This window comes from Shigella dysenteriae (assembly GCF_022354085.1).
In the GTDB taxonomy this organism is placed as follows: Bacteria; Pseudomonadota; Gammaproteobacteria; order Enterobacterales; family Enterobacteriaceae; genus Escherichia; species Escherichia coli.
This window is the reverse complement of the sequence record NZ_CP055056.1, coordinates 57,672-109,640: the sequence shown is the minus strand read 5'-3', so window position 1 is coordinate 109,640 and position 51,969 is coordinate 57,672. Positions and strand designations below refer to the sequence as shown.

At 51.4% G+C, this 51,969-nt stretch carries 73 protein-coding genes and 9 pseudogenes (2 of these 82 running past the window's edge); 64 read left to right on the top strand and 18 right to left on the bottom strand.

Features of this window, described 5'->3' with window-relative positions:
• The 3 genes from HUZ68_RS24860 to vapB all read right to left on the bottom strand — a co-directional run.
• Positions 1-630, bottom strand: partial view of an ATP-dependent nuclease gene (locus HUZ68_RS24860; RefSeq protein ID WP_063073409.1) — the 5' portion only. It extends 933 nt beyond the left edge of the window; only the first 630 of its 1,563 coding nucleotides appear in the window; the start codon lies at positions 628-630; its stop codon lies off the left edge, out of view.
• Positions 631-703: 73 nt separating this feature from the next.
• Positions 704-1,120, bottom strand: a complete 417-nt coding sequence (locus HUZ68_RS24855) for a type II toxin-antitoxin system VapC family toxin (RefSeq protein WP_063073410.1) — start codon at positions 1,118-1,120, stop codon at positions 704-706.
• Positions 1,117-1,347 (bottom strand): type II toxin-antitoxin system VapB family antitoxin, encoded by a 231-nt coding sequence (gene vapB, locus HUZ68_RS24850; RefSeq protein WP_063073411.1) that lies wholly within the window; start codon positions 1,345-1,347, stop codon positions 1,117-1,119. Before vapB ends, HUZ68_RS24855 begins: the two co-directional genes overlap by 4 nt.
• On the opposite strand from vapB, the pseudogene HUZ68_RS24845 reads away from it, so the two are divergent.
• A pseudogene (locus HUZ68_RS24845) lies at positions 1,304-1,459 on the top strand (hypothetical protein); the annotation flags it as partial. The gene vapB and the pseudogene HUZ68_RS24845 overlap by 44 nt on opposite strands.
• A gap of 167 nt (positions 1,460-1,626) precedes the next feature.
• On the opposite strand, the gene HUZ68_RS24840 reads toward HUZ68_RS24845, so the two are convergent.
• Positions 1,627-2,331: an IS6-like element IS26 family transposase gene (locus HUZ68_RS24840; protein ID WP_001067848.1), complete on the bottom strand. Its 705-nt coding sequence runs from the start codon at positions 2,329-2,331 to the stop codon at positions 1,627-1,629.
• A gap of 64 nt (positions 2,332-2,395) precedes the next feature.
• Between HUZ68_RS24840 and HUZ68_RS24835 the strand changes: the two are divergent.
• A pseudogene (locus HUZ68_RS24835) lies at positions 2,396-2,785 on the top strand (ISNCY family transposase); the annotation flags it as partial.
• Between the two features lie 242 nt (positions 2,786-3,027).
• Here the strand turns inward: HUZ68_RS24835 and HUZ68_RS24830 are convergent.
• The 4 genes from HUZ68_RS24830 to HUZ68_RS24820 all read right to left on the bottom strand — a co-directional run bounded on the left by HUZ68_RS24830 (position 3,028) and on the right by HUZ68_RS24820 (position 5,426).
• Positions 3,028-3,891: a TIR domain-containing protein gene (locus HUZ68_RS24830; RefSeq protein WP_050858821.1), complete on the bottom strand. Its 864-nt coding sequence runs from the start codon at positions 3,889-3,891 to the stop codon at positions 3,028-3,030.
• A gap of 16 nt (positions 3,892-3,907) precedes the next feature.
• Positions 3,908-4,333 (bottom strand): hypothetical protein, encoded by a 426-nt coding sequence (locus tag HUZ68_RS24825; protein ID WP_024198578.1) that lies wholly within the window; start codon positions 4,331-4,333, stop codon positions 3,908-3,910.
• A 93-nt stretch (positions 4,334-4,426) separates the two neighbouring features.
• The gene (locus HUZ68_RS25065) at positions 4,427-4,654 is read right to left on the bottom strand and encodes a hypothetical protein (protein WP_306461684.1); all 228 of its coding nucleotides are present in this window, start codon (positions 4,652-4,654) and stop codon (positions 4,427-4,429) included.
• Between the two features lie 67 nt (positions 4,655-4,721).
• Positions 4,722-5,426 (bottom strand): IS6-like element IS26 family transposase, encoded by a 705-nt coding sequence (locus HUZ68_RS24820; RefSeq protein WP_239594266.1) that lies wholly within the window; start codon positions 5,424-5,426, stop codon positions 4,722-4,724.
• Between HUZ68_RS24820 and HUZ68_RS24815 the strand changes: the two genes are divergently transcribed.
• Together HUZ68_RS24815 and HUZ68_RS24810 are read left to right on the top strand one after the other, a co-directional pair.
• The gene (locus HUZ68_RS24815; RefSeq protein WP_001505085.1) at positions 5,417-5,923 is read left to right on the top strand and encodes a hypothetical protein; all 507 of its coding nucleotides are present in this window, start codon (positions 5,417-5,419) and stop codon (positions 5,921-5,923) included. The two genes, HUZ68_RS24820 and HUZ68_RS24815, sit on opposite strands and share 10 nt — an antisense overlap.
• Entirely contained in the window at positions 5,920-6,711 is a 792-nt protein-coding gene (locus HUZ68_RS24810; protein ID WP_000016494.1) for a site-specific integrase, read from the top strand. The genes HUZ68_RS24815 and HUZ68_RS24810 overlap by 4 nt, the downstream gene beginning before the upstream one ends.
• 151 nt (positions 6,712-6,862) lie before the next feature.
• Here HUZ68_RS24810 and HUZ68_RS24805 read toward each other — a convergent pair whose 3' ends face one another.
• Together HUZ68_RS24805 and HUZ68_RS24800 are read right to left on the bottom strand one after the other, a co-directional pair.
• A complete protein-coding gene (locus HUZ68_RS24805; RefSeq protein WP_050858693.1) occupies positions 6,863-7,138 on the bottom strand; it encodes a hypothetical protein in 276 nt (91 codons plus the stop codon).
• A complete protein-coding gene (locus tag HUZ68_RS24800; RefSeq protein WP_000633913.1) occupies positions 7,132-7,776 on the bottom strand; it encodes a division plane positioning ATPase MipZ in 645 nt (214 codons plus the stop codon). The genes HUZ68_RS24805 and HUZ68_RS24800 overlap by 7 nt, the downstream gene beginning before the upstream one ends.
• A gap of 228 nt (positions 7,777-8,004) precedes the next feature.
• Here HUZ68_RS24800 and parM point away from each other — a divergent pair, with 228 nt between their 5' ends.
• The gene (parM, locus tag HUZ68_RS24795; protein WP_001103690.1) at positions 8,005-8,976 is read left to right on the top strand and encodes a plasmid segregation protein ParM domain-containing protein; all 972 of its coding nucleotides are present in this window, start codon (positions 8,005-8,007) and stop codon (positions 8,974-8,976) included.
• Positions 8,977-8,980: 4 nt separating this feature from the next.
• The gene (locus HUZ68_RS24790) at positions 8,981-9,373 is read left to right on the top strand and encodes a plasmid partitioning/stability family protein (protein ID WP_063073471.1); all 393 of its coding nucleotides are present in this window, start codon (positions 8,981-8,983) and stop codon (positions 9,371-9,373) included.
• A 4-nt stretch (positions 9,374-9,377) separates the two neighbouring features.
• Here HUZ68_RS24790 and HUZ68_RS24785 read toward each other — a convergent pair.
• The 3 genes and pseudogenes from HUZ68_RS24785 to HUZ68_RS24775 all read right to left on the bottom strand — a co-directional run bounded on the left by HUZ68_RS24785 (position 9,378) and on the right by HUZ68_RS24775 (position 11,330).
• Positions 9,378-10,648, bottom strand: a pseudogene (locus HUZ68_RS24785) (Y-family DNA polymerase).
• Entirely contained in the window at positions 10,648-11,085 is a 438-nt protein-coding gene (gene umuD, locus HUZ68_RS24780) for a translesion error-prone DNA polymerase V autoproteolytic subunit (RefSeq protein ID WP_000109071.1), read from the bottom strand. Before umuD ends, HUZ68_RS24785 begins: the two are co-directional and overlap by 1 nt.
• Complete coding sequence (locus tag HUZ68_RS24775) at positions 11,082-11,330, bottom strand: DinI-like family protein (protein ID WP_001775014.1); 249 nt, start codon at positions 11,328-11,330, stop codon at positions 11,082-11,084. Before HUZ68_RS24775 ends, umuD begins: the two co-directional genes overlap by 4 nt.
• A 393-nt stretch (positions 11,331-11,723) precedes the next feature.
• On the opposite strand from HUZ68_RS24775, the gene HUZ68_RS24770 reads away from it, so the two are divergent.
• From HUZ68_RS24770 to HUZ68_RS24730, 9 genes are all read left to right on the top strand, one after another.
• On the top strand, positions 11,724-12,650 hold the full coding sequence (locus HUZ68_RS24770) for a DUF1281 domain-containing protein (RefSeq protein ID WP_033812889.1): 927 nt from the start codon (positions 11,724-11,726) through the stop codon (positions 12,648-12,650).
• Between the two features lie 3 nt (positions 12,651-12,653).
• On the top strand, positions 12,654-12,959 hold the full coding sequence (locus tag HUZ68_RS24765) for a hypothetical protein (protein ID WP_063073472.1): 306 nt from the start codon (positions 12,654-12,656) through the stop codon (positions 12,957-12,959).
• A gap of 76 nt (positions 12,960-13,035) precedes the next feature.
• A complete protein-coding gene (locus HUZ68_RS24760; RefSeq protein WP_001775017.1) occupies positions 13,036-13,719 on the top strand; it encodes a DNA methylase in 684 nt (227 codons plus the stop codon).
• The gene (locus HUZ68_RS24755; RefSeq protein ID WP_001104873.1) at positions 13,720-13,941 is read left to right on the top strand and encodes a hypothetical protein; all 222 of its coding nucleotides are present in this window, start codon (positions 13,720-13,722) and stop codon (positions 13,939-13,941) included.
• Positions 13,871-14,389 (top strand): DUF1380 family protein, encoded by a 519-nt coding sequence (locus tag HUZ68_RS24750; protein ID WP_123325260.1) that lies wholly within the window; start codon positions 13,871-13,873, stop codon positions 14,387-14,389. Before HUZ68_RS24755 ends, HUZ68_RS24750 begins: the two co-directional genes overlap by 71 nt.
• A 50-nt stretch (positions 14,390-14,439) precedes the next feature.
• A complete protein-coding gene (locus HUZ68_RS24745) occupies positions 14,440-15,216 on the top strand; it encodes a hypothetical protein (RefSeq protein ID WP_063073488.1) in 777 nt (258 codons plus the stop codon).
• Between the two features lie 416 nt (positions 15,217-15,632).
• Positions 15,633-16,058, top strand: a complete 426-nt coding sequence (locus HUZ68_RS24740; protein WP_001198928.1) for an antirestriction protein — start codon at positions 15,633-15,635, stop codon at positions 16,056-16,058.
• Between the two features lie 46 nt (positions 16,059-16,104).
• Entirely contained in the window at positions 16,105-16,539 is a 435-nt protein-coding gene (locus HUZ68_RS24735; protein ID WP_014106967.1) for a DUF1380 family protein, read from the top strand.
• A complete protein-coding gene (locus HUZ68_RS24730; protein ID WP_001027516.1) occupies positions 16,536-16,727 on the top strand; it encodes a hypothetical protein in 192 nt (63 codons plus the stop codon). Before HUZ68_RS24735 ends, HUZ68_RS24730 begins: the two co-directional genes overlap by 4 nt.
• 366 nt (positions 16,728-17,093) lie before the next feature.
• Here the strand turns inward: HUZ68_RS24730 and HUZ68_RS25175 are convergent.
• Positions 17,094-17,248 (bottom strand): annotated as a pseudogene (locus tag HUZ68_RS25175) (hypothetical protein); the annotation flags it as partial.
• Positions 17,249-17,761: 513 nt separating this feature from the next.
• Here HUZ68_RS25175 and HUZ68_RS24725 point away from each other — a divergent pair.
• Genes HUZ68_RS24725 through HUZ68_RS24705 form a run of 5 tightly spaced genes read left to right on the top strand, consistent with a single transcriptional unit; the run spans position 17,762 to position 20,436 of the window.
• Positions 17,762-17,992, top strand: coding sequence for a hypothetical protein (locus HUZ68_RS24725; RefSeq protein WP_000218642.1), 231 nt, complete (start codon positions 17,762-17,764; stop codon positions 17,990-17,992).
• Between the two features lie 51 nt (positions 17,993-18,043).
• Positions 18,044-19,405, top strand: coding sequence for a DUF3560 domain-containing protein (locus HUZ68_RS24720; RefSeq protein ID WP_000170714.1), 1,362 nt, complete (start codon positions 18,044-18,046; stop codon positions 19,403-19,405).
• Positions 19,406-19,452: 47 nt separating this feature from the next.
• Complete coding sequence (locus HUZ68_RS24715) at positions 19,453-20,016, top strand: methyltransferase (RefSeq protein ID WP_001315564.1); 564 nt, start codon at positions 19,453-19,455, stop codon at positions 20,014-20,016.
• Between the two features lie 25 nt (positions 20,017-20,041).
• Positions 20,042-20,266 (top strand): hypothetical protein, encoded by a 225-nt coding sequence (locus HUZ68_RS24710; RefSeq protein WP_016238251.1) that lies wholly within the window; start codon positions 20,042-20,044, stop codon positions 20,264-20,266.
• On the top strand, positions 20,167-20,436 hold the full coding sequence (locus tag HUZ68_RS24705; protein ID WP_071977877.1) for a hypothetical protein: 270 nt from the start codon (positions 20,167-20,169) through the stop codon (positions 20,434-20,436). The genes HUZ68_RS24710 and HUZ68_RS24705 overlap by 100 nt, the downstream gene beginning before the upstream one ends.
• Here the strand turns inward: HUZ68_RS24705 and HUZ68_RS25170 are convergent.
• Positions 20,436-20,607, bottom strand: a pseudogene (locus tag HUZ68_RS25170) (hypothetical protein); the annotation flags it as partial. The gene HUZ68_RS24705 and the pseudogene HUZ68_RS25170 overlap by 1 nt on opposite strands.
• Before the next feature lie 69 nt (positions 20,608-20,676).
• Between HUZ68_RS25170 and HUZ68_RS24700 the strand changes: the two are divergent.
• The 6 genes from HUZ68_RS24700 (at position 20,677) to HUZ68_RS24675 (ending at position 24,973) form a co-directional block, all read left to right on the top strand.
• Entirely contained in the window at positions 20,677-20,883 is a 207-nt protein-coding gene (locus HUZ68_RS24700; protein ID WP_000275853.1) for a hypothetical protein, read from the top strand.
• A gap of 25 nt (positions 20,884-20,908) precedes the next feature.
• Positions 20,909-21,448, top strand: coding sequence for a single-stranded DNA-binding protein (locus tag HUZ68_RS24695; protein ID WP_000290841.1), 540 nt, complete (start codon positions 20,909-20,911; stop codon positions 21,446-21,448).
• 62 nt (positions 21,449-21,510) lie between these two features.
• Complete coding sequence (locus HUZ68_RS24690; RefSeq protein ID WP_089533205.1) at positions 21,511-21,744, top strand: DUF905 family protein; 234 nt, start codon at positions 21,511-21,513, stop codon at positions 21,742-21,744.
• 65 nt (positions 21,745-21,809) lie between these two features.
• Complete coding sequence (locus HUZ68_RS24685; protein ID WP_001775124.1) at positions 21,810-23,768, top strand: ParB/RepB/Spo0J family partition protein; 1,959 nt, start codon at positions 21,810-21,812, stop codon at positions 23,766-23,768.
• 54 nt (positions 23,769-23,822) lie between these two features.
• Complete coding sequence (gene psiB, locus HUZ68_RS24680; RefSeq protein WP_000845953.1) at positions 23,823-24,257, top strand: conjugation system SOS inhibitor PsiB; 435 nt, start codon at positions 23,823-23,825, stop codon at positions 24,255-24,257.
• Complete coding sequence (locus HUZ68_RS24675) at positions 24,254-24,973, top strand: plasmid SOS inhibition protein A (RefSeq protein ID WP_239594264.1); 720 nt, start codon at positions 24,254-24,256, stop codon at positions 24,971-24,973. Before psiB ends, HUZ68_RS24675 begins: the two co-directional genes overlap by 4 nt.
• Positions 24,974-24,984: 11 nt before the next feature.
• On the opposite strand, the gene HUZ68_RS24670 is transcribed toward HUZ68_RS24675, so the two are convergent.
• The gene (locus HUZ68_RS24670) at positions 24,985-25,173 is read right to left on the bottom strand and encodes a hypothetical protein (protein ID WP_001299721.1); all 189 of its coding nucleotides are present in this window, start codon (positions 25,171-25,173) and stop codon (positions 24,985-24,987) included.
• A 21-nt stretch (positions 25,174-25,194) separates the two neighbouring features.
• On the opposite strand from HUZ68_RS24670, the pseudogene mok reads away from it, so the two are divergent.
• The 3 genes and pseudogenes from mok to HUZ68_RS24655 all read left to right on the top strand — a co-directional run.
• A pseudogene (mok, locus tag HUZ68_RS24665) lies at positions 25,195-25,344 on the top strand (plasmid maintenance protein Mok); the annotation flags it as partial.
• Positions 25,286-25,411 (top strand): type I toxin-antitoxin system Hok/Gef family toxin, encoded by a 126-nt coding sequence (locus HUZ68_RS24660; RefSeq protein ID WP_001372321.1) that lies wholly within the window; start codon positions 25,286-25,288, stop codon positions 25,409-25,411. The pseudogene mok and the gene HUZ68_RS24660, both read left to right, overlap by 59 nt.
• A gap of 219 nt (positions 25,412-25,630) precedes the next feature.
• A complete protein-coding gene (locus tag HUZ68_RS24655) occupies positions 25,631-25,861 on the top strand; it encodes a hypothetical protein (protein WP_001426396.1) in 231 nt (76 codons plus the stop codon).
• Here HUZ68_RS24655 and HUZ68_RS24650 read toward each other — a convergent pair.
• Positions 25,859-26,032 (bottom strand): annotated as a pseudogene (locus HUZ68_RS24650) (hypothetical protein); the annotation flags it as partial. The gene HUZ68_RS24655 and the pseudogene HUZ68_RS24650 overlap by 3 nt on opposite strands.
• A 69-nt stretch (positions 26,033-26,101) precedes the next feature.
• Between HUZ68_RS24650 and HUZ68_RS24645 the strand changes: the two are divergent.
• The 3 genes and pseudogenes from HUZ68_RS24645 to HUZ68_RS24635 all read left to right on the top strand — a co-directional run bounded on the left by HUZ68_RS24645 (position 26,102) and on the right by HUZ68_RS24635 (position 27,559).
• Positions 26,102-26,308, top strand: a complete 207-nt coding sequence (locus HUZ68_RS24645) for a hypothetical protein (protein WP_000547968.1) — start codon at positions 26,102-26,104, stop codon at positions 26,306-26,308.
• A 24-nt stretch (positions 26,309-26,332) separates the two neighbouring features.
• A complete protein-coding gene (locus tag HUZ68_RS24640) occupies positions 26,333-26,620 on the top strand; it encodes a hypothetical protein (protein WP_000107535.1) in 288 nt (95 codons plus the stop codon).
• Positions 26,621-26,738: 118 nt separating this feature from the next.
• Positions 26,739-27,559, top strand: a pseudogene (locus HUZ68_RS24635) (DUF932 domain-containing protein).
• A 296-nt stretch (positions 27,560-27,855) separates the two neighbouring features.
• Here HUZ68_RS24635 and HUZ68_RS24630 read toward each other — a convergent pair.
• Positions 27,856-28,365, bottom strand: a complete 510-nt coding sequence (locus tag HUZ68_RS24630) for a transglycosylase SLT domain-containing protein (protein WP_024193814.1) — start codon at positions 28,363-28,365, stop codon at positions 27,856-27,858.
• A 413-nt stretch (positions 28,366-28,778) separates the two neighbouring features.
• On the opposite strand from HUZ68_RS24630, the gene traM reads away from it, so the two are divergent.
• The 32 genes and pseudogenes from traM to traT form a co-directional block, all read left to right on the top strand.
• The gene (gene traM / locus HUZ68_RS24625; RefSeq protein ID WP_001151522.1) at positions 28,779-29,162 is read left to right on the top strand and encodes a conjugal transfer relaxosome DNA-binding protein TraM; all 384 of its coding nucleotides are present in this window, start codon (positions 28,779-28,781) and stop codon (positions 29,160-29,162) included.
• Positions 29,163-29,354: 192 nt separating this feature from the next.
• Positions 29,355-30,044 (top strand): conjugal transfer transcriptional regulator TraJ, encoded by a 690-nt coding sequence (traJ, locus tag HUZ68_RS24620; protein WP_000283383.1) that lies wholly within the window; start codon positions 29,355-29,357, stop codon positions 30,042-30,044.
• Positions 30,045-30,142: 98 nt separating this feature from the next.
• Positions 30,143-30,538: a conjugal transfer relaxosome DNA-bindin protein TraY gene (gene traY, locus HUZ68_RS24615; protein WP_001309237.1), complete on the top strand. Its 396-nt coding sequence runs from the start codon at positions 30,143-30,145 to the stop codon at positions 30,536-30,538.
• A gap of 32 nt (positions 30,539-30,570) precedes the next feature.
• Positions 30,571-30,930, top strand: a complete 360-nt coding sequence (traA, locus tag HUZ68_RS24610; protein WP_000994781.1) for a type IV conjugative transfer system pilin TraA — start codon at positions 30,571-30,573, stop codon at positions 30,928-30,930.
• Between the two features lie 14 nt (positions 30,931-30,944).
• Positions 30,945-31,256, top strand: a complete 312-nt coding sequence (gene traL, locus HUZ68_RS24605) for a type IV conjugative transfer system protein TraL (RefSeq protein WP_000012106.1) — start codon at positions 30,945-30,947, stop codon at positions 31,254-31,256.
• Between the two features lie 21 nt (positions 31,257-31,277).
• Positions 31,278-31,844, top strand: coding sequence for a type IV conjugative transfer system protein TraE (gene traE, locus HUZ68_RS24600; protein ID WP_000399792.1), 567 nt, complete (start codon positions 31,278-31,280; stop codon positions 31,842-31,844).
• On the top strand, positions 31,831-32,559 hold the full coding sequence (gene traK / locus HUZ68_RS24595; protein ID WP_214673585.1) for a type-F conjugative transfer system secretin TraK: 729 nt from the start codon (positions 31,831-31,833) through the stop codon (positions 32,557-32,559). Before traE ends, traK begins: the two co-directional genes overlap by 14 nt.
• Positions 32,559-33,986: an F-type conjugal transfer pilus assembly protein TraB gene (traB, locus tag HUZ68_RS24590; RefSeq protein ID WP_000146657.1), complete on the top strand. Its 1,428-nt coding sequence runs from the start codon at positions 32,559-32,561 to the stop codon at positions 33,984-33,986. Before traK ends, traB begins: the two co-directional genes overlap by 1 nt.
• Positions 33,976-34,566, top strand: coding sequence for a conjugal transfer pilus-stabilizing protein TraP (traP, locus tag HUZ68_RS24585; RefSeq protein WP_000002784.1), 591 nt, complete (start codon positions 33,976-33,978; stop codon positions 34,564-34,566). The genes traB and traP overlap by 11 nt, the downstream gene beginning before the upstream one ends.
• Positions 34,553-34,873, top strand: a complete 321-nt coding sequence (locus HUZ68_RS24580; RefSeq protein WP_001057307.1) for a conjugal transfer protein TrbD — start codon at positions 34,553-34,555, stop codon at positions 34,871-34,873. Before traP ends, HUZ68_RS24580 begins: the two co-directional genes overlap by 14 nt.
• Complete coding sequence (gene traV, locus HUZ68_RS24575) at positions 34,870-35,385, top strand: type IV conjugative transfer system lipoprotein TraV (RefSeq protein ID WP_000809874.1); 516 nt, start codon at positions 34,870-34,872, stop codon at positions 35,383-35,385. Before HUZ68_RS24580 ends, traV begins: the two co-directional genes overlap by 4 nt.
• A 134-nt stretch (positions 35,386-35,519) precedes the next feature.
• Positions 35,520-35,741, top strand: coding sequence for a conjugal transfer protein TraR (traR, locus tag HUZ68_RS24570; protein ID WP_001278695.1), 222 nt, complete (start codon positions 35,520-35,522; stop codon positions 35,739-35,741).
• Positions 35,734-36,147, top strand: a complete 414-nt coding sequence (locus HUZ68_RS24565) for a hypothetical protein (RefSeq protein ID WP_000549581.1) — start codon at positions 35,734-35,736, stop codon at positions 36,145-36,147. Before traR ends, HUZ68_RS24565 begins: the two co-directional genes overlap by 8 nt.
• Positions 36,140-36,613, top strand: a complete 474-nt coding sequence (locus tag HUZ68_RS24560; RefSeq protein WP_194161624.1) for a hypothetical protein — start codon at positions 36,140-36,142, stop codon at positions 36,611-36,613. The genes HUZ68_RS24565 and HUZ68_RS24560 overlap by 8 nt, the downstream gene beginning before the upstream one ends.
• Before the next feature lie 79 nt (positions 36,614-36,692).
• Positions 36,693-36,908, top strand: a complete 216-nt coding sequence (locus tag HUZ68_RS24555) for a hypothetical protein (protein WP_000556747.1) — start codon at positions 36,693-36,695, stop codon at positions 36,906-36,908.
• 27 nt (positions 36,909-36,935) lie between these two features.
• Positions 36,936-37,298 carry a hypothetical protein gene (locus HUZ68_RS24550; RefSeq protein ID WP_000836675.1) on the top strand — a complete coding sequence of 121 codons (363 nt, stop codon included), beginning with the start codon at positions 36,936-36,938 and terminating at the stop codon, positions 37,296-37,298.
• A 125-nt stretch (positions 37,299-37,423) separates the two neighbouring features.
• Positions 37,424-40,054: a type IV secretion system protein TraC gene (traC, locus tag HUZ68_RS24545; RefSeq protein ID WP_000069755.1), complete on the top strand. Its 2,631-nt coding sequence runs from the start codon at positions 37,424-37,426 to the stop codon at positions 40,052-40,054.
• Positions 40,051-40,437 carry a type-F conjugative transfer system protein TrbI gene (trbI, locus tag HUZ68_RS24540; RefSeq protein ID WP_000099690.1) on the top strand — a complete coding sequence of 129 codons (387 nt, stop codon included), beginning with the start codon at positions 40,051-40,053 and terminating at the stop codon, positions 40,435-40,437. The genes traC and trbI overlap by 4 nt, the downstream gene beginning before the upstream one ends.
• Positions 40,434-41,066 (top strand): type-F conjugative transfer system protein TraW, encoded by a 633-nt coding sequence (gene traW / locus HUZ68_RS24535; RefSeq protein ID WP_001749440.1) that lies wholly within the window; start codon positions 40,434-40,436, stop codon positions 41,064-41,066. Before trbI ends, traW begins: the two co-directional genes overlap by 4 nt.
• The gene (gene traU / locus HUZ68_RS24530; protein ID WP_000830839.1) at positions 41,063-42,055 is read left to right on the top strand and encodes a conjugal transfer pilus assembly protein TraU; all 993 of its coding nucleotides are present in this window, start codon (positions 41,063-41,065) and stop codon (positions 42,053-42,055) included. Before traW ends, traU begins: the two co-directional genes overlap by 4 nt.
• Positions 42,056-42,063: 8 nt before the next feature.
• Complete coding sequence (gene trbC / locus HUZ68_RS24525; protein ID WP_089541249.1) at positions 42,064-42,702, top strand: type-F conjugative transfer system pilin assembly protein TrbC; 639 nt, start codon at positions 42,064-42,066, stop codon at positions 42,700-42,702.
• Positions 42,699-44,507, top strand: coding sequence for a type-F conjugative transfer system mating-pair stabilization protein TraN (traN, locus tag HUZ68_RS24520; RefSeq protein ID WP_001567342.1), 1,809 nt, complete (start codon positions 42,699-42,701; stop codon positions 44,505-44,507). Before trbC ends, traN begins: the two co-directional genes overlap by 4 nt.
• Before the next feature lie 26 nt (positions 44,508-44,533).
• Positions 44,534-44,791, top strand: a complete 258-nt coding sequence (locus tag HUZ68_RS24515; RefSeq protein WP_000864325.1) for a conjugal transfer protein TrbE — start codon at positions 44,534-44,536, stop codon at positions 44,789-44,791.
• Positions 44,784-45,527: a type-F conjugative transfer system pilin assembly protein TraF gene (gene traF / locus HUZ68_RS24510; RefSeq protein ID WP_063073478.1), complete on the top strand. Its 744-nt coding sequence runs from the start codon at positions 44,784-44,786 to the stop codon at positions 45,525-45,527. The genes HUZ68_RS24515 and traF overlap by 8 nt, the downstream gene beginning before the upstream one ends.
• A gap of 15 nt (positions 45,528-45,542) precedes the next feature.
• Positions 45,543-45,889, top strand: a pseudogene (gene trbA, locus HUZ68_RS24505) (conjugal transfer protein TrbA).
• A 118-nt stretch (positions 45,890-46,007) separates the two neighbouring features.
• Positions 46,008-46,292: a type-F conjugative transfer system pilin chaperone TraQ gene (gene traQ / locus HUZ68_RS24500; protein ID WP_000624110.1), complete on the top strand. Its 285-nt coding sequence runs from the start codon at positions 46,008-46,010 to the stop codon at positions 46,290-46,292.
• Positions 46,279-46,824, top strand: coding sequence for a type-F conjugative transfer system pilin assembly thiol-disulfide isomerase TrbB (gene trbB / locus HUZ68_RS24495; RefSeq protein WP_000052614.1), 546 nt, complete (start codon positions 46,279-46,281; stop codon positions 46,822-46,824). The genes traQ and trbB overlap by 14 nt, the downstream gene beginning before the upstream one ends.
• Positions 46,754-47,116, top strand: a complete 363-nt coding sequence (gene trbJ, locus HUZ68_RS24490; protein ID WP_074149687.1) for a P-type conjugative transfer protein TrbJ — start codon at positions 46,754-46,756, stop codon at positions 47,114-47,116. The genes trbB and trbJ overlap by 71 nt, the downstream gene beginning before the upstream one ends.
• Positions 47,116-48,489 (top strand): conjugal transfer pilus assembly protein TraH, encoded by a 1,374-nt coding sequence (gene traH / locus HUZ68_RS24485; protein ID WP_001137358.1) that lies wholly within the window; start codon positions 47,116-47,118, stop codon positions 48,487-48,489. The genes trbJ and traH overlap by 1 nt, the downstream gene beginning before the upstream one ends.
• Positions 48,486-51,311, top strand: a complete 2,826-nt coding sequence (traG, locus tag HUZ68_RS24480) for a conjugal transfer mating-pair stabilization protein TraG (protein ID WP_001007030.1) — start codon at positions 48,486-48,488, stop codon at positions 51,309-51,311. Before traH ends, traG begins: the two co-directional genes overlap by 4 nt.
• Positions 51,308-51,817, top strand: coding sequence for a conjugal transfer entry exclusion protein TraS (gene traS, locus HUZ68_RS24475; protein WP_000628099.1), 510 nt, complete (start codon positions 51,308-51,310; stop codon positions 51,815-51,817). Before traG ends, traS begins: the two co-directional genes overlap by 4 nt.
• Positions 51,818-51,830: 13 nt before the next feature.
• Positions 51,831-51,969 carry the 5' portion of a conjugal transfer complement resistance protein TraT gene (gene traT, locus HUZ68_RS24470; protein ID WP_000850424.1) on the top strand. The gene runs 593 nt beyond the window's last position, so 139 of the gene's 732 nt are visible here — the first part of the coding sequence; the start codon lies at positions 51,831-51,833; the stop codon falls past the right edge of the window.

The window sequence follows — 51,969 nt, the reverse complement described above, 5'->3', positions numbered from 1 at the left end:
GAAGTGCATTTTCTGTTGCCGGTAACTGTTTTCAAGCCGGTACCGATCGGCTACCGGCACATTGACGCTGTAAACTGTGCGCGTATATTCCTGTGCGGCGTGCTCGTTATCGATGCGTGCACTGTCTAACAGCAGATGGCGCAGATAGCGTCTGAAGCCGGCAAAATGCCCCCCGGAGAAGGTGCTGAACCGCACGGAATAGTATTCATAGGGAAAATTATCGGGATCCTGCTGCAGGACATGATGTATATCCTGACCGTATTCCTCCGTCATGGGTGCAATGCGCATTCTGAGACCATCCGCATCGATACCCGCCAGATTTTGCCTGCCGTTCAGGTCAGGATCTCCCCCATTACTCAGGAAAACATCAGCTGTCAGCACGGGTAACCGATCGGCGCGGCGCTCACCTTCCTGAAACTGCCTGACTGCTGACTGGGACAGGAGCGATTCCACACCCAATGCCTCGACCCGGTGCCGGCTGTCGCTCAGCACAAGGTCAAGGGCCAGCAGAATCGTGCTTTTCCCGGACTCATTGTCCCCGACCAGAATGTTACGGTCATGAGTGAAGCGCAGGTCCAGTTCCGGAAACTTTTTAAAGTTTTGCAGCATAAGCCGCGTGATCAGAGGCATCTTTTATTCCTTTATATACCGCTGACTGAAAGAGTGTCCGGCAGCGCCAGACCGCCTGTTTTGTTTTACAGCGTTATCTTATCCAGTCTTCCAGCACAAGACCCGGTACCCGTTCAAATTCCCGCGTATTATTCGTCACCAGCACGGCACCGGCGGCGATGGAGTGTCCGGCAATCGCCGTGTCGTTCGGGCCGATCGGCGTCCCGGCGAGGCGCAGCGCCACCTTAATCTCCGTGGTCGCGTCCACCGCGGCGCGATCCCAGGGCAGGATGGCATCGAGGCGGGTGCAGAACGCGTCAACCAGCTGCACGTGGCGCGGCGAGGCCTTCGGGCCGGTAGCCCCGAAGCGCATTTCGGAATAAGTGATGGCCGAGACCACGATACGGTGGCCACGCAGCACCGCCTGCTCCAGGCGCTTCAGGACGGCTTCCGGCTGCTCGCGCATGATGAAAGAGCAGATGTTGGTGTCCAGCATATACGTTTTGTTCACAGGTTAACCCGTCCTTCGTCGGTGACAACGTCCTCGCGCTCCGCCATAAAGTCCGGGTCAGCTTTTTCGAGCTTCGCGAACGAGCCCCAGGTCGGCCGGACGGGGCGCAGGATGATGCTGTCCCCTTCCCGGACGATCTCCAGCTCGCTCACCCCCTCAAAATCAAGATCGCGGGGCAGACGGATGGCGCGGTTATTGCCGTTTTTAAAAATGGATACGGTTCTCATTATTTCCTCCTGGCCGACCGGCCTTTATACATATGCTCAGTATATGCAGATGATCGGCATATGTATAGATATAGCATATGCAGATGGCAGGGGTACGCATATGCCAAACCTATACACACTTCTGTCTTTTTTCTGCTGAGATCCGAAAAAAGCTATAATCGGAGATTTAAATTTCATCAGTACTGACAGGGTGTTAAACACAGGTATTATCGAACGGTTCTGTTTTCGGCACTGTTGCAAAGTTAGCGATGAGGCAGCCTTTTGTCTTATTCAAAGGCCTTACATTTCAAAAACTCTGCTTACCAGGCGCATTTCGCCCAGGGGATCACCATAATAAAATGCTGAGGCCTGGCCTTTGCGTAGTGCACGCATCACCTCAATACCTTTGATGGTGGCGTAAGCCGTCTTCATGGATTTAAATCCCAGCGTGGCGTCGATTATCCGTTTCAGTTTGCCATGATCGCATTCAATCACGTTGTTCCGGTACTTAATCTGTCGGTGTTCAACGTCAGACGGGCACCGGCCTTCGCGTTTGAGCAGAGCAAGCGCGCGACCATAGGCGGGCGCTTTATCCGTGTTGATGAATCGCGGGATCTGCCACTTCTTCACGTTGTTGAGGATTTTACCCAGAAACCGGTATGCAGCTTTGCTGTTACGACGGGAGGAGAGATAAAAATCGACAGTGCGGCCCCGGCTGTCGACGGCCCGGTACAGATACGCCCAGCGGCCATTGACCTTCACGTAGGTTTCATCCATGTGCCACGGGCAAAGATCGGAAGGGTTACGCCAGTACCAGCGCAGCCGTTTTTCCATTTCAGGCGCATAACGCTGAACCCAGCGGTAAATCGTGGAGTGATCGACATTCACTCCGCGTTCAGCCAGCATCTCCTGCAGCTCACGGTAACTGATGCCGTATTTGCAGTACCAGCGTACGGCCCACAGAATGATGTCACGCTGAAAATGCCGGCCTTTGAATGGGTTCATGTGCAGCTCCATCAGTAAAAGGGGATGATAAGTTTATCACCACCGACTATTTGCAACAGTGCCCGATAAAGTGCTGTATCTGATTGAAGACAGCAAGGACAGCCGCTGGGCCATCGGTAAGTATATCGACGTCTGGCATTATCCTGACGGACATAAGGAACTGCGCCTGAATGATGTACAGCTCCTCTATTCCACCTACGACCGGTTGTCGGAAGTTGATCCCGTCGCGATTGTTGATAATAAAAGACTGGGCCATGTGCTTGAAGTTTCGCGCCAGGTCCAGAGAAAACGGGACAATAATCGCTCACAATCGATACCTTCTGGTGATGAGCCTTCCCGAAGACGTCATGCTCCGAGCATCAACAAACCCCAGCGCTCGCTGAACGAAGAAGATATGCTTGAAGCCATAATAAAGCTTCAGGGGAGCTCTGAGGCCATCTTTGGTAAAAGGTGAACTTGACGCAAATCAGAAAGGAAACCCCGGACTCACTGACCTATGGCGATATGTGCACTGTGTTGCAACCATGTCCTGAGAAGATTTCTGGGAAATGCAATTAACTTCAATGATATTATATACAAAGGAAAAAGTCGGGAAGCCGGGGTAAAGTTCGGGTGTCACAGAACCCCGAACCGCTGCGCGGTATCTGGAGATAAAGGCCATTCATGAAAATGGCCTAGAGGATAGAAGCAAAAAAATTAACGAGAAATGACCAAGTTATAGATCGAGTCTAAATTTTTGAATACATCATCGACTTCAAAGTGATGTGCAGTGTCTCTGTAACAGGTCGTTGTGAAAGATAGACCGCTAGGTTTTATCGCATTGATTTTATTGATTTTATCATTGGTTACATTATGCATGTGTCGTAAATATAATGGATATGAAAACACAGCCTGGTCAAATGATTCATTCGCAGCTACTACACGAAATTCATCAAGTGATTTGCGCAGTTCAGTTGGACGATCTTTATGTTCGCTCTTTTCAAGCATTGAACTCATTAATAACTCAGTGAATATCCATGGAGATTGGGTTCTAAACTCATCCCCATCACGAACGCATGAGTCGATTGTATTAATAAATATCAGACATTCAGATTCATGTATCATTTTTATTAATGCAGATGAAAGTATCATATTTAAATTGCTTGCAAGTTTATTGCAGTGCTCATAAATATAAGTATTTTCTTGCCCCGGAAACTTATTGTGCTTATTATTTAGTTCACGGAGTGCATCATCCATATACCCCCACACTTCTGAATCAACAAATGAACGAATGCCAAACTTTGAAAATAAAAAGTTTGCCAAGGCTATTGCCTTAGCTTTATCCACATGGCTATGGGAAATGAAAACATGTGCATTTACATCAGGGAACCAGATTCTTTTGAATTCTTCATAATTAATAGAATTATCAATAGAATCATTGCAACCATCTGATTTTGTTATTGATTCTCTAATTTTGCTTATCGGATTTTGAAGTTTTAACTCCTCTGTTAATGTAGTCGAATAAGTACCATCCAATAGAAAAGAATCATCAGGTATTGAAAAGTTTAAGGCATGTAGCATGATTAATATCCATTATTTAAAATAACACGAAAAAGATAAAAACAGCAACAAACATTGGTATATGGAAAAGAAGAATAGATGTAGAAATTAATGAGCTTCTATATGAAAGCATTTCACCCTTTAGTATATCTTTGTATAGCACAGGGTTTATGCTAAAATAGTTAATAGATTCTGAATTTGATTCAGCCAAGTAATTATATATCTTCCTGAAAATCCTCTCCTGTTGTAGATAATAAGCATCCAATAAACAGAACGCTATGGTGCTCACTATTAACGCAAGAAGTAAATAACCTGAATATTGGGATGCATCCTTTTTTAACGCAACAACTGCAACAAATAATGTTAGGTCCCATCCTTTAATATAAAACGAATTATTAGCCATTCTAGCTATGATCGCCTGTAGGAACCCTAACCCAGCAATTTTAGATTCAATAATGTTCACTTTTTGACCTGCCGCATGTACATAGAGAGACATACAGAAAAAGTAGCATAAACACCGTTAAATCAGAATGATGGTTCGCACAATAACGTTATGCTAAAGAGGCCGCTGCGGGAGAGATTTTCGCAGCGGCCTTTTCAACATATGGACATTTCTAAGGAAGGTGCGAATAAGCAGGTCATTTCTTCCCAAGCTGACTCGCTGATTAAAATTTCGCAGATCTGGGCCGATTTTTTTCCCGCAAACACATCGAATCAGCCTATTTAGGCTATTTTTTCCACCATTTCTGGCGTTATTTCCGGTTTTTACTGAGATCTCTCCCACTGACGTATCATTTGGGGCACTGTTGCAAAGTTAGCGATGAGGCAGCCTTTTGTCTTATTCAAAGGCCTTACATTTCAAAAACTCTGCTTACCAGGCGCATTTCGCCCAGGGGATCACCATAATAAAATGCTGAGGCCTGGCCTTTGCGTAGTGCACGCATCACCTCAATACCTTTGATGGTGGCGTAAGCCGTCTTCATGGATTTAAATCCCAGCGTGGCGTCGATTATCCGTTTCAGTTTGCCATGATCGCATTCAATCACGTTGTTCCGGTACTTAATCTGTCGGTGTTCAACGTCAGACGGGCACCGGCCTTCGCGTTTGAGCAGAGCAAGCGCGCGACCATAGGCGGGCGCTTTATCCGTGTTGATGAATCGCGGGATCTGCCACTTCTTCACGTTGTTGAGGATTTTACCCAGAAACCGGTATGCAGCTTTGCTGTTACGACGGGAGGAGAGATAAAAATCGACAGTGCGGCCCCGGCTGTCGACGGCCCGGTACAGATACGCCCAGCGGCCATTGACCTTCACGTAGGTTTCATCCATGTGCCACGGGCAAAGATCGGAAGGGTTACGCCAGTACCAGCGCAGCCGTTTTTCCATTTCAGGCGCATAACGCTGAACCCAGCGGTAAATCGTGGAGTGATCGACATTCACTCCGCGTTCAGCCAGCATCTCCTGCAGCTCACGGTAACTGATGCCGTATTTGCAGTACCAGCGTACGGCCCACAGAATGATGTCACGCTGAAAATACCGGCCTTTGAATGGGGTCATGTGCAGCTCCATCAGTAAAAGGGGATGATAAGTTTATCACCACCGACTATTTGCAACAGTGCCCTGTGGAGCACGATCAGGATGGCAGAGGAGAAGCTGAGTTCTTATTACCGGAAATCGATTATTCCCCGGTATCTGGTAACTGGCGCTCCCTTCCTTCTGGCCTGATGTATAGGCTCAGCGAACTCTCTGTTCTCAGCTACGAAGCTGTCGTGTGTGTAGATAATGTGTTTGTTGAAGATACTCCTTATGGTGGAGCGGGTGAATATAGTTTGCATAAAAACGCAGCTATGTTGGGAGTAAAAGCACTGCGGTTATCACGAGAACTGAGAATGTTATGTGGCCTCCCTCTGCACGGCCTTTCCGATACACTATCGCCAACGAGGTTGGTATTGTTGAAAGCCAGAGGTAAAACACTCCAAAAGGAGTACGAAATGGTAAAGAAGTCTAAAAAGACCGAGCAAGAGATTGAGGATTTCATAAAGGGGACATCATGAGTGGCCCACAATTGCTTTCCCTGCCAGGTTCTTTTTTAACGCCTCCGGCAACATTACCTGTTGCCATTGATTACCCGGCTGCGCTGGCACTACGTCAGATGGCACTTGTGCAGGACGAATTACCAAAATATCTGTTGGCGCCGGAGATCAGCGCCCTGCTCCACTATGTACCGGATCTGCACCGCAAAATGTTGCTGGCCACCCTGTGGAACACGGGCGCACGTATAAACGAAGCGCTGGCGCTGACGCGGGGAGATTTTTCTCTGGCGCCGCCATATCCGTTCGTACAGCTGGCCACGCTCAAACAACGGACTGAAAAAGCGACCAGAACGGCAGGCCGTGTCCCTGCTGGCAGTCAGGTGCATCGCCTGGTTCCCCTGTCCGATACACAATACGTCAGCCAACTGCAGATGATGGTGGCCACGCTGAAAATCCCACTGGAGCGCAGAAACAAACGAACCGGAAGAATGGAGAAGGCGCGCATCTGGGGAATCACCGACCGCACAGTTCGCACCTGGCTGAATGAAGCTGTAGAGGCCGCTGCGGCCGACGGCGTGACGTTCTCTGTTCCGGTTACCCCACATACTTTCCGCCATTCCTACGCGATGCATATGCTGTATGCTGGTATTCCGCTGAAGGTGCTGCAGAGCCTGATGGGGCACAAGTCGATTAGTTCGACAGAGGTGTACACGAAGGTGTTTGCGCTGGATGTGGCTGCACGGCACCGGGTGCAGTTTTCGATGCCTGAGTCCGATGCTGTCACAATGCTGAAAAACAGACACGCATAAGTCACAAATCATAATTATGAATTGTGATTTATTCTATAAAAGAAGAGACCACTGCAATATGTGATCTCTTGTATGCAAGGGTGCTTAAACAGTGTGAATTCACAAGTGTGATTTCATAAGTGTGATTTCATAAGTAATAACTTCTTGATTATTACGTTAGTGTTTTTAAGTATTGCTCAAGGGCTACTCTGACGATGGCACTTACATTTTTTGGATCTTTACCATTGCGTTTATTCCTCAATGCCAGATCTTCTATTGTGACAAGCATGCTTTCACCAAGAGAGATTGTCGTCCGACATTGTTTTTCTGGTTCGAGTTTTTCCGGCGCGCCGTATGGTTTATCCGCAAGGCGCTGAGCCAGAGCCTCTGCTTGTTCTACCGTAACTGCAGCTCTGTTTAATGCTTGCTGGCTGGGTTTCTTCACCATGGGCCAAATACCTCATTCATTAAATGTTCAATTTCTGCTCTGGCTGCTGTATTGTTCGTTTCTACTACACCGGTGCCGTTGCTCATGCAATCGCGATAGACTTTTCTGAAACAAATAACTGAATCCAGGACTTGAATTGTTGGGAATTCTTCAAGATATTCAAGGAATTCTTTTCTCTCATTTCCCCTCAAAACCGGATTGGTTGTTGCCATACTTTGTAAACAATAAACCTTAAGTTCCGGGTTAAGGTTACGCATTGCGTCTATCTGTTGTTCTAGTTCTGTAAGAGTATCCAGATCTGGTTGAGAACACTGTAGTGGCGCAATTATTTGATGTGCGACAACTCCACTCGTTATGAATTCCTTTGAGTTTCTTCCTGCGACATCCACTATTACATCATCGAACTTTTCATTCAGAGCCTGTAGTGTTTGTGTCAGGTTATCAAATTTCTCAACAAGGGTTATTGCTGGTAACAGTCCTGCAGCTTCTCGTTCCGCATGATGTTTTGCGGCTGTTCGTTGTAGATCTCCGTTTAACAGGCAGACTTCCCTTCCTTTATTTGCGAGAGCAATAGCCAGGTTTGATGCAATGGTAGTTTTCCCTGAACCACCTTTGTTCCCACCAACTACAGTAATCATTGCAACCTCATAAATGTGATGTGTGAAGTATGATGATATTTTGACACGGTAACCTGATGTGTCAACATGCATTCATATTTATGAAGTATGAAATATGAAGTATGTCATATGATGTAATAAATATTACTTGTGTTTTGTGATTTCATAACTATGATAGTGCTCAAATTGAGTATTACCTTGCAACCAGAAACAGTGATTTACTCAGATTGAGTATTTAAGGGGCTATAGATGAACGTATACTGCGATGATGGTTCAACAACAATCAAGTTGGCATGGAATGACAATGGGAAAATCTGTAAGTCGTTGTCGCAAAACTCATTTCGTCATGGATGGAAGGTTGACGGGTTAGGGATTCGCCAGACATTTAACTATGAACTGGATGGTAAAAAATACACGTATGATGAAGTTAGCAACCAATCTATTCTTACGACTCATATTGAGTATCAATATACGGATGTTAACCTGTTAGCTGTGCATCACGCTTTACTGAATAGTGGATTAGCGCCTCAGCCTGTATCATTGACTGTGACTTTGCCTATCAGTGAGTTCTACACGAAAGAGTGTCAAAAAAATGAACTCAACATTCAGCGTAAAATTGAGAATTTAATGAGGCCGATTCGTCTTAATAAAGGCGATGTTTTCACCATTGAACACGTTGATGTGATGCCTGAATCATTGCCAGCTGTGTTTTCTCGTCTGGTCATGGATAAAGTTGGTCAGTTCGAAAAATCGCTGGTAGTTGATATTGGCGGCACTACGCTTGATGTTGGTGTTATCGTTGGTCAATTTGACTCTGTAAGTGCCATTCATGGTAATTCTGGCATTGGTGTGTCTTCAGTTACGAAAGCTGCAATGAGTGCATTGCGCATGGCATCCAGTGATACCAGTTTCCTCGTTGCAGATGAATTGATTAAACGTCGTAATGACCCGGACTTTGTTCGGCAGGTTATAAATGACGAAACAAAAACTGATCTGGTCCTTAATACCATTGAGGGGGCTATTGCCAGTCTGGGGGAGCAAGTAGTCAATGAGCTCGGTGATTTTCATCATGTGAATCGTGTTTATGTTGTCGGTGGTGGGGCCCCGTTGATCTATGATTCGATAAAAACGGCATGGCACCATCTTGGGCAAAAAGTAGTGATGATGGAGTCGCCACAGACAGCACTGGTTGAAGCTATCGCGGCTTTCAAAGAGGAGTAATATTGTGGACGATGAACGGAAAAGGAAAAAATTCACACTTTATCTGCATCCGGAAAAAGCTGCAGACTTTCAAGCTTTGGAAGCGATAGAGTCCGTTCCGCGTTCTGAGCGTGGTGAGCTGTTCCGGAATGCATTTATTTCTGGAATGGCGTTACACCAACTTGATCCTCGCCTGCCTGTATTGCTGACTGCCATTTTGAGCGAGGAGTTTTCAGCAGATCAGGTTGTAACCTTACTCAGTCAGACGACAGGATGGAAGCCTTCTCAGGCCGATATCAGAGCTGTGTTGACTGAACTCGGTGCTTTGCAATCTGCTGAAAAAATGCCTCCTTCTGCTACTGATTCGGTGCAGGAGGCAATGAATGATGTGCGCCTTAAAATGCAAAAATTATTCTGATATATCAGAATGAAGCAATGGGGATCTCAGTCCATTGTGTTGTATACGAAGGCGAGAGCATTTCCCGTTTCATTTGCCATTCAGGGGCGGTTCCTCGCCCCGCAAACCACACTTTCCCTTTTCCAGACTGGTTCAGTTCATCGAGTGTTTTCATTAACTTTTCGCTGTTTTTACGGGGCTGGATCTCATCAAATAATCCCGGCTGCGCTATACCCGATGGTGTGAAATCAGCCAGCATGACTCCTGCCTTCATATAGCGGTACCCTTCACGCCAGACATGGTTTAACGCTCTGCATGCTGCGGCAATAATGTCCCGGCTGTCCTGTGTGGGTAATGGAAGCTTTTCCACAGCGGCATTGCTGTAACAGGGTTCTTTTACTGCAAAGGGGGATGTCCGTACAAATGTCGTCACCTGCCGGCAATACTGACGCTCCCCACGTAGTTTCTCTGCGGCCCGCTCTGCATACTGAACAACAGCCTGGTGCATGGCATCTTTGTCTGTGATTCGTTCACCAAAACTGCGACTACAGACAATCTGCTGTTTTGCCGGTGGTGCTTCTTCCAGGGATATGCAGGACTCGCCGTTGAGTTCGCGTACCGTACGCTCAAGAATGACGCTGAAGTTTTTCCGGATGAATGCCGTGTTAGCCTGCGCCAGCTGCAGTGCTGTGTTAATACCCAGCGCATTCAGCTTTTCCGTCAGTCTGCGTCCTACTCCCCAGACCTCACCAACTGGCTGCAGCCCCAGTAGCTTCAAGATCCGATTACGGTTTTCTGCCTCCAGCGCGACCACACCGGAAAACTGTGGCCATTGCTTTGTTGCCCACTGTGCACTTTTAGCCAGCGTTTTTGTAGGCGCAATGCCCACCCCCATGGTGAGTCCTGTCCAGCTCTTTACCTGTTCCCTGAGCTGATGACCAAAAACCTCCGGAGAGATGCAATGATTTATCCCCCGCAAATCAATGAACATTTCATCAATTGAGTAGGGCTCAACTGCGGGAGAAAGCGACTCCAGAACAGCCATGACCCGTTGGCTCATGCTGTGGTACAGCGCATAATTGCTGGAAAATACATGTATTTTCTTCTCCAGGCGCATCTGTCTCACCTGAAACCAGGGCTGCCCCATTCTGATGCCAAGGGCTTTTGCCTCCGGCTGCGCGCGATCACACAGCCATCGTTATTGCTGAGTACGATGACCGGTTCGTTGCGAAGGTCCGGGCGGAAAACTTTTTCACATGAGGCGTAGAAACTGTTGATATCAGCCAGTGCAAACATCAGCGTAACTCCCGCGTCCTGTGTATCACGTGAGTGACAACACCAAAAATACAGATGTTTTCCGGATACAGTGTGCGAAATTCCGGGCTGTCTGAAACCGGCTCCAGTGCCGGGCGTGGGCGCAACAGCAGTCGTTTGACGGTGAACTCACCGTCGATCTCAGCGATAACGATGTCCCCGTGTTGTGGTTTCTCGGCCCTGTCCACTACCAGCAGATCACCATTCTGCACGCCAGCCTGGTTCATCGATTCACCGCTGGCGCGCAGAAAGAAGGTGGCTGCAGGTCTGCTGATGCAATAGCTGTTCAGATCCAGTTCCTGCTCAGCATAATCAGTGGCAGGCGAAGGAAAACCGGCCTGGCAACGATCGGCAAACAACGGTCGCACGTAACTGTCATCGCCTGAAGGGTCAGCCGGACGGTGATAAACGGTACTCATGCTGCAGGCAGCCAGCTGTCGTCCTGCCAGATTTCTTCCAGCAGAGACATGATACGTTCTTTATCCTTGTCGTTGCGGGCTCCTGTGACAGATACAGACGGGGCGCTGCCCTGGTCTATACGCAGCCAGATTTCCGGGGAGTGTGGTTTCAGACGTTGTTCGATTTCATTCTGTAGCGCCTGAAGTGTGCCTGATTTGAGGTTTTTTGTGCTCTGGCGGTCGAAAAGAATTTCAATGCGGATCATGTTCTCATCTCCCTTTTCTATTGCTGTATGTATATACAGTATTCTAATAACTGAATCCACACACAGTCAAATGTCATTATTGTGACTAAAAAACGCTCAATTCTCTGAGGGTGTGGCTGTATGCCTGCTGTGGACTGCTGTGTCCAGCTTATCCACAGCATTTTGCGCACGGTTCTGTGAATAAAATACCTGGTTACCCAGGCCGTGCCGGCACGTTAACCGGGCTGCATCCGATGCAAGTGTGTCGCTGTCGCCGGCCTCCTCACCCGGTCACGTTTCGTCGTTCCTCCTCCACGCGCTGCGGCTTCGGGGCCGCACCTGCATTCGTATGCGGTCGCCCGGTTACAGGTGCGGCACGGCCTGATAGAGGCCGCATGTGAGAGGAGAATTCCCATGCCAAACTGGTGCTCAAATCGTATGCATTTTTCTGGTGAACCGGCACAGATTGCTGAGATTAAACGACTGGCCAGCGGTGCAGTCACACCGCTTTATCGCCGCGCCACAAATGAAGGTATTCAGCTGTTTCTGGCCGGAAGTGCCGGACTTCTGCAGACCACTGAAGATGTGCGGTTTGAACCATGCCCCGGACTGACGGCTGCCGGGCGTGGCGTTGTATCGCCGGAGAATATCGCGTTCACCCGCTGGCTGACATACCTGCAGGACGGTGTACTGCTGGATGAGCAAAACTGCCTGATGCTGCATAAACTCTGGCTGCAGAGCGGTACTGGACAGCGTCGCTGGGAAGGATTACCGGATGATGTCAGGGAAATCATCACTGTGCATTTCACCGCAAAAAGAGGTGACTGGTGTGACATCTGGGGTAACGAGGATGTATCGGTGTGGTGGAACCGTCTGTGTGACAACGTGCTGCCGGAAAAAACCATGCCGTTTGACCTGCTGACGGTTCTGCCGACCCGCCTGGATGTTGAAGTGAATGGCTTTAACGGTGGTGTTCTGAACGGTGTTCCTTCTGCATATCACTGGTATACCGAACGGTATGGCGTGAAGTGGCCTTGTGGGTATGACCTGAATATCAGCAGTCAGGGAGAAAACTTCATTCAGGTGGATTTCGACACGCCGTGGTGTCAGCCGGAAAGCGACGTTGTTGCAGAATTAAGCCGCCGTTTCAGCTGCACGCTGGAGCACTGGTACGCCGAACAAGGCTGCAATTTCTGTGGCTGGCAGTTGTATGAGCGTGGAGAGCTCGTTGATGTGCTGTGGGGGGAACTTGAATGGTCTTCCCCGACAGATGACGATGAGCTGCCGGAAGTCACCGGACCTGCGTGGATAGTCGACAAGGTGGCGCATTATGGCGGATGAAGTATGACGGAGACGGGCGGGCAACCGCCCGTTTCTTTTCCGACAAAGGATGTCGCCGTGCTCCTCTTTTTACTGCGCCGGCTGACGCGGCGCGGCAGGAACGCTGCCTGTGGTCAGTGTCCCGTGTCCGGCCGGGCACGGGACGGGCGCTTTTACCGCTCCTGGCTGGCGTCGGTGACAGTGTACGCCAGCCTGTCGCCCTTTTCTGATGAATGCCCTTCAAGCCGCTTTCGCGGCATATCCTCGCCGTCAGAAAGACGACGGCTGCGGTATTCCACGGTCGGCCTGACCCGTTACCGGACGCGGTGAACAGCCCACAGGCAGCGGAGAACGGGCGCCACAGGGGCGCCCTCCCGGTGCCCTCTGTAAGAGGAGGAGTGCTGTTATGTCCCGTTTTATCCTGGGTGACTGCGTGCGTGTTATGGCCACGATTCCTGATAACGCCATTGATTTCATCTTAACCGACCCACCATATCTCGTTGGTTTTCGTGACCGTTCCGGGCGCACCATTGCCGGTGACGTTAACGATGACTGGCTGCAACCTGCCAGTAATGAGATGTACCGCGTACTAAAAAAAGATGCGCTGATGGTGAGTTTCTATGGCTGGAACCGTATTGACCGCTTTATGGCAGCCTGGAAACGCGCCGGATTCAGCGTTGTAGGGCACCTTGTGTTCACCAAAAGCTACACATCCAAATCTGCGTATGTCGCGTACCGTCACGAATGCGCCTATATCCTGGCAAAAGGCCGTCCGGCGCTGCCTCCGAAGCCATTACCCGACGTGCTGGGCTGGAAATATTCGGGCAACCGCCATCACCCGACGGAAAAGCCCGTTACCAGCCTGCAACCACTGATTGAGAGCTTCACACATCCGAACGCGATTGTGCTGGACCCGTTTGCAGGCAGCGGCTCAACCTGCGTGGCCGCCCTCCAGTCCGGACGCCGGTATATCGGTATCGAGCTGCTTGAACAGTATCACCGTGCCGGACAGCAACGACTGGCCGCCGTGCAACGGGCCATGCAGCAGGGGGCCGCGAATGATAACTGGTTTGAACCGGAGGCTGCGTAAATGAACTATGCCGGACACGAAAAACTTCGCGCCGACGTGGCGGAGGTGGCCAACACCATGTGTGACCTTCGGGCTAGGCTGAACGATATGGAGCATCGCTGTCGCTTTGATTCCGATGTGCTTGTTGAACGCCTGACACGCCAGACGCTGTATCGCGCCAATCGCCTGTTTATGGAGGCGTATACCGAAATTCTGGAACTGGATTCCTGCTTCAAAGATTGAGAAGGAGACGAGAATGTACGGAACATGCGAAACGCTATGCCGGGAGCTGGCAGCAAAGTATCCGGGAGACGCGCCGCTGATGCTGGTTATCTGGTCCCCGGAAGAGATTCAGGCACTGGCTGACGGTATGGAAATTTCTCTGACCGATCATGAAATCAGGACCGTCCTGGCGCGCATGGAGGACATCCCGGAAGACCAGCGGACTGAATCCGGTATTTCTTCCGCCGCGGTGATGGAGATTATCAGCAACGTGAGCGAAAACCGCCAGGTGACCGTCCCTGCTGAACTGCTGGCGTCCCTGATTCAGACCGCTGAACAGGCACTGTGGAAACGTGAGTGGGCCGCCCGTGATAACGGCCTCGCCGTCCCGGAATGCGTTACCCGCCGTCAGGCGGTGGTTAATCAGGCCCGCACCCTGCTGAAAAACAACACACACGAAAACAACTGATGTTATCGCCGCCTGCCCTGCGGGCGGCGATACAGGGAGAACGCTTAATCATGAACGAAAACAGCACGCTGAACGCACTGATTTGTCGTCACGCCCGTAACCTGCTGCTGGCGCAGGACTGGCCGGAAGAGACGGATGTTGACCAGCGAAATCCGAACTATCCGGGCTGGATCAGCATTTACGTGCGGCTGGATGCGCCCCGGCTGGCGACGTTACTTATCAACCGTCACGGCGGCGTACTGCCGCCGCTCCTGGCCTCCGCCATTCAGAGACTGACCGGAACCGGGGCGGAACTGGTACTGTCCGGCAGTCAGTGGCAGTCGCTGCCGGTACTTCCGGCAGACGGAACGCAGGTGTCTTTCCCGTATGCCGGAGAATGGCTGACCGAAGACGAAATCAAGGCTGTTCTTGATGCGGTGCACGATGCGGTACGAAGCATCTGTTACCAGGTGGCAGAAGATGCGCGGCGTATCCGTGCGGCGCTGACCACCACCGGTCAGACGTTGCTGACCCGCCAGACGCGCCGCTTTCGCCTGGTCGTGAAGGAAAGCGATCACCCCTGCTGGCTCGATGAAGATGACGAAAACCTGCCCGTGGTGCTCGATGCCATCGTGAACCGGGGAGCACGTTTTTCGTCGGTGGAAATGTATCTGGTCAGTGAGTGTATTGAGCATATCCTGTCCAGTGGGCTGGCCTGCGATGTGCTGCGTATACCGGATGAACCGCCCCGCCGCTGGTTTGACCGTGGTGTTCTGCGGGAGGTGGTCCGGGAAGCCCGGACCGAAATCCGCAGCATGGCGGATGCCCTGGCAAAAATCCGGAAATGATGACACTGGCGGGGTAAATCCCCGCCTTTTTCCTGCCGGTCCCCGGACAGAGCACAAAGGAAGTCGCCGCCGGCTCCGCTTTACCCGGCCATGCAGGGCATGGCCTTGTGGTTTTTCAGTTATGTGGCCTCAGCGTCGTGTGCGGGCTGTGCCGTGCCTCCATCTTAGCCGGGCTGGCGTTGATGCAAGGGTACGCTTCGCCGCTGCGGTCACCCGGTCCCTCCTTCCCGTCTGCCGTGATTTTCCGGTCGTTCACCCGCTCAGATTTCGCGGTCTCACCCTGCAACTCCCGTCAGCCGTGTGCGTCAGGCTGCGGCTTCCCTTGCGCCCCTGCATCCCCGCCTGTTCGCCCGGCTTTTATGGAGGCACGGCACCGCCCGGTGTCGCGGAATATGTGAACAACGGAGGAAAACATCATGCAATATGCGAAACCTGTCACTCTGAATGTTGAAGAGTGCGACCGTCTCTCCTTTCTGCCGTATCTGTTTGGCAACGATTTTCTGTATGCCGAGGCGTATGTGTACGCGCTGGCGCAAAAAATGATGCCGGAATATCAGGGAGGCTTCTGGCACTTCATCCGCCTGCCGGACGGTGGCGGTTACATGATGCCGGATGGCGACCGTTTCCACATGGTGAACGGTGCAAACTGGTTTGACCGTACCGTGAGTGCTGATGCCGCAGGCATCATCCTGACCTCCCTTGTGATTAACCGCCAGTTGTGGCTGTACCACGACAGCGGGGATGCAGGACTGACCCAGCTTTACCGGATGCGCGATGCGCAGTTGTGGCGTCACATCGAATTTCACCCCGAATGCAACGCGATTTACGCGGCTCTGGACTGATTAACGGACGGGGCGGCAATGCCGCCCCTGTAAAGGAGACGAGAACATGTACTGTACTGTTAAAGAAATTATCCGCGAAGTGCTGGATACAGACGTGCCGGACAGTGAATGCGTTTTTGCCGTAGTGCTGACCCGTGGGGATGTGCGTCACATAGCCCAGGACTGGAGTCTGACAGACGATGAGCTGGAAACCGTCATGCAGCGGCTGGACGATGCCTTTGAATATGGTGCGGATGTCAGCGTTGTTCACGGCGTTGTTCACGGCGTTGTTCATGAACTGATGGAAGAAAAGCGCGCCAGCCGTCAGGTGACAGTCCCGGCGGTGATGCTGGAAAAAGTGATGGCGCTGGCAGGCAGTGAAATGAAGCGCCTGTATGCCGTCGGGAGTGAGAACGGGGGCGACGGTGACGCATTCGTCAGGGAGGAACGCGAAGCAATGGACGTTGTGTTACAGGCGCTGGACGGGGAGACGATGTCATGAATATCAGCACAGAAACCCGCGAAATTCTGCGTAATTACAGGGCCGTGATTAATGCGCGGCGTCGTGAAATGGGGCAGAAACCGCTCACCACCGCGCAGATTGTTGATGAAATCTGCGATTTTGTGGCGAATCAGCAGGCGGTTTTCCTGGGCGGTCACTACATCTTACAGGGTAGCAGAAACAGGTGATACAGGGGCAGGCGGTGGAGGCCGCCTGTCAGTCCGCGCGAAAACCCCTGGCAGGCTGACGCCTGCCGGAAGGGAAGCGGGCCACGCTGGCGCGTCGCCCGTTACCCTTCCCGTCTGTGATGTGTCTGACTCAGGAGTGTTTCTTTCTTATGTTATGGAACTGTTCCTGATGTTGTTGTTCCTTTATCTGCTGCTCTGATTCTGACTACTGCAGTGTTGTTCTGTCTGCCGGGCGCACCTTCGGCTCCCGGCTGCCTGGCGGCATCCGGTCGTCAGGCCCGACTCCGACAGGCAGCTGCTGGCGCACCCGCCAGTCTCCGCCGAACCCGCTGGCGCGGTTTCGGGCTGTCGCTACGGTCCGATGCGTGAAAACCCCGGGCTTGCAGCGACCGTTCCGGTCGCGCCACCCTTGTCGCGCCGTGGCCTGCGCTCCCGGCATCCCGGCAAAAGGCCGCCGGGATGTAAGGGGCAACGCCGTTTCGCGCACGCGCTCTCCGTCGTTGCGGCGGGTCCCTGCTCATTGCCTGCCGGTGCCACACACCCGTATGAGTCCCTGTCGCCGGGGGCTGATACAGCCACAACCTGCCGCACTGACTGTCCAGGGTAAATGAACAGCCTACAAAATTTTTTACCCAAAACCCGGTAAAAAATTTTGCGTTCTGCCCAGGACAGGTGCGTCAGGCCGTGGCAGTGATGCCCCTTGCGGCGAAGGTTCTCAAACGGGTGAAGTTCATACCACAGGGAATACAGCAGCAGGTTCCCGCGAAACGTCAAAACCGCGGCTCCCGAAACTCAACGGGTGATGTTCTTTAAAAATCAGGATTTATTTCAGGCTCCGGCAATACGCATTTATGTGTTCTGTCAGTCATCCGGCTGGCAGGTAATGAGAACGCAGGAACAGAAGGAGGAAAACACCGGAGAACGTCAGACGCAGATATGAAAAAAGCAGGTCAGGGACCTGCTTAATCCACACCGCAGAGACTGCACGAACAGTCTTTACGGTTTCATTAACTAACGTCATAAGAGGCTAAATTATGACAGTAAGTATTGTTTCACCTTCCGCAGCGGCTGTAAAGCCCCGCCGTCATCCCCGTTTCAGACGCGAAGACATCCCCGCGCCGGAAATTGACCCCGTGCTGAAAGCCTTCGGGCGACACATTGCCCGGAGTTTTCACCGGGGGCGTGGTGTACACATCCCCGCCATGAAAAACACGGCCTTCGGGCAGGTGCTCCGCACACTCGAACTGAAACGCGCTTTTAACTGATGAGGTGAGCCGCCCCGCGAGGTGCGGCAACAGACGGAAGGAGAACATTTTATGACATTAGCAGCAATCACCATGACCGCCCCGGAAGCCGCCAGCCCTGTGCAGATGTACCGCGCGACCTACTCACCGGATGACAACAAACTGCGCCTGTATGCCGTGTCACGTCTTGACCCGGAGACGTATAAAAAAGTGCATGATGCCGGTTTCCGCTGGGCACCAAAACAGGCGCTGTTTGTCGCGCCAGCCTGGACACCGGGCCGGGAAGACGTGCTCCTCTCACTTGCCGGAGAGATTGAGGATGAAGACAGCACGCTCGCTGAACGTCAGGAAGCACGGGCGGAGCGGTTTACCGGATACAGCGGAAAGCGGGCCAGTGAATCCGCACAGGCACTTGATGAAGTGGAAAGACTGGCCGCGATGATCCCGCCCGGTCAGCCCATTCTTGTGGGGCATCACAGCGAACGCCGCGCCCGTCGTGATGCGCAGCGTATTGAAAACGGCATGAAACGAGCCGTGATGCTCTTTGAACGTGCGGAATACTGGGAAGAGCGGGCGCGGTCGGCACTGCTTCACGCGAAGTATAAAGAACGTCCGGACGTTCGCTGGCGTCGTATCAAAAAAATCGAAGCTGATTTGCGCAAGGCTGAAAAGACCATCGCGCAGTCGCAGAAATATCTGACGATGTGGCGGGCTGAATCGCTGGATCTGAATATGGCAAAACTCATCAGCAGTCATGACCATATCAGCGCCTGTTTCCCGCTGGATACGTATCCGCGCCCGGCAGAAAAAAGCCAGTATGAAGGAAGTCGATCGTTATGGTCGGCCCTGGATGATGACATCATCACCACGGAGCAGGCCCGCGAAATTGCGATCCGCTGTCATGAACGGCAGATTCAGCATCAACAACGCTGGGTTAACCACTATCAGAACCGCCTGATCTATGAGCGTGCCATGCTGGACGAAAGCGGCGGCGTGGTTACCCGGACACAGGATTTTGAGCCGGGCGGACAGGTTTTCAGCCGGGGCGAGTGGCTGACCATCATCCGTGTGAACAAAAGCAACGGGGCGGTGAGTTCAGTCACAACGCCAAATTACAGTTTTCTCGGGTACAGCGGCACGATGAAAGTGACGCCCGATCGCATCACGGACTACAAAGCACCATCGGCAGAAGAGGCTGCCGTCGCTAGTCAGGCCGCGAAGCGTCCGCCGGTAGTCAACTATCCGGGGGAAGGTTTCCGGGAAATGACAAAGGCACAGTGGGCCGCCCTGCCCCGGGACTGTAAGGCCGTGCGCAGTGTGGCAGAAGCAGAAGACCACGGGGCATACCGGTACCGCCGCACAATGGACAATAATTTCCGCCTGGTGAATGTGTATATCTCCGACATGAAAATCACGGAAATCCCACAGAAATAAGGTATATCCCCCCGGGAAAATCCCCGGGGGATGACGGAGATAATGATATGCACAGTCAGTTAAGAGAACGTATCCGGCTGATGCGCGCAAGGCTGGATAACGCCGCGCCGGTTGCTGAAATCCGGGCTGAATCTCAGCTTTTTGTGACTCCTGCCCCGGTCTGTGATCGCCTGGTGATGCTGGCGGAGATCAGCAACCGTGATCACATTCTGGAACCCTCTGCCGGCACCGGGGCCATACTGCGGGCGATTCGGGATACCGCGCCGGGGGCCATGTGTGATGCGGTGGAAATCAACAGCGGGCTGGTCCGGTATCTGCGGGAAAATTTTAACGGTGTCAGGGTTCAGTGTGGCGACTTCATGGAATGGCAGCCGGTGCAGTATTACAGCCGGGTTATCATGAATCCGCCGTTCAGCCACGGGCAGGATATCCGGCATATCCTGCGGGCCTTTTCCCTGTTGCGTCCGGGTGGCGTGCTGGTCGCCGTCTGTCTCAACGGACCACGCCAGCAGGAGAAGCTGTTACCGTTTTCTGACGTCCGCGAGGAGCTGCCGCGCGGCACGTTTGCTTATACCGATGTCCCGACGATGATTATTCGTCTGCGTGCCTGATGACACAGGGCCGGCGGGAGGATAAATGCCTGTCTGCCCGCGCCGGGAAAAAACGCGCGCCGGTGGTGCTGAAAGGGGCCGCGCTCACGCGCCGCCCCTTTCATTACGCGGACGTTCTGATGGGGGCTTCTGTTTCTTCATGCCTGTCATTTGTCTGTTACTGATGTTGTTGTTCCTGCTACTGCTACTGCTACTGCTACTGCTACTGCTACTGCTACTGCTACTGTTCTTCTTTTTCCTGCTGCTCTGATTCTGACTACTGCAGTGTTGTCCTGTCTGCCGGGCGCACCTTCGGCTCCCGGCTGCCTGGCGGCATCCGGTCGTCAGGCCCGACTCCGACAGGCAGCTGCTGGCGCACCTGCCAGTCTCCGCCGAACCCGCTGGCGCGGTTTCGGGCTGTCGCTACGGTCCGATGCGTGAAAACCCCTGGCTTGCAGCGACCGTTCCGGTCGCGCCGCCTCTGTCGCGCCGTGGCCTGCGCTCCTGGCATCCCGGCAAAAGACCGCCGGGATGTAAGGGGCAACGCCGTTTCGCAAACCGCGCTTCACGTCGTTGCGGCGGGTCCCTGCCCGTTGTTCTGTCCGGTGCCATTCACCTGTTTAAGCCCCTGTCGCCGGGGGCAAAGACAGCCACAACCGTCTCCGCCAGTCCAGGGGTGAAATGTACATCCCGCAAAACTTTTTGCCCAAAAGCAGGCAAAAACTTTTGCGGTCTGCCCCCGGACAGTCGTTTCCGTCCGTGGCAGTGATGCCCCTTGCGGCGAAGGTTCTCAAAAAGGTGATGGTGAATACCGGAGGGAACAAAAGGCAGGTCCCCGCAAAACGTCAAAACCGCGGCTCCCGAAACTCAAAAGATGATGGGGGCTGAAAACATCAACAGAAGGAGGCACATCATGGCAGTTCGTGGCATTAACAAGGTCATTCTCGTAGGACGCCTGGGAAAAGATCCGGAAGTCCGTTACATCCCCAACGGGGGCGCAGTGGCAAACCTGCAGGTCGCCACGTCGGAAACCTGGCGTGACAAACAGACAGGGGAGATGCGGGAGCAGACAGAATGGCATCGCGTGGTGCTGTTCGGCAAGCTCGCGGAAGTGGCTGGCGAATATCTGCGCAAGGGCGCGCAGGTCTACATCGAAGGTCAGCTTCGCACCCGTAGCTGGGAAGATAACGGTATCACCCGTTACGTCACCGAAATTCTTGTTAAGACCACAGGCACCATGCAGATGCTGGGACGTGCCGCAGGTGCTCAGACTCAGCCGGAAGAGGGGCAACAGTTCAGCGGTCAGCCTCAGCCGGAACCACAGTCGGAGGCCGGTACGAAAAAAGGTGGCGCAAAAACGAAAGGCCGTGGACGTAAGGCCGCGCAGCCCGAGCCTCAGCCGCAACCGCCGGAGGGGGAGGATTACGGGTTTTCAGACGATATCCCGTTCTGATCGGGCTGACTGTGATAACCGCCCCGCCCCGTTCTGTGCGGGGCATCACCGGAGAGATGAGAATGAGCGAATATTTCAGAATACTTCAGGGGCTGCCTGACGGTCCTTTTAACCGCAAACATGCCGAAGCTGTTGCCGCACAGTACCGGAACGTCTTTATCGAGGATGACCACGGCGAACAGTTTCGCCTGGTTGTCCGTAATAACGGTGCAATGGTCTGGCGTACCTGGAATTTTGAGGACGGTGCCGGGTACTGGATGAACCATGTCATCAGGGATTTCGGGATTCTTAAGTAAGAGAGGTGCCGGACGGGGACACGTCCGGCAGACAATCATTATTACCGTTTTGGGAGGTACTAACTATGTCAGTTACAGAGTCTAAGGCAAAAACGGAGCGTAAATCCAGCCGTAAACCTGCAAAAACGCAGGAAACAGTCCTGTCTGCCCTGCTGGCGCAGACGGAGGAAGTGAGCGTGCCGCTGGCCTCACTGATTAAATCACCGCTGAATGTGCGCACGGTGCCGTATTCTGTGGAGTCCGTCAGCGAACTGGCTGAGTCCATTAAGGGCGTTGGCCTGTTGCAGAATCTGGTCGTGCATACCCTGCCTGGTGACCGTTACGGTGTCGCCGCAGGTGGTCGCCGACTGGCTGCACTCAACATGCTGGCAGAGCGTGGCATCCTTACGGCTGACTGGCCTGTACGCGTGAAGGTTATTCCGCAGGAACTGGCGACTGCCGCATCAATGACTGAAAACGGTCATCGTCGGGATATGCACCCTGCCGAACAGATTGCCGGATTCCGCGCAATGGCGCAGGAAGGCAAAACACCTGCGCAGACTGGCGACCTGCTGGGCTATTCACCCCGCCACGTCCAGCGAATGCTGAAACTGGCAGACCTTGCACCCGTCATCCTTGATGCGCTGGCAGAAGACCGCATCACCACCGAACACTGTCAGGCGCTGGCGCTGGAGAACGACACCGCGCGTCAGGTGCAGGTGTTTGAAGCCGCCTGCCAGTCAGGATGGGGCGGTAAACCGGATGTGCGGGTTATCCGCAACCTGATTACCGAAAGTGAAGTGGCGGTGGCTGGGAACAGTAAATTCCGCTTCGTGGGGGCTGATGCCTTCTCGCCAGACGAACTGCGCACCGATTTGTTCAGCGACGACGAGGGTGGCTATGTGGACTGCGTGGCGCTCGATGCCGCCCTGCTGGAAAAACTCCAGGCTGTCGCAGAGTTCCTTCGGGAAGCCGAAGGCTGGGGATGGTGTGCCGGACGCATGGAGCCTGTAGGTGAGTGCCGTGAGGATGCCGGAACATACCGCTGTCTGCCGGAGCCGGAAGCGGTGCTGACGGAGGCGGAAGAAGAACGTCTGAACGAACTGATGGCTCGTTACGACGCGCTGGAAAACCAGTGTGAGGAATCTGACCTGCTGGAAGCAGAAATGAAGCTGATGCGCTGCATGGCGAAGGTCAGAGCGTGGACGCCGGAGATGCGTGCCGGAGGTGGAGTGGTGGTGTCCTGGCGTTATGGCAACGTGTGTGTCCAGCGAGGTGTGCAGTTGCGCAGTGAGGATGACGTGGCTGACGACGCTGACCGCACGGAACAGGTGCAGGAGAAAGCGTCAGTGGGGGGAATCAGTCTGCCACTGCTGACGAAAATGTCTTCCGAACGCACGCTGGCAGTCCAGGCGGCGCTTATGCAGCAACCGGACAAATCTCTGGCACTGCTGGCATGGACGCTCTGCCTGAATGTGTTTGGCAGCGGAGCGTACAGTAAACCGGCACAAATCAGCCTGGAATGTAAACATTATTCGCTGACCAGCGATGCGCCGTCAGGGAAGGAAGGTGTCGCATTCATGGCGCTGATGGCAGAAAAAGCCCGTCTTGCTGCCCTGTTACCGGAGGGATGGTCACGAGACATGACGACATTCCTGTCACTTAGTCAGGAGGTGCTGTTGTCCCTGCTCAGTTTCTGCACCGCATGCAGCCTTAACGGTGTCCAGACCCGTGAGTGTGGTCACACGTCACGCAGTCCGCTTGACTCGCTGGAAACCGCTATCGGATTCCACATGCGCGACTGGTGGCAGCCGACAAAAGCAAACTTCTTCGGACACCTGAAAAAGCCGCAGATTATCGCAGCCCTGAATGAGGCAGGACTGTCCGGTGCTGCACGGGATGCAGAGAAGATGAAGAAAGGTGATGCGGCTGAACATGCAGAGCACCATATGAAAGACAACCGCTGGGTGCCTGGCTGGATGTGTGCACCACATCCACAGACGGATACCACTGAACGCACCGATAATCTGGCTGATGCCGCCTGATAAACAACCACACCGCCCCGCCGGAGACGGGGCGGCAGCAAGGGAGATACCGTGATGAAAACTGAACTGACCCTGAATGTATTACAGACCATGAGCGCACAGGAATATGAAGATATCCGGGCAGCCGGAAGTGATGAACGTCGTGAGCTGACACACGCCGTGATGCGGGAACTGGATGCGCCGGACAACTGGACGATGAACGGCGAGTACGGCAGCGAGTTTGGCGGATTTTTCCCCGTCCAGGTCCGTTTCACGCCTGCCCACGAACGTTTCCACCTGGCGTTATGTTCACCGGGCGATGTCTCTCAGGTCTGGGTGCTGGTTCTGGTGAATGCCGGTGGTGAGCCGTTTGCGGTGGTTCAGGTACAGCGGCGGTTTGCACCGGAAGCCGTCAGCCATTCACTGGCACTGGCGGCGTCACTGGACGCGCAGGGGTACAGCGTCAGTGACATCATCCATATCCTGATGGCGGAAGGAGGTCAGGCATGAGCGCACGTTCACAGGCACTGGTTCCTCTCAGCACAGAGCAACAGGCCGCATGGCGGGCAGTGCCGGAGACCGAAAAACGCCGCCATCAGGGTAACACGCTGGCTGAATATCCGTATGCGGGGGCGTTTTTCCGCTATCTGAACGGAAGCCGCAGGATATCGCTGTCTGACCTGCGATTTTTCATGCCGTCCCTGACCGCAGAAGAACTGCACGGCAACCGTCTTCAGTGGCTGTATGCCATCGATGTGCTGATTGAAACACAGGGCGAGGTCTGCCTCCTTCCCCTTCCCGGTGATGCAGCAGAGCGCTTGTTCCCGTCGGTGCGGTTTCGTGTCAGGGAACGCAGTCGCCATAAATCCGCGCTGGTCATGCAGAAGTACAGTCGCCAGCAGGCGAGGGAGGCAGAGCAGAAAGCCCGTGCGTACCAGGCGCTGGTCGCTCAGGCTGAAATCGAACTGGCATTCCATTCGCCGGAAACAGTCGGAAGCTGGCATGCACGCTGGAGTGACCGGGTGGCAGAGCATGACCTGGAAACCCTGTTCTGGCAGTGGGGCGAGCGTTTTCCGTCACTGGCCGGAATGGAACGCTGGCAGTGGCAGGATATGCCATTCTGGCAGGTCATCGCAGAGGCTGGTATGGCGGCAAGGGTGGTCGGTCATGCTGTTCGTGAGATGGAGCGGTGGATGGTGCCGAACAAACTCCGGGAGGCAGCGTGATGCGGCAACAATCACACGGATTTCCCGTGAACGGTCTGAATGAGCGGATTATTTTCAGGGAAAGTGAGTGTGGTCAGCGTGCAGGTATATGGGCTATGATGTGCCCGGCGCTTGAGGCTTTCTGCCTCATGACGTGAAGGTGGTTTGTTGCCGTGTTGTGTGGCAGAAAGAAGATAGCCCCGTAGTAAGTTAATTTTCATTAACCACCACGAGGCATCCCTATGTCTAGTCCACATCAGGATAGCCTCTTACCGCGCTTTGCGCAAGGAGAAGAAGGCCATGAAACTACCACGAAGTTCCCTTGTCTGGTGTGTGTTGATCGTGTGTCTCACACTGTTGATATTCACTTATCTGACACGAAAATCGCTGTGCGAGATTCGTTACAGAGACGGACACAGGGAGGTGGCGGCTTTCATGGCTTACGAATCCGGTAAGTAGCAACCTGGAGGCGGGCGCAGGCCCGCCTTTTCAGGACTGATGCTGGTCTGACTACTGAAGCGCCTTTATAAAGGGGCTGCTGGTTCGCCGGTAGCCCCTTTCTCCTTGCTGATGTTGTACGGGCATGAACAACCTGACTTCAGGAAGGTCGTTTCCCTTCAGGAACGGGGATGAACGCGCGCCTGCGGCGCCCGTTCTTTTCCCCCGCCTTCTCTGGTTATGGCCTGTCAGAAATCACATCACCTTCCCTGTGATTATTCTCTTTTTCTTCCTGCTCTGATTCTGACTACTGCAGTGTTGTCCTGTCTGCCGGGCGCACCTTCGGCTCCCGGCTGCCTGGCGGCATCCGGTCGTCAGGCCCGACTCCGACAGGCAGCTGCTGGCGCACCTGCCAGTCTCCGCCGAACCCGCTGGCGCGGTTTCGGGCTGTCGCTACGGTCCGATGCGTGAAAACCCCTGGCTTGCAGCGACCGTTCCGGTCGCGCCGCCTCTGTCGCGCCGTGGCCTGCGCTCCTGGCATCCCGGCAAAAGACCGCCGGGATGTAAGGGGCAACGCCGTTTCGCAAACCGCGCTTCACGTCGTTGCGGCGGGTCCCTGCCCGTTGTTCTGTCCGGTGCCATTCACCTGTTTAAGCCCCTGTCGCCGGGGGCAAAGACAGCCACAACCGTCTCCGCCAGTCCAGGGGTGAAATGCACATCCCGCAAAACTTTTTGCCCAGAAGCAGGCAAAAACTTTTGCGGTCTGCCCCCGGACAGTCGTTTCCGGCCGTGGCAGTGATGCCCCATGCGGCGAAGGTTCTCAAACAGGTGATGGTGAATACCGGAGGGAACAAAAGGCAGGTCCCCGCAAAACGTCAAAACCGCGGCTCCCGAAACTCAACAGATGATGGGGGCTGAAAACCAGAGAGAGGAGAAAGCAGGATGAGTACCCGAAATATCCACGTTAACACCGCGTCGTACACGCTTCTTGTTGCCGGGAAGAAAAAAAACACCGGGGAAGAGTGGGACGTCCTGGAATTCAGCAGCCTGACTGAGCTGAAAAAATATCGCAAAAGCCACCCGGAAAAGATGGCCTTCAGTTATAGCTACGCGCTCAGTCAGGGTGTGGATAAGCAGTTCCGCCATATCAACATTGCGGAAGCCGATCACTTCAAACAGTTCCTGCGTCAGATTAAGCGTGCCGGCCTCGATATCCGGGCGATCTGCTGACCGGATGTGATGAATATCCCTCCTGATTGTTGCAATCTTGTTAATGGAGATCGGGGGGGATGATATTAAGCGGAAAAATTTTTTATTAAATTTATTCTTTCATAAAGGAGTAGCTGTTATGCGATTAGCTTCCCGTTTTGGTCGGTATAATTCCATCCGCCGTGAACGTCCTTTAACGGATGATGAATTAATGCAGTTCGTGCCTTCGGTATTTTCCGGTGATAAACATGAGTCCCGGAGTGAACGTTATACGTATATTCCAACAATCAATATCATCAATAAGTTACGTGATGAAGGTTTCCAGCCATTCTTTGCCTGTCAGAGTCGGGTTCGTGATTTGGGACGTCGCGAATACAGTAAACATATGTTACGTCTTCGCAGGGAAGGGCATATTAACGGACAGGAGGTTCCTGAAATTATCCTGCTTAATTCACATGATGGTTCATCCAGTTATCAGATGATCCCCGGAATTTTTCGTTTTGTCTGCACAAATGGCCTGGTGTGCGGAAATAATTTTGGCGAAATCCGCGTTCCACATAAAGGTGATATTGTCGGGCAGGTTATCGAGGGAGCGTATGAAGTGCTCGGTGTCTTTGAAAAGTCACTGATAATATGGAGGCGATGAAAGAAATTCATCTTAACAGTGACGAGCAACATTTATTTGGCAGAGCTGCACTGATGGTCAGGTATGAAGATGAAAATAAAACGCCAGTGACACCTGAACAGATAATTACTCCCCGTCGTCGGGAAGACAAACAGAACGATCTCTGGACAACCTGGCAGCGGGTTCAGGAGAATATGATAAAAGGTGGATTATCGGGGCGAAGTGCCTCCGGGAAAAATACCAGGACAAGAGCCATTACAGGTATTGATGGTGATATAAGAATCAACAAGGCGTTATGGGTGATTGCCGAACAGTTCAGAAAGTGGAAGTCATGATAATATAAGTAAAGCCCCGAAAAAATTTTCGGGGCTTTACTTATATTATCATTTTTCGGCATTGCTGTGTCGTCTGATATACCTCAATTTCATCAACCGGCTTTCCGGTTGTCTGTAAATATTGTGCCCGCGAAAAATGGTCTGGCAGGAGGCTGCGCAGTTACCGGGTATATATAAGATGGGTTCCCGCTTCGCGGGGCTTCGGCCAGTCAGTATTGTCACTCATATGATATTTTTGTGTGTGGCCTTCCATGCCGCTTTTGCGGCATAACCGGTATCTGACAATGTCTGTAAGATTAATTGTTCTGCACGCTGTTAATTTCCGGAAGTGATTTCTTCGTGGCCGGAAGCCGGATACCTTTACTGCTTTTTATCCCAGTATAAATCCGGTAAACATCTGATGCGTAGGCAAGACGTCTCTGGTTCTGGCGTTCGGTTTTCCTGAATCCGGCATTGTATGCACCAACGGCCTCCCAGGTGACGCCCCATTTTTTAAATGCTATTGCCAGATAATAAGCACCGGTATAAATGTTCATGCAGGGATCTGTTGTCAGATGTTCTGGCTTAATTCCGTAGCGGGCCAGTTCGTTAAAATGCTGGGAATCTACCTGCATCAGTCCACTGCCATATCCCGTTACCGGATTAATACCGATGGCATTAACCCGGTAACGGGATTCTTTCCATGATATTGCTCTCAGTAAATCAGGATCTATTTTGTAATCCCGGCCTGCAAGATCAAAGCAATCAGTGGCATGGCAGATCTCATTTATAAACATCAGGCAGATGGCTAACATCCATTTTTTCATTTTTCCACCTCTGGTGACTTTATCCGTAAATAATTTAACCCACTCCACAAAAAGGCTCAACAGGTTGGTGGTTCTCACCACCAAAAGCACCACACCCCACGCAAAAACAAGTTTTTGCTGATTTTTCTTTATAAATAGAGTGTTATGAAAAATTAGTTTCTCTTACTCTCTTTATGATATTTAAAAAAGCGGTGTCGGTGCGGCTACAACAACGCGCCGACACCGCTTTGTAGGGGTGGTACTGACTATTTTTATAAAAAACATTATTTTATATTAGGGGTGCTGCTAGCGGCGCGGTGTGTTTTTTTATAGGATACCGCTAGGGGCGCTGCTAGCGGTGCGTCCCTGTTTGCATTATGAATTCTAGTGTTTCGAAATTAACTTTATTTTATGTTCAAAAAAGGTAATCTCTAATGGCTAAGGTGAACCTGTATATCAGCAATGATGCCTATGAAAAAATAAATGCGATTATTGAGAAGCGTCGACAGGAAGGGGCAAGGGAAAAAGATGTCAGTTTTTCAGCAACAGCTTCAATGCTTCTTGAACTGGGGCTTCGTGTACATGAGGCTCAGATGGAGCGTAAAGAGTCTGCATTTAATCAGACTGAGTTTAATAAATTGCTTCTTGAATGCGTTGTAAAAACACAATCATCAGTAGCGAAAATTTTGGGTATTGAGTCTCTCAGTCCTCATGTCTTCGGAAATCCAAAGTTTGAATATGCCAATATGGTTGAAGATATCAGGGAGAAGGTATCATCTGAGATGGAACGATTTTTTCCAAAAAATGATGATGAATAAAAGAAATTTGACTTCGTTCAAATATAAATATCAGAGTTTTTATGATTTTAAAAGGTGACAGTACGAAAGATAATTAGTATATTAATTACGTGGTTAATGCCACGTTAAAATTTGAAATTGAAAATCGCCGATGCAGGGAGACGTGAACTCCCTGCATCGACTGTCCATAGAATCCTTTGTGAGGAGGTTCCTATGTATCCGATGGATCGTATTCAACAAAAACATGCTCGTCAAATAGATCTGCTGGAAAATCTGACGGCAGTTATTCAGGATTATCCAAATCCAGCCTGTATCAGGGACGAAACTGGAAAATTTATTTTTTGCAATACGCTGTTTCATGAGTCATTTCTTACACAAGATCAAAGTGCTGAAAAATGGCTTCTGTCGCAGAGAGATTTTTGTGAATTGATCTCTGTCACAGAGATGGAAGCATATAGGAATGAGCATACGCATCTTAATCTTGTAGAGGATGTTTTTATTCAGAACAGATTCTGGACAATATCTGTCCAGTCATTTCTTAATGGACACAGAAATATTATTCTGTGGCAATTTTATGATGCTGCTCATGTTCGTCATAAAGACAGTTATAATCAAAAAACGATTGTCAGTGATGATATCAGAAATATAATCAGAAGAATGAGTGATGATTCTTCTGTATCATCATATGTAAATGATGTCTTTTACTTATATAGCACCGGAATCAGTCATAATGCTATAGCAAGAATATTAAACATATCCATCTCCACATCAAAGAAACACGCGTCTCTGATATGCGACTACTTCTCTGTTCCTAATAAAGATGAGTTAATCATCTTACTCTACAATAAAAAGTTTATTCATTATTTGTACGAGAAGGCTATGTGTATCATAAATACGCGTTAATAAAGTGTTAATAAAATATAGACTTTCCGTCTATTTACCTTTTATGATTATTCTGCAAACATAAGTAGTAACCAGAAGATAAACAGCGGGAGGTGTTATTGAAAAGATTTGGTACACGTTCTGCAACAGGTAAGATGGTAAAACTAAAATTACCTGTAGATGTGGAAAGTCTATTAATTGAGGCAAGTAACAGAAGCGGAAGAAGTCGATCGTTTGAGGCAGTAATAAGACTTAAAGATCATCTTCACCGCTATCCAAAGTTTAACAGGGCAGGGAATATCTATGGTAAGTCGCTGGTTAAGTATCTGACAATGCGTCTGGATGATGAAACTAACCAGCTACTTATTGCAGCCAAAAATCGTAGTGGATGGTGTAAAACAGATGAGGCTGCAGACAGAGTTATTGATCATTTGATCAAGTTTCCTGATTTTTATAACTCGGAGATATTCAGGGAGGCAGATAAAGAGGAAGATATAACATTTAATACACTCTAGTTTTATTCATTTATCCGAAATTGAGGTAACTTATGAATGCTGTTTTAAGTGTTCAGGGTGCTTCTGCGCCCGTCAAAAAGAAGTCGTTTTTTTCTAAATTCACTCGTCTGAATATGCTTCGCCTGGCTCGCGCTGTGATCCCGGCTGCTGTTCTGATGATGTTCTTCCCGCAACTGGCAATGGCAGCACAGGGCCAGGACCTGATGGCAAGCGGTAACACCACGGTTAAGGCGACCTTCGGTAAGGACTCCAGTGTTGTTAAATGGGTCGTTCTGGCTGAAGTTCTGGTCGGTGCGGTCATGTACATGATGACCAAAAACGTCAAGTTCCTGGCCGGTTTCGCCATCATCTCTGTATTTATTGCTGTGGGTATGGCCGTCGTTGGCCTCTGACAGGAAATAAAACGATGTCGGGAGACGAGAATAAACTTAAGAAATATCGTTTCCCGGAAACACTGACCAACCAGAGCCGCTGGTTTGGCCTGCCACTGGATGAACTGATCCCCGCAGCAATCTGTATTGGCTGGGGTATCACAACATCGAAATATCTGTTCGGTATTGGTGCAGCGGTTCTGGTTTATTTCGGGATTAAAAAACTGAAAAAAGGGCGGGGCAGTTCCTGGTTACGTGACCTGATTTACTGGTATATGCCAACAGCCCTGCTGCGCGGTATTTTTCATAATGTTCCCGATTCGTGTTTCCGGCAGTGGATTAAATAGAACTGATACCAGGATTGTTATATGGAACACGGTGCCCGTTTAAGTACCAGTCGTGTAATGGCCATCGCCTTTATATTTATGTCAGTGCTTATTGTTCTCAGCCTCTCTGTTAACGTCATTCAGGGGGTGAATAACTACCGTCTTCAGAATGAGCAACGCACTGCCGTGACGCCAATGGCATTTAATGCCCCCTTTGCCGTGTCACAGAACAGTGCCGACGCCTCTTATTTACAGCAGATGGCGCTGTCATTTATTGCCCTCCGTCTGAATGTTTCATCAGAAACCGTCGATGCCTCACATCAGGCGCTTCTGCAATATATCCGCCCGGGCGCACAGAACCAGATGAAAGTTATTCTGGCTGAAGAAGCGAAGCGTATTAAAAACGATAACGTGAACTCAGCCTTTTTCCAGACCAGTGTTCGTGTCTGGCCTCAGTATGGCCGTGTGGAAATTCGTGGTGTGCTTAAAACCTGGATTGGTGATTCAAAACCTTTCACTGATATTAAACATTACATCCTTATTCTGAAGCGGGAAAACGGGGTGACCTGGCTGGATAATTTCGGGGAAACAGACGATGAGAAAAAATAATACGGCAATAATATTCGGCAGCCTGTTTTTTTCCTGCAGCGTGATGGCCGCAAACGGTACGCTGGCCCCCACCGTGGTGCCAATGGTGAACGGTGGTCAGGCCAGTATTGCCATCAGCAATACCAGCCCGAATCTGTTTACCGTTCCCGGTGACCGGATTATCGCCGTGAACAGTCTGGATGGTGCCCTGACCAATAATGAGCAGACCGCCTCCGGCGGTGTGGTGGTGGCCACCGTCAACAAAAAGCCCTTTACGTTCATTCTGGAAACTGAGCGGGGTCTGAATCTTTCCATTCAGGCCGTTCCCCGTGAAGGCGCGGGGCGTACCATTCAGCTGGTCAGTGACCTGCGCGGAACCGGAGAAGAAGCCGGTGCGTGGGAAACGTCCACGCCTTACGAATCCCTGCTTGTGACCATCAGCCAGGCCGTCCGTGGCGGAAAATTACCTGCAGGCTGGTATCAGGTCCCGGTGACAAAAGAAACCCTGCAGCCCCCGGCGGGGCTGTCTTCAGTGGCAGATGCTGTATGGACGGGGAATCACCTGAAGATGATCCGCTTTGCCGTGGAAAATAAAACGCTGTCTGCCCTGAATATCCGGGAAAGTGACTTCTGGCAGCCGGGAACCCGTGCCGTGATGTTCAGCCAGCCTGCCGGCCAGTTACTGGCAGGTGCGCGCATGGATGTGTATGTCATCCGTGACGGGGAGGGCAACTGATGGCCAGTATCAATACCATTGTGAAACGCAAGCAGTACCTGTGGCTGGGGATTGTGGTTGTCGGTGCAGCCTCCGCGATTGGTGGGGCACTGTATCTGTCTGATGTGGATATGTCCGGTAACGGTGAAACCGTGGCTGAACAGGAGCCTGTGCCGGATATGACCGGTGTGGTGGATACGACCTTTGATGACAAGGTGCGTCAGCATGCCACCACAGAGATGCAGGTGACGGCAGCACAGATGCAGAAGCAGTATGAGGAAATCCGTCGTGAGCTGGATGTCCTGAACAAACAGCGCGGTGATGACCAGCGTCGTATTGAAAAGCTGGGACAGGACAATGCTGCACTGGCAGAGCAGGTGAAAGCCCTGGGTGCAAATCCTGTCACCGCGACCGGTGAGCCTGTACCGCAGACGCCAGCCTCACCGCCCGGCCCGGAAGGCGAACCACAGCCAGGAAACACACCCGTATCTTTCCCGCCGCAGGGCAGCGTTGCTGTTCCACCGCCGACGGCGTTTTATCCCGGGAATGGTGTCACGCCACCACCGCAGGTGACGTACCAGTCTGTACCGGTGCCTAACCGGATACAGCGTAAGGTGTTCACCCGTAATGAGGGAAAACAGGGACCATCACTGCCGTACATTCCGTCAGGAAGTTTTGCGAAAGCCATGCTGATTGAAGGAGCGGATGCCAATGCCTCAGTCACCGGTAATGAATCCACGGTGCCGATGCAGCTGCGTATCACCGGTCTGGTGGAAATGCCGAACAGCAAAACGTATGACGCAACGGGATGTTTTGTGGGGCTGGAAGCCTGGGGGGATGTGTCCAGTGAACGTGCCATTGTACGCACCCGCAATATCAGCTGCCTGAAGGACGGCAAAACTATTGATATGCCGATTAAGGGGCATGTCAGCTTCCGGGGTAAAAACGGTATCAAGGGCGAAGTGGTGATGCGTAACGGCAAAATCCTCGGCTGGGCATGGGGCGCGGGATTTGTTGACGGTATCGGTCAGGGAATGGAGCGCGCTTCCCAGCCGGCTGTCGGGCTGGGTGCCACTGCTGCTTACGGGGCCGGCGATGTCCTTAAAATGGGTATCGGTGGCGGCGCATCGAAAGCTGCACAGACGCTCAGTGACTACTACATCAAACGTGCCGAACAGTATCACCCGGTGATACCGATTGGTGCGGGCAACGAAGTGACCGTGGTGTTCCAGGACGGCTTCCAGCTGAAAACCGTGGAAGAGATGGCGCTGGAGCGCACGCAGAACAGAGCGGAAGAAGATAATCCGGAAAGTCCGGTTCCTGTTCCGCCATCAGCTGAAAGTCATCTTAACGGCTTTAATACTGACCAGATGCTGAAGCAGCTGGGCAACCTGAATCCGCAGCAGTTTATGTCCGGCAGCCAGGGAGGAGGCAACGATGGCAAATAATATGTCGTCCCGTCAGGCGTGCCATGCCGCCCGGTATGTTGTCGCCCGGGTTCTGCGAGGACTGTTCTGGTGTCTGAAGTACACCGTCATTCTGCCACTGGCCACAATGGCCCTGATGGCTCTGTTTGTTTTATGGAAGGACAACACCACGCCGGGGAAATTACTGGTTAAGGAGATTAACTTCGTAAGACAAACAGCACCTGCCGGACAGTTCCCGGTCAGTGAATGCTGGTTTTCTTCCTCTGATTCTTCAGGCAGATCAGAAATACAGGATATCTGTCATTACCGCGCGGCTGATGCTGCAGATTATGTCAGGGAGACTGACCGGTCACTGATGCAACTGGTCACCGCATTATGGGCAACACTGGCACTGATGTATGTCTCGCTGGCAGCGATCACCGGGAAATATCCGGTGCTGCCCGGAAAAATGAAATGTATCCGGGTGGTAACCGCAGATGAATATCTGAAGGACGTTTATACGGAAGACGCTTCCCTGCCGGGAAAAATCAGGAAATGCCATGTTTATTTCCCTGATGACCGAACAAACAGAAGCAACGGAGATAAAAATGAACATGCGTAATATTAATGTTATTACAGCCCGCGTTGTGCCGGATAAAAACGTATCAGATGATTTTATGCATGCAGTTCTCAGTAACTGCACCACAAAAATAGTTCTTCCTGCTCCGAAGGTGTTCAGTTCTGAATCATTGCCGCACAATTTTAATATGGCTGCTGTCGGTGTGATGAAGAAGGGAATGTCGATGAGCTTATTTTCTTCTCCGGGAAATACAGTGGTCTCCGGACATCCCTGTGCAGGGAAAACAAATCTGACAGCAGAGTTAATTTCTGCTGTTGTGGGGAGTAATAAAAAAGGAGAAGGACAATGAAACAGATTTCTTTATTTATTCCTCTGCTGGGAACCTTATTACTTTCCGGCTGCGCAGGAACAAATACGGAATTTGAGTGTAACGCCACCACATCCGATACCTGTATGACGATGGAGCAGGCCAATGAGAAGGCCAAAAAACTGGAGCAGTCCTCAGAAGCAAAGCCGGTTGCGGCATCACTGCCGCGCCTGGCTGAAGGGAACTTCCGGACAATGCCGGTGCAGACCATCACCGCGACCACTCCGTCCGGCAGCAGACCTGCGGTGACGACACTTCCGGAGCAGAAACTGCTGACACCTCGCCCGCTGTTTACTGCAGCCCGGGAAGTGAAAACGGTTGTCCCGGTCAGTTCAGTTGCGCCGGTAACGCCTCCCCGTCCGTTAAGAACGGGTGAGCAGACGGCAGCATTATGGATAGCACCATATATTGATAATCAGGATGTTTATCATCAGCCATCCAGTGTGTTTTTTGTTATTAAACCGTCTGCGTGGGGAAAACCACGTATTAATTAACTTGCCCTGAAGTTGTATATCAGCCGGCAATGCCGGTGGGCTTTCTGTATTCATAATCTGCCTGTAAAACGAGTGCCCTGTGCGTGAAAAGGGATGGGCGGTAGCGTGTCAGAACATGTCGGGAGGAATATTCCGTGAGTGATGAAGCCGATGAAGCATATTCAGTGACAGAACAACTGACCATGACAGGAATAAACCGGATACGCCAGAAAATAAATGTTCATGGTATTCCTGTTTATCTTTGTGAAGCATGCGGAAATCCTATTCCGGAAGCCCGGCGGAAAATATTTCCCGGTGTGACGTTGTGCGTTGAATGTCAGGCGTATCAGGAAAGGCAGAGGAAACACTATGCATAAATCAGAAAATGAAAAAATAGATTTTATTCTGGATGAGCATGAGCGGATATTCAGAAAACAGGGTTCTTTGTGTATGGCACTGGGTAAGGGCTTTTTAGTTATAGCTATTCTTTGTGGTGTTGCCACATTCTGTGTTTCTGGCCTGTATCTGAAATCCCTGTGCCTGTCTGTTGCCTGCTGTTGTGGGGTATTCAGTCGTATTTTTAATTATTACAGCGTACCGGAGGAATCACGCATGGTACTCAGTCGTCAGGAATTACTCCGGCTTATGCGTCTGACTGAAGACGTACCAGATGTGAGACAGGAACTGCTTAACCGTTTGTTGTCCGGTAAAAAACTGACTGGTCGGGATGAACAGGATATCCGGCGTCTCTGGCAGGAAACGCAGAGGAAACACTATGCATAAATCAGAAGCTGAAAAAATAGATTCTATTCTGGATGAACATCAACAGATATATCGCAGACATAACCGAATAGATAACATCCTGGCGTTTTGTGCGTGTATTGCATGGTTTCCCTGTATTATTGCTGCGTTCGGCGTTGATGGTATATATCTGAAAATCCTGTTTGCGGTCCTTGCCTGCTGTGGTGCGGTATGCTTTTTTATTTTCTTCTTCACCCTCCTGCCGGAATCACTCATGGTCCTCAGCCGTCAGAGCCTGGTTCAGCTTATGCGTCTGACTGAAGACGTACCGGATGCGAGCCAGGAACTGCTTAACCGTCTGCTGTCCGGTAAAAAACTGACTGGTCGGGATGAAAAGGATATCCGGCGTCTCTGGCAGGAGAAAGTGGATGCAATGCAGGAGTCTGCCACCCGTCAGCGTGAACAGGATACTATTCGGAAGTTTACTGAAGGGAATAAATCCGAATGAGAATCTGCAGTGTTTTATGACCTCATAAGTTAACTGAAGGGATATTCAGTGATTAATATACAAGCGGAGGTAATAAAGAATGCATACCTTTATTTTTCTTGTGCTGATAAAAAATATTAACGGTGGCGGAAGCTGGAATATTACACCCATGCCAAATACGGACGTATGCGTGCAGGTTCTTCGGACAATCGAATCACACGGAGGCAGGGGATTTGGAAATACAGGGGAATGTATTGAAGTTAAAACAAATAAACCTTTGAACAACGTGATGGATACACTGAATGGGGGGCAATGAGTGCTTACTGCTTCAAAGGAAAATGAAATGAAGTCGATATATTTAGAATCTGTTCTGGCTTTTATATTTGTTGGCGTTATGGCTATGTTGATATGTGGTCTTTTTTACAATGACTACCTTGAGCAACAACCTGCAACACCAGAACAACTGACAGAGATTACACAGGATATCCCCTGTGCAGCAGAAGCATTTAAGGAAGCTATTAAGTCTGACACATCTGATTATCAGCCTGAACCTTTAAGTCTTGGTAAGGCAAAAGAGCTTGCATCAGCGTGTAGAGAAAGAAACGAAATGGCAGAGGTGAAACGGGTAAGAGAAAATGAGCGCAATAAGATTCGCGAAAAACAAATTCAGGCATTAAATGATGCTCATTCAGTAAAGGAACGTTAATCCAGGTTTCCTGTTAAAAGCCTCCATCTCTTATTTGTGCTGTGGTTTCAGGAATGGCACTGCGTGATATATCCACGGCCACAGACTGATATTTTCCTTTTTTAAACGCACTAAGGAATACTCATATGAGTAATAACCCACTTGAGGCCGTCACTCAGGCGGTTAACTCCCTCGTCACAGCACTGAAACTGCCTGACGAATCAGCAAAGGCCAATGAAGTGCTGGGCGAAATGAGCTTCCCGCAGTTCAGCCGTCTGCTGCCGTACCGTGATTACAACCAGGAATCCGGTCTGTTCATGAATGACACCACGATGGGCTTTATGCTGGAAGCCATTCCCATCAATGGGGCGAATGAGTCCATTGTGGAGGCCCTCGATCATATGCTGCGCACCAAACTGCCGCGCGGTATTCCGTTGTGTATCCATCTGATGTCCAGTCAGCTGGTTGGTGACAGGATTGAATACGGGCTGCGTGAGTTCTCCTGGTCTGGCGAACAGGCCGAACGGTTTAACGCGATTACCCGGGCCTATTATATGAAAGCGGCAGCGACACAGTTTCCGCTGCCGGAGGGAATGAATCTGCCCCTGACCCTGCGCCATTACCGGGTGTTTATCTCGTACTGTTCTCCCTCGAAGAAAAAAAGCCGGGCCGACATTCTGGAAATGGAAAACCTGGTGAAAATCATCCGGGCGTCGTTACAGGGGGCCAGTATCACCACACAGACGGTGGATGCACAGGCCTTTATCGATATTGTCGGGGAGATGATTAACCATAACCCGGATTCCCTGTACCCGAAAAGACGTCAGCTGGACCCGTATTCTGATCTGAATTATCAGTGTGTGGAGGACAGTTTTGATCTGAAAGTTCGGGCTGATTACCTGACGCTGGGCCTGCGTGAGAACGGCAGGAACAGCACGGCCCGCATCCTGAATTTCCATCTGGCCCGTAACCCGGAAATCGCCTTCCTGTGGAACATGGCCGACAACTACAGCAACCTGCTGAACCCGGAACTGTCCATCTCCTGTCCGTTCATCCTGACGCTGACTCTGGTGGTGGAAGACCAGGTGAAAACCCACAGCGAAGCCAACCTGAAGTACATGGACCTGGAGAAAAAGTCGAAGACCTCCTATGCCAAATGGTTTCCGTCCGTGGAGAAAGAGGCGAAGGAGTGGGGGGAACTGCGTCAGCGGCTGGGCTCCGGTCAGTCCTCTGTCGTGTCCTACTTCCTCAACATCACAGCCTTCTGCAAGGACAATAATGAAACGGCACTGGAAGTGGAGCAGGACATCCTGAACAGCTTCCGTAAAAACGGTTTTGAGCTGATTTCACCGCGCTTTAACCACATGCGCAATTTCCTGACCTGTCTGCCCTTTATGGCCGGGAAAGGGTTGTTTAAACAGTTGAAAGAGGCCGGAGTGGTACAGCGCGCAGAGAGCTTTAATGTGGCCAACCTGATGCCGTTAGTGGCGGATAACCCCCTGACACCGGCAGGTCTGCTGGCACCCACCTACCGTAACCAGCTGGCGTTTATCGATATTTTCTTCCGGGGGATGAATAACACCAACTATAACATGGCGGTCTGTGGCACCTCCGGGGCCGGTAAAACCGGGCTGATACAGCCACTTATCCGCAGCGTGCTGGACTCCGGGGGCTTTGCCGTGGTGTTCGACATGGGGGATGGCTACAAGTCCCTGTGTGAGAACATGGGGGGCGTATATCTGGACGGTGAAACCCTGCGCTTTAACCCGTTTGCGAACATCACCGATATTGACCAGTCAGCGGAGCGTGTCCGCGACCAGCTGTCGGTGATGGCCAGCCCCAACGGTAACCTGGATGAAGTGCATGAAGGTCTGCTGCTGCAGGCAGTCAGGGCATCATGGCTGGCCAAAGAGAACAGGGCACGTATTGATGACGTGGTGGATTTCCTGAAAAACGCCAGTGACAGCGAGCAGTATGCCGAGTCACCGACCATCCGCAGCCGTCTGGACGAAATGATTGTGCTGCTTGACCAGTACACTGCTAACGGCACTTATGGCCAGTATTTCAACTCCGATGAGCCGTCCCTGCGGGATGATGCGAAAATGGTGGTGCTGGAGCTGGGCGGACTGGAAGACCGTCCGTCCCTGCTGGTTGCGGTGATGTTCAGCCTTATCATTTACATTGAGAACCGGATGTACCGCACGCCGCGTAACCTCAAGAAACTGAACGTCATTGATGAAGGCTGGCGTCTGCTGGACTTCAAAAATCACAAGGTCGGTGAATTTATTGAGAAAGGTTACCGTACCGCCCGCCGTCATACCGGTGCCTATATCACCATCACACAGAACATCGTCGACTTTGACTCTGACAAGGCTTCCAGTGCTGCCCGCGCGGCATGGGGTAACTCCTCCTACAAAATTATCCTCAAACAGAGTGCGAAGGAGTTCGCGAAATACAACCAGCTGTATCCGGACCAGTTCCTGCCACTGCAGCGTGACATGATTGGTAAGTTTGGTGCGGCCAAAGACCAGTGGTTCAGTTCCTTCCTGCTGCAGGTGGAAAACCATTCCTCCTGGCATCGTCTGTTTGTGGACCCGTTAAGCCGCGCCATGTACAGCTCTGACGGCCCGGATTTTGAGTTTGTGCAGCAGAAACGTAAAGAGGGGCTGAGTATTCATGAGGCGGTGTGGCAGTTGGCGTGGAAGAAGTCAGGGCCGGAGATGGCTTCGCTGGAAGCCTGGCTGGAAGAACATGAGAAATACAGGAGTGTGGCATGAGTTCAACGCAGAAACCCGCCGACGTCACGGCAGAACGACGCAGCCACTGGTGGTGGACGGTGCCGGGATGCCTGGCAATGGTGTTACTGAACGCAGCCGTCAGTTACGGCATTGTCAGACTGAACGCACCGGTGACTGTCGCCTTCAACATGAAACAGACCGTGGATGCGTTTTTTGACAGCGCCAGTCAGAAACAACTGTCAGAAGCGCAGTCAAAAGCCCTTTCAGCGCGTTTTAACACGGCACTGGAAGCCAGCCTGCAGGCATGGCAGCAGAAACACCACGCGGTCATTCTGGTGTCGCCTGCTGTGGTACAGGGGGCACCGGATATCACCCGGGAAATCCAGCAGGATATTGCCCGGCGAATGAGGGCGGAACCATGAGATGCCGGGGGCTGATTGCCCTGCTGATATGGGGGCAGAGTGTGGCCGCCGCCGATCTTGGTACCTGGGGCGATCTGTGGCCGGTAAAGGAGCCGGACATGCTGACGGTGATCATGCAGCGCCTGACGGCACTGGAGCAGTCCGGTGAGATGGGCCGGAAAATGGATGCCTTTAAGGAGCGGGTGATCCGCAACAGTCTGCGGCCCCCTGCCGTGCCCGGTATCGGACGCACGGAGAAATACGGCAGCCGGTTGTTTGACCCGTCCGTCAGACTGGCTGCGGATATCCGGGATAACGAAGGGCGGGTGTTTGCCCGTCAGGGTGAAGTGATGAATCCGCTGCAGTATGTTCCTTTTAACCAGACGCTGTATTTCATCAATGGCGATGATCCGGCGCAGGTGGCCTGGATGAAACGCCAGACGCCGCCCACACTGGAGAGCAAAATTATCCTCGTGCAGGGAAGTATCCCGGAGATGCAGAAAGCGCTGGACAGCCGTATTTACTTTGACCAGAACGGTGTGCTCTGCCAGCGCCTCGGCATCGATCAGGTACCGGCAAGGGTGAGTGCTGTTCCCGGCGATCGCTTCCTGAAGGTGGAATTTATTCCGGCAGAGGAGGGCAGAAAATGAAGCGAAGCCTGTGGCTGCTGATGTTATTCCTTCTCGCCGGTCATGTTCCTGCGGCGTCTGCGGATTCTGCCTGTGAGGGGCGTTTTGTAAACCCGATCACGGATATCTGCTGGAGCTGTATTTTCCCGCTCTCGCTGGGCAGTATCAAAGTCAGTCAGGGTAAGGTCCCCGACACGGCGAACCCGTCGATGCCCATTCAGATTTGTCCGGCACCGCCGCCGCTGTTCAGGCGTATCGGGCTGGCCATTGGTTACTGGGAGCCGATGGCGCTGACGGACGTCACCCGGTCACCGGGATGCATGGTGAACCTGGGCTTCAGCCTGCCGGCTTTTGGTAAAACGGCACAGGGAACGGCGAAAAAGGATGAGAAGCAGGTGAACGGGGCGTTCTATCACGTTCACTGGTACAAATACCCGCTGACGTACTGGCTTAACATCATCACATCTCTGGGCTGTCTGGAAGGTGGTGACCTGGATATCGCTTATCTTTCTGAAATTGACCCCACCTGGACGGACAGCAGCCTGACCACCATTCTTAATCCGGAAGCTGTCATCTTTGCCAATCCGATAGCACAGGGGGCCTGTGCAGCAGATGCGATTGCCAGCGCCTTTAATATGCCTCTCGATGTTCTGTTCTGGTGTGCCGGTTCGCAGGGCAGCATGTACCCGTTCAATGGCTGGGTGAGTAATGAGTCCAGTCCGTTGCAGTCCTCCCTGCTGGTCAGTGAACGCATGGCGTTCAAGCTGCACCGTCAGGGCATGATTATGGAAACCATCGGGAAAAATAACGCCGTCTGTAATGAATATCCGTCCCCAATCCTGCCCAAAGAACGCTGGCGTTACCAGATGGTGAATATGTACCCGGACAGCGGACAGTGCCACCCGTTCGGGCGCAGTGTGACCCGCTGGGAAACCGGGAAAAATCCGCCCAATACAAAGAAAAACTTCGGCTACCTGATGTGGCGTAAACGTAACTGTGTCTTCCTGTGAGGTGAATGATGAAGCTGAGTATGAAATCTCTGGCAGCACTGCTGATGATGCTGAACGGGGCGGTTATGGCGTCAGAAAACGTGAACACTCCTGAAAACCGCCAGTTCCTGAAGCATCAGGAAAATTTAAGCAGACAACTGCGTGAAAAACCTGACCATCAGCTGAAAGCCTGGGCGGAGAAGCAGGTGCTGGAAAACCCCCTTCAGCGTTCAGATAACCATTTCCTGGATGAGCTGGTTCGTAAACAGCAGGCTTCGCAGGACGGGAAACCCCGGCAGGGTGCTCTGTATTTTGTGTCGTTTTCCATTCCCGAAGAGGGGCTGAAACGAATGCTGGGCGAAACCCGGCACTACGGTATACCCGCCACACTGCGGGGCATGGTGAACAATGACCTGAAGACCACCGCTGAAGCCGTGCTGTCCCTGGTGAAAGACGGCGCGACTGATGGTGTTCAGATCGACCCGACGCTGTTTTCACAGTACGGCATTCGCAGTGTACCGGCACTGGTGGTGTTCTGCAGTCAGGGATACGACATCATCCGGGGAAACCTGCGGGTCGGCCAGGCGCTGGAGAAAGTGGCCGCCACGGGTGACTGCCGGCAGGTGGCTCATGATTTACTGGCAGGGAAAGGAGATTCCGGGAAATGAAACGTATTTTACCTCTGATACTGGCTCTGGTTGCCGGCATGGCACAGGCTGACAGCAACAGTGATTACCGGGCCGGCTCTGATTTTGCTCACCAGATCAAAGGACAGGGAAGCAGCAGTATTCAGGGCTTTAAGCCACAGGAGAGTATCCCCGGCTATAACGCGAATCCGGACGAGACAAAATACTACGGTGGCGTGACTGCCGGCGGGGATGGCGGCCTGAAAAATGACGGCACCACGGAATGGGCGACCGGTGAAACCGGAAAAACCATCACAGAGTCATTCATGAACAAGCCGAAAGACATTCTTTCACCGGATGCACCGTTTATCCAGACCGGCAGGGATGTGGTGAACCGGGCTGACAGCATTGTGGGAAACACCGGGCAGCAGTGCAGTGCGCAGGAGATTAGCCGGAGTGAATACACGAATTACACCTGTGAGCGGGATTTACAGGTGGAGCAGTACTGCACACGAACTGCCCGTATGGAGCTGCAGGGGAGTACCACATGGGAAACCCGGACGCTGGAGTATGAAATGAGTCAGCTACCTGCACGAGAAGTGAATGGTCAGTATGTTGTCTCCATTACCTCTCCCGTTACCGGTGAAATTGTCGATGCGCATTACAGCTGGAGTCGTACTTACCTGCAGAAGAGTGTACCTATGACAATTACAGTACTGGGAACCCCACTGAGCTGGAATGCCAAATACTCAGCAGATGCCTCATTTACACCAGTACAGAAAACACTGACTGCCGGTGTTGCTTTTACGTCATCTCACCCCGTCCGGGTCGGGAATACAAAATTCAAACGTCATACGGCAATGAAGCTGCGTCTGGTTGTCAGGGTAAAAAAAGCCTCGTACACCCCGTATGTTGTCTGGTCTGAAAGCTGCCCGTTCAGCAAGGAGCTGGGGAAACTGACAAAAACAGAATGTACGGAGGCTGGCGGGAACAGGACGCTGGTGAAAGACGGTCAGTCATACAGCATGTACCAGAGCTGCTGGGCATACCGGGACACGTATGTCACACAGTCAGCAGACAAGGGAACCTGTCAGACCTACACCGACAATCCTGCCTGTACCCTGGTGTCACACCAGTGCGCCTTTTACTCCGAAGAAGGTGCCTGTCTGCATGAATATGCCACGTACTCCTGTGAGTCAAAAACATCCGGGAAAGTGATGGTCTGTGGGGGAGACGTCTTCTGTCTCGATGGCGAATGCGATAAGGCTCAGAGCGGGAAGAGTAATGATTTTGCCGAAGCCGTTTCTCAGCTGGCGGCACTGGCCGCAGCAGGTAAGGATGTTGCGGCGCTGAACGGGGTGGATGTCCGTGCTTTCACCGGTCAGGCGAAATTTTGTAAGAAGGCTGCAGCCGGATACAGCAACTGCTGTAAGGACAGCGGCTGGGGACAGGATATCGGGCTGGCCAAATGCAGCAGTGATGAAAAAGCCCTGGCTAAAGCAAAATCAAACAAACTGACCGTCAGTGTCGGAGAGTTCTGTTCGAAGAAAGTGCTGGGTGTCTGCCTGGAGAAAAAACGCAGTTACTGTCAGTTTGATTCGAAGCTGGCGCAGATAGTCCAGCAGCAGGGGCGCAACGGACAGCTGCGTATCAGTTTTGGCAGTGCGAAGCATCCTGACTGTCGGGGGATTACGGTTGATGAGCTGCAGAAAATTCAGTTCGACAGACTGGATTTCACTAACTTCTACGAAGACCTGATGAATAACCAGAAAATCCCGGACAGTGGTGTTCTGACGCAGAAAGTGAAAGAGCAGATTGCTGACCAGCTGAAACAGGCAGGACAGTAAGGTAGGGAAAATAACCGGGGAAAATGATGAAAGTCATATTCACGTCGAACCGTTTTATTGATTTTCTTATCCGGCTTTTGATTACAGCGATTGTCATTTCCCCGGTAATTATCTGGTCGTGGGATACGGTAAAAGAAACCACTGCAGGTGAGATACTTGCTGCTGCTTTCGTTATTTTTTACTCCGGTGTGCTCCTGTTTATTCTGTATTTTTGTTTTTCTGCCCTGACTGACCTGCAGAAACCTGATGAAAGAAAAAGTGATGAAAGGAATGAAGATGAATAAAGCATTACTGCCACTGTTACTCTGCTGCTTTATTTTTCCGGCGTCAGGAAAAGATGCAGGCTGGCAGTGGTATAACGAGAAAATAAATCCGAAGGAAAAAGAAAATAAACCAGTACCTGCAGCCCCCCGTCAGGAGCCGGACATTATGCAGAAACTGGCCGCACTGCAGACGGCAACAAAGCGGGCGCTGTACGAAGCTATTCTGTATCCCGGCGTGGATAATTTTGTGAAATATTTCCGGCTGCAGAATTACTGGACTCAGCAGGCCGGGCTTTTCACCATGAGCGCCAAAAAATCCATGCTGGCGCATCCCGAACTGGACTATAACCTGCAGTACAGCCATTACAACGGCACGGTCCGGAACCAGCTGGCGGCAGACCAGGTGCAGCAGCGACAGGCCATTGCGAAACTGGCTGAACACTACGGCATCATGTTCTTTTACCGGGGGCAGGACCCCATCGACGGGCAGCTGGCGCAGGTCATTAATGGCTTCAGGGATACCTATGGTCTGAGTGTTATTCCCGTTTCCGTGGATGGTGTGATTAATCCGCTGTTGCCGGATTCCCGGACTGACCAGGGGCAGGCGCAGCGCCTCGGCGTGAAATATTTCCCGGCCATGATGCTGGTTGACCCGAAACAGGGCAGTGTTCGCCCGTTATCATACGGCTTTATTTCGCAGGACGACCTGGCAAAACAATTCCTAAACGTTTCTGAAGATTTTAAACCCAATTTTTAATCGCGGATTTGATTTATGAGTGAAGATTATTTGAAACTGTTTACAGGTGTTGTTCTGTTAATATTTGTCATTATTGCCGGTTATTTTTTTCTGAGCGTAATGACAGGAAAATGTTTCTCCTGAGCTCACTGGTTTTCCTTGTTATTAATATCGCGTGTTTATATGTGCTGACTGCCAGTCTCTGGTTTCTGTGTGGTGCAATTATGAATCAGGGCGCAGCAATGGTTGTTCCAATGGTTATTGGCTCATTACCGAATGTTACGAGCTTCGACGGGTTCAGAAGAATATTTATCTGTATTATGTTGTCATCAGTATGGTCCGGAGTGATGTGGTTTTTTATAAGGGGGCTTATGACAGGCTAAGTCATATAAAACGGTAATAAAAACCATACAAAATAATGAGGTTGATCTGATTAATATCACACAAACGCGAATATTACAGACATAAATACTCTCATGTAAATAATAACCGGAGTTTAACATGATAAGTAAACGCAGATTCTCTTTACCCCGGCTTGATATTACGGGAATGTGGGTATTTTCCCTGGGTGTCTGGTTTCATATCGTCGCCCGTCTTGTTTACAGCAAACCCTGGATGGCTTTTTTTCTGGCGGAGTTGATTGCGGCCATTCTCGTGCTGTTCGGCGCATACCAGGTGCTGGATGCATGGATTGCCCGTGTCAGCCGGGAAGAGCGTGAGGCGCTGGAAGCAAGACAACAGGCCATGATGGAAGGGCAGCAGGAGGGCAGACATGTCTCTCATTAAATCACTGTTGTTCACCCTGTTGCTGGCAGCCGCTGCCGTGCAGGCCTCCACCCGGGATGAAATTGAACGACTCTGGAATCCGCAGGGCATGGCCGCGCAGCCTGCACAACCGGCAGCAGACACATCAGCCAGGACAGAAAAGCCGGCTCCCCGCTGGTTCCGCCTCAGCAACGGCAGGCAGGTTAACCTGGCCGACTGGAAGGTGGTGCTGTTTATGCAGGGGCATTGCCCTTACTGTCACCAGTTTGACCCGGTACTGAAGCAGTTGGCACAGCAGTACGGCTTTTCCGTTTTTCCCTACACCCTGGATGGTCAGGGGGATACCGCCTTTCCGGAAGCATTACCGGTGCCACCGGACGTGATGCAGACCTTCTTCCCGAATATCCCGGTGGCCACACCGACCACCTTCCTGGTCAACGTCAACACGCTTGAGGCATTACCGCTTTTACAGGGGGCAACGGATGCCGCCGGTTTTATGGCGCGGATGGATACCGTTCTGCAGATGTACGGAGGAAAAAAAGGTGCGAAATAAGCAGGTGGTGTTACTCATTGCCGGAATATCCGGCATCGCGACGGGAATAATCGTCAGCCTGAATATCCCCTTTATCCGTCAGGGGCTTTTTTATCCCGCCAGCCCTGTAGAAATTGTCGTTTCGCTGTGCCTTACCTTTTCTGTTTCTGTTGTGTTTTTTGTGGGGGCAATTGTGGGATGGATTTCGGTGTCTGAAATATATTACAGCCGCAGGACTGGACGGAAATATCAGGATATTCCTGCTGAAATGTCGTATGCGCCGGGAGAACAAATTAAGGGAGGGCAAGAATGATGCCACGCATTAAACCTCTTCTGGTTCTTTGTGCTGCTTTACTGACGGTCACACCCGCAGCGTCAGCGGATGTGAACAGCGACATGAATCAGTTCTTTAACAAGCTGGGCTTCGCCTCCAATACCACACAGCCGGGCGTCTGGCAGGGGCAGGCCGCCGGTTATGCTTACGGTGGCTCCCTGTATGCCCGTACTCAGGTCAAAAATGTTCAGCTGATTTCCATGACGCTGCCGGATATCAATGCCGGATGTGGCGGCATCGACGCCTACCTCGGTTCGTTCAGTTTTATTAATGGCGAGCAGCTGCAGCGTTTTGTTAAGCAGATTATGAGCAATGCTGCCGGTTACTTTTTTGACCTTGCCCTGCAGACAACGGTGCCGGAAATCAAAACCGCAAAAGACTTCCTGCAGAAAATGGCAAGCGACATTAACAGTATGAACCTCAGTTCCTGCCAGGCTGCACAGGGGATTATCGGCGGGCTTTTCCCCCGGACGCAGGTGTCCCAGCAGAAAGTCTGTCAGGACATTGCCGGTGAGAGCAATATTTTTGCTGACTGGGCGGCTTCCCGGCAGGGATGTACCGTTGGCGGGAAATCTGACAGCGTCAGGGATAAAGCCAGCGACAAGGATAAGGAGCGGGTGACCAAAAACATCAACATCATGTGGAATGCGCTTTCCAAAAACAGAATGTTTGATGGCAACAAAGAGCTGAAAGAATTTGTGATGACGCTGACCGGCTCACTGGTGTTTGGTCCCAACGGCGAAATCACACCGCTATCAGCCAGAACCACTGACCGCTCAATTATCCGGGCCATGATGGAAGGCGGCACAGCAAAAATTTATCACTGCAACGATTCTGATAAATGCCTGAAAGTGGTGGCAGACACACCGGTGACCATCAGCCGGGATAATGCACTGAAGTCTCAGATTACTAAACTTCTGGCCAGCATTCAGAACAAGGCGGTCAGTGACACGCCTCTGGATGACAAGGAAAAAGGCTTTATTTCCAGTACCACCATCCCCGTCTTCAAATACCTGGTTGACCCGCAAATGCTCGGTGTTTCCAACAGTATGATTTACCAGCTGACGGACTATATCGGTTACGACATCCTGCTGCAGTACATTCAGGAGCTGATACAGCAGGCCCGGGCGATGGTGGCCACAGGAAATTATGACGAAGCAGTTATCGAACATATTAACGACAACATGAATGATGCCACCCGGCAGATTGCGGCGTTTCAGTCACAGGTGCAGGTACAGCAGGATGCGCTGCTGGTTGTCGATCGTCAGATGAGCTACATGCGTCAGCAGCTTTCCGCCCGCATGCTCAGTCGTTACCAGAACAACTATCACTTCGGAGGGAGCACGCTGTGAATGAAGTTTATGTGATTGCCGGTGGTGAGTGGTTGCGGAATAACCTGAATGCCATTGCCGCCTTTATGGGGACCCGGACGTGGGATTCCATTGAAAAAATTGCGCTCACATTGTCTGTTCTCGCGGTGGCCGTAATGTGGGTACAGCGGCACAACGTGATGGATTTGCTGGGCTGGGTGGCCGTGTTTGTGCTTATCAGCCTGCTGGTTAATGTCCGCACATCGGTGCAGATTATTGATAACAGTGACCTGGTCAAAGTTCACCGGGTGGATAATGTGCCGGTCGGACTGGCGATGCCACTTTCACTGACGACCCGTATCGGGCATGCAATGGTGGCCAGTTACGAGATGATCTTCACGCAACCGGACAGTGTCACCTACAGCAAAACGGGGATGCTGTTTGGCGCAGAACTGGTATCAAAAAGCACCGACTTTTTGTCCCGTAATCCGGAAATCGCCAATCTTTTCCAGGATTATGTGCAGAACTGCGTGATGGGGGATATTTACCTGAACCACAAATACACGCTGGAGGAACTGATGGCCTCCGCTGATCCTTACACGCTGATTTTTTCCCGCCCCAGTCCGCTGCGGGGCGTTTATGACAGCAATAATAATTTCGTGACCTGTAAGGACGCGTCGGTTTCGCTGAAAGACAAGCTGAATCTGGACACACAGAGTGGCGGAAAAACATGGCATTATTATGCCCAGCAGCTATTTGGTGGACGCCCTGATCCGAACCTGTTGTTCAGTACGCTGATTGGCGACAGTTACAGTTACTTCTATGGCTCAAGTAAATCAGCCAGCCAGATCATCCGCCAGAATGTCACCATCAATGCGCTGAAGGAGGGGATCACCAGTTATGCCGCACGTAATGGTGATTCGGCCAGCCTGGTGAATCTGGCCACCACATCATCGATGGAGAAGCAACGTCTGGCACATGTCTCCATCGGTCATGTGGCGATGCGGACACTGCCCATGACGCAGACCATCCTGACGGGGATCGCCATCGGTATTTTCCCGCTCCTGGTACTGGCGGCTGTCTTCAACAAACTGACGCTGTCCGTCCTGAAAGGCTATGTGTTTGCCCTGATGTGGTTGCAGTCATGGCCAATGTTGTACGCCATTCTGAACAGCGCCATGACATTTTATGCAAAGCAGAATGGTGCACCGGTGGTGCTCTCGGAAATTTCACAGATACAGCTGAAATACTCCGATCTGGCTTCCACTGCCGGGTATCTTTCCATGATGATCCCGCCATTATCCTGGATGATGGTCAGGGGGCTCGGGGCAGGATTTTCCAGTGTGTACAGCCATTTCGCTTCCTCTGCTATCAGCCCGACCGCCAGTGCAGCAGGCAGTGTGGTTGACGGTAATTACTCCTACGGCAACATGCAGACGGAGAATGTTAACGGCTTCAGCTGGAGCACCAACAGCACCACGTCGTTTGGTCAGATGATGTACCAGACCGGCAGTGGCGCAACCGCCACACAGACCCGTGACGGTAATATGGTGATGGATGCAAGCGGAGCGATGTCCCGGTTACCGGTCGGCATCAATGCAACGCGTCAGATTGCGGCGGCACAACAGGAAATGGCCCGGGAAGCATCGAACAGAGCAGAAAGTGCCCTGCATGGGTTCAGCAGCAGTATTGCCAGTGCCTGGAACACGCTCAGTCAGTTTGGTTCTAACCGGGGGAGCAGTGATTCTGTCACCGGTGGTGCTGACAGCACGATGAGTGCTCAGGACTCCATGATGGCCAGCCGTATGCGCAGTGCAGTGGAAAGCTATGCGAAGGCGCATAATATCAGTAATGAGCAGGCGACTCAGGAACTGGCATCAACAAGTACCAGGCTATCTGGTGGAATGTATGCTGATGCTCATGCTGAATGGGGGGTTAAACCTAAAATTCTTGGTGTTGGTGGTGGGGTAGGCATCAGAGGTGGATTTAAGGGGAGCCTGGATGCAACGGATGATGACTCACATTCAGCAAGTAGTGGCAGCAGGGCTACCCATGATGCTCGCCATGATATCGATGCTAAAGCCAGTAAGGACTTTAAAGAGGCCAGCGATTACTTTACCAGTCGCAAAGTCAGTGAATCCGGCAGCCATACTGACAATAATGCCGATTCCCGCGTGGACCAGTTGTCTGCAGCCCTGAACTCAGCGAAACAGAGTTACGACCAGTACACGACGAATATGACCCGCAGCCATGAATATGCTGAAATGGCATCCCGTACTGAAAGCATGAGTGGGCAGATGAGCGAAGATTTGTCGCAACAGTTTGCACAGTATGTGATGAAACACGCACCGCAGGATGCCGAAGCTATTCTGACAAACACCAGTTCACCGGAGATTGCAGAACGCCGTCGGGCGATGGCATGGTCTTTTGTTCAGGAACAGGTGCAGCCTGGTGTTGATAATGCCTGGCGTGAATCCCGTGGGGATATTGGTAAAGGAATGGAGAGCGTACCTTCGGGTGGTGGCAGCCAGGATATTATTGCTGACCATCAGGGGCATCAGGCCATTATTGATCAAAGAACGCAGGACAGTAATATCCGTAATGATGTAAAACATCAGGTTGATAATATGGTCACAGAATATAAAGGGAATATCGGAGATACTCAGAATAGTATTCATGGCGAAGAAAATATTGTAGACAGACAATATTCAGAGTTAAAAAATAATCACAAACAGGAAGAAATTCAACAAAACAACAGATATAATGAAGAAAATAAACGACAGAAATTAATGCCAACACCGTCTGAAGATGCGTTAAAACAGATGGTGGATGATAAGAAAGAACGATTGAAGGGGCCATTATGATCACTCACTATGATATAAAAATGGAGATGCAAAAACTAAAGGAGGTACTCTCTGTAGAGGGTGTTAATATCCCATCATTATTACAAGTCATAAAGCCGGGAACTTATGTGTTTTTATGGGTTTTATTATGGCCAACTTTTCTGCGTTTAGTATCGGTTAAAAGTGATGTCAGGGATGTTGGCTTTGATATATGTGCTAGTGGAATGATGGGGTTCCTGCTTTTTGTGGCTATTACAAATGGAATGATGTTATACCTTGCGATTCCTGATAGTTTCAGAAAGGATTCAAAAATAATAAATTTTATGTATTCTAAGAGTAAGACATATATTTTGTTGTTTTTGATTGTTTTTTCTATGGTTTCGTTTATGCATTCTATCTTATATGTTTTTGCACTAATGATTACATTCATATTATTTTTCTTGGTGTATACCATAGATATAAATCGTTATAATCTCTCAGCTATAGCCTCAGTAATAGGACTGTTCAAAAAAGAGTCTGTTAGTTAAAAGGATATTTTGGATGAAAACAAAAAAATTGATGATGGTTGCACTGGTCAGTTCCACTCTGGCCCTTTCAGGGTGTGGTGCGATGAGCACAGCAATCAAGAAGCGTAACCTTGAGGTGAAGACTCAGATGAGTGAGACCATCTGGCTTGAAC

Bases quoted from the DNA above. Each gene is read 5' to 3' on its own strand.
- vapB (WP_063073411.1), bottom strand. From the start codon at position 1,347: ATGAGAACCGTATCCATTTTTAAAAACGGCAATAACCGCGCCATCCGT.
- HUZ68_RS24840 (WP_001067848.1), bottom strand. From the start codon at position 2,331: ATGAACCCATTCAAAGGCCGGCATTTTCAGCGTGACATCATTCTGTGG.
- HUZ68_RS24830 (WP_050858821.1), bottom strand. From the start codon at position 3,891: ATGCTACATGCCTTAAACTTTTCAATACCTGATGATTCTTTTCTATTG.
- HUZ68_RS24815 (WP_001505085.1), top strand. From the start codon at position 5,417: ATGGGGTCATGTGCAGCTCCATCAGTAAAAGGGGATGATAAGTTTATC.
- HUZ68_RS24820 (WP_239594266.1), bottom strand. From the start codon at position 5,426: ATGACCCCATTCAAAGGCCGGTATTTTCAGCGTGACATCATTCTGTGG.
- HUZ68_RS24810 (WP_000016494.1), top strand. From the start codon at position 5,920: ATGAGTGGCCCACAATTGCTTTCCCTGCCAGGTTCTTTTTTAACGCCT.
- HUZ68_RS24805 (WP_050858693.1), bottom strand. From the start codon at position 7,138: ATGGTGAAGAAACCCAGCCAGCAAGCATTAAACAGAGCTGCAGTTACG.
- HUZ68_RS24800 (WP_000633913.1), bottom strand. From the start codon at position 7,776: ATGATTACTGTAGTTGGTGGGAACAAAGGTGGTTCAGGGAAAACTACC.
- parM (WP_001103690.1), top strand. From the start codon at position 8,005: ATGAACGTATACTGCGATGATGGTTCAACAACAATCAAGTTGGCATGG.
- umuD (WP_000109071.1), bottom strand. From the start codon at position 11,085: ATGAGTACCGTTTATCACCGTCCGGCTGACCCTTCAGGCGATGACAGT.
- HUZ68_RS24775 (WP_001775014.1), bottom strand. From the start codon at position 11,330: ATGATCCGCATTGAAATTCTTTTCGACCGCCAGAGCACAAAAAACCTC.
- HUZ68_RS24770 (WP_033812889.1), top strand. From the start codon at position 11,724: ATGCCAAACTGGTGCTCAAATCGTATGCATTTTTCTGGTGAACCGGCA.
- HUZ68_RS24765 (WP_063073472.1), top strand. From the start codon at position 12,654: ATGACGGAGACGGGCGGGCAACCGCCCGTTTCTTTTCCGACAAAGGAT.
- HUZ68_RS24760 (WP_001775017.1), top strand. From the start codon at position 13,036: ATGTCCCGTTTTATCCTGGGTGACTGCGTGCGTGTTATGGCCACGATT.
- HUZ68_RS24755 (WP_001104873.1), top strand. From the start codon at position 13,720: ATGAACTATGCCGGACACGAAAAACTTCGCGCCGACGTGGCGGAGGTG.
- HUZ68_RS24745 (WP_063073488.1), top strand. From the start codon at position 14,440: ATGAACGAAAACAGCACGCTGAACGCACTGATTTGTCGTCACGCCCGT.
- HUZ68_RS24740 (WP_001198928.1), top strand. From the start codon at position 15,633: ATGCAATATGCGAAACCTGTCACTCTGAATGTTGAAGAGTGCGACCGT.
- HUZ68_RS24735 (WP_014106967.1), top strand. From the start codon at position 16,105: ATGTACTGTACTGTTAAAGAAATTATCCGCGAAGTGCTGGATACAGAC.
- HUZ68_RS24730 (WP_001027516.1), top strand. From the start codon at position 16,536: ATGAATATCAGCACAGAAACCCGCGAAATTCTGCGTAATTACAGGGCC.
- HUZ68_RS24725 (WP_000218642.1), top strand. From the start codon at position 17,762: ATGACAGTAAGTATTGTTTCACCTTCCGCAGCGGCTGTAAAGCCCCGC.
- HUZ68_RS24720 (WP_000170714.1), top strand. From the start codon at position 18,044: ATGACATTAGCAGCAATCACCATGACCGCCCCGGAAGCCGCCAGCCCT.
- HUZ68_RS24715 (WP_001315564.1), top strand. From the start codon at position 19,453: ATGCACAGTCAGTTAAGAGAACGTATCCGGCTGATGCGCGCAAGGCTG.
- HUZ68_RS24710 (WP_016238251.1), top strand. From the start codon at position 20,042: ATGCCTGTCTGCCCGCGCCGGGAAAAAACGCGCGCCGGTGGTGCTGAA.
- HUZ68_RS24700 (WP_000275853.1), top strand. From the start codon at position 20,677: ATGTACATCCCGCAAAACTTTTTGCCCAAAAGCAGGCAAAAACTTTTG.
- HUZ68_RS24695 (WP_000290841.1), top strand. From the start codon at position 20,909: ATGGCAGTTCGTGGCATTAACAAGGTCATTCTCGTAGGACGCCTGGGA.
- HUZ68_RS24690 (WP_089533205.1), top strand. From the start codon at position 21,511: ATGAGCGAATATTTCAGAATACTTCAGGGGCTGCCTGACGGTCCTTTT.
- HUZ68_RS24685 (WP_001775124.1), top strand. From the start codon at position 21,810: ATGTCAGTTACAGAGTCTAAGGCAAAAACGGAGCGTAAATCCAGCCGT.
- psiB (WP_000845953.1), top strand. From the start codon at position 23,823: ATGAAAACTGAACTGACCCTGAATGTATTACAGACCATGAGCGCACAG.
- HUZ68_RS24675 (WP_239594264.1), top strand. From the start codon at position 24,254: ATGAGCGCACGTTCACAGGCACTGGTTCCTCTCAGCACAGAGCAACAG.
- HUZ68_RS24670 (WP_001299721.1), bottom strand. From the start codon at position 25,173: ATGAAAATTAACTTACTACGGGGCTATCTTCTTTCTGCCACACAACAC.
- HUZ68_RS24655 (WP_001426396.1), top strand. From the start codon at position 25,631: ATGGCCTGTCAGAAATCACATCACCTTCCCTGTGATTATTCTCTTTTT.
- HUZ68_RS24645 (WP_000547968.1), top strand. From the start codon at position 26,102: ATGCACATCCCGCAAAACTTTTTGCCCAGAAGCAGGCAAAAACTTTTG.
- HUZ68_RS24640 (WP_000107535.1), top strand. From the start codon at position 26,333: ATGAGTACCCGAAATATCCACGTTAACACCGCGTCGTACACGCTTCTT.
- HUZ68_RS24630 (WP_024193814.1), bottom strand. From the start codon at position 28,365: ATGAAAAAATGGATGTTAGCCATCTGCCTGATGTTTATAAATGAGATC.
- traM (WP_001151522.1), top strand. From the start codon at position 28,779: ATGGCTAAGGTGAACCTGTATATCAGCAATGATGCCTATGAAAAAATA.
- traJ (WP_000283383.1), top strand. From the start codon at position 29,355: ATGTATCCGATGGATCGTATTCAACAAAAACATGCTCGTCAAATAGAT.
- traA (WP_000994781.1), top strand. From the start codon at position 30,571: ATGAATGCTGTTTTAAGTGTTCAGGGTGCTTCTGCGCCCGTCAAAAAG.
- traL (WP_000012106.1), top strand. From the start codon at position 30,945: ATGTCGGGAGACGAGAATAAACTTAAGAAATATCGTTTCCCGGAAACA.
- traE (WP_000399792.1), top strand. From the start codon at position 31,278: ATGGAACACGGTGCCCGTTTAAGTACCAGTCGTGTAATGGCCATCGCC.
- traK (WP_214673585.1), top strand. From the start codon at position 31,831: ATGAGAAAAAATAATACGGCAATAATATTCGGCAGCCTGTTTTTTTCC.
- traB (WP_000146657.1), top strand. From the start codon at position 32,559: ATGGCCAGTATCAATACCATTGTGAAACGCAAGCAGTACCTGTGGCTG.
- traP (WP_000002784.1), top strand. From the start codon at position 33,976: ATGGCAAATAATATGTCGTCCCGTCAGGCGTGCCATGCCGCCCGGTAT.
- HUZ68_RS24580 (WP_001057307.1), top strand. From the start codon at position 34,553: ATGAACATGCGTAATATTAATGTTATTACAGCCCGCGTTGTGCCGGAT.
- traV (WP_000809874.1), top strand. From the start codon at position 34,870: ATGAAACAGATTTCTTTATTTATTCCTCTGCTGGGAACCTTATTACTT.
- HUZ68_RS24565 (WP_000549581.1), top strand. From the start codon at position 35,734: ATGCATAAATCAGAAAATGAAAAAATAGATTTTATTCTGGATGAGCAT.
- HUZ68_RS24560 (WP_194161624.1), top strand. From the start codon at position 36,140: ATGCATAAATCAGAAGCTGAAAAAATAGATTCTATTCTGGATGAACAT.
- HUZ68_RS24555 (WP_000556747.1), top strand. From the start codon at position 36,693: ATGCATACCTTTATTTTTCTTGTGCTGATAAAAAATATTAACGGTGGC.
- HUZ68_RS24550 (WP_000836675.1), top strand. From the start codon at position 36,936: ATGAAGTCGATATATTTAGAATCTGTTCTGGCTTTTATATTTGTTGGC.
- traC (WP_000069755.1), top strand. From the start codon at position 37,424: ATGAGTAATAACCCACTTGAGGCCGTCACTCAGGCGGTTAACTCCCTC.
- trbI (WP_000099690.1), top strand. From the start codon at position 40,051: ATGAGTTCAACGCAGAAACCCGCCGACGTCACGGCAGAACGACGCAGC.
- traW (WP_001749440.1), top strand. From the start codon at position 40,434: ATGAGATGCCGGGGGCTGATTGCCCTGCTGATATGGGGGCAGAGTGTG.
- traU (WP_000830839.1), top strand. From the start codon at position 41,063: ATGAAGCGAAGCCTGTGGCTGCTGATGTTATTCCTTCTCGCCGGTCAT.
- trbC (WP_089541249.1), top strand. From the start codon at position 42,064: ATGAAGCTGAGTATGAAATCTCTGGCAGCACTGCTGATGATGCTGAAC.
- traN (WP_001567342.1), top strand. From the start codon at position 42,699: ATGAAACGTATTTTACCTCTGATACTGGCTCTGGTTGCCGGCATGGCA.
- HUZ68_RS24515 (WP_000864325.1), top strand. From the start codon at position 44,534: ATGAAAGTCATATTCACGTCGAACCGTTTTATTGATTTTCTTATCCGG.
- traF (WP_063073478.1), top strand. From the start codon at position 44,784: ATGAATAAAGCATTACTGCCACTGTTACTCTGCTGCTTTATTTTTCCG.
- traQ (WP_000624110.1), top strand. From the start codon at position 46,008: ATGATAAGTAAACGCAGATTCTCTTTACCCCGGCTTGATATTACGGGA.
- trbB (WP_000052614.1), top strand. From the start codon at position 46,279: ATGTCTCTCATTAAATCACTGTTGTTCACCCTGTTGCTGGCAGCCGCT.
- trbJ (WP_074149687.1), top strand. From the start codon at position 46,754: ATGCCGCCGGTTTTATGGCGCGGATGGATACCGTTCTGCAGATGTACG.
- traH (WP_001137358.1), top strand. From the start codon at position 47,116: ATGCCACGCATTAAACCTCTTCTGGTTCTTTGTGCTGCTTTACTGACG.
- traS (WP_000628099.1), top strand. From the start codon at position 51,308: ATGATCACTCACTATGATATAAAAATGGAGATGCAAAAACTAAAGGAG.